At 59.1% G+C, this 42,171-nt stretch carries 23 protein-coding genes and 1 pseudogene (1 of these 24 cut by a window edge); 3 read left to right on the top strand and 21 right to left on the bottom strand.

Annotation, left to right across the window (positions count from 1 at the left end; genetic code table 11):
- From ACIOJF_RS16225 to ACIOJF_RS16200, 6 genes are all read right to left on the bottom strand, one after another.
- Positions 1–99: sugar phosphate nucleotidyltransferase (locus ACIOJF_RS16225; RefSeq protein WP_388025851.1), on the bottom strand; the 99-nt coding region annotated here is incomplete at its 3' end.
- A gap of 108 nt (positions 100–207) precedes the next feature.
- Complete coding sequence (locus ACIOJF_RS16220; RefSeq protein ID WP_388025699.1) at positions 208–1,203, bottom strand: polysaccharide pyruvyl transferase family protein; 996 nt, start codon at positions 1,201–1,203, stop codon at positions 208–210.
- Positions 1,204–1,206: 3 nt separating this feature from the next.
- Positions 1,207–1,983: a hypothetical protein gene (locus ACIOJF_RS16215; protein ID WP_400290986.1), complete on the bottom strand. Its 777-nt coding sequence runs from the start codon at positions 1,981–1,983 to the stop codon at positions 1,207–1,209.
- Positions 1,980–2,969, bottom strand: a complete 990-nt coding sequence (locus ACIOJF_RS16210) for a GSCFA domain-containing protein (RefSeq protein WP_402741891.1) — start codon at positions 2,967–2,969, stop codon at positions 1,980–1,982. Before ACIOJF_RS16210 ends, ACIOJF_RS16215 begins: the two co-directional genes overlap by 4 nt.
- Positions 2,970–3,083: 114 nt before the next feature.
- Complete coding sequence (locus tag ACIOJF_RS16205) at positions 3,084–4,886, bottom strand: hypothetical protein (protein WP_402741890.1); 1,803 nt, start codon at positions 4,884–4,886, stop codon at positions 3,084–3,086.
- 25 nt (positions 4,887–4,911) lie between these two features.
- On the bottom strand, positions 4,912–5,922 hold the full coding sequence (locus ACIOJF_RS16200) for a polysaccharide pyruvyl transferase family protein (RefSeq protein WP_402741889.1): 1,011 nt from the start codon (positions 5,920–5,922) through the stop codon (positions 4,912–4,914).
- A gap of 676 nt (positions 5,923–6,598) precedes the next feature.
- Here ACIOJF_RS16200 and ACIOJF_RS16195 point away from each other — a divergent pair.
- Positions 6,599–8,051 (top strand): annotated as a pseudogene (locus ACIOJF_RS16195) (integrase core domain-containing protein).
- 1,581 nt (positions 8,052–9,632) lie between these two features.
- Here ACIOJF_RS16195 and serA read toward each other — a convergent pair.
- Positions 9,633–11,228 carry a phosphoglycerate dehydrogenase gene (serA, locus tag ACIOJF_RS16190; RefSeq protein WP_400290978.1) on the bottom strand — a complete coding sequence of 532 codons (1,596 nt, stop codon included), beginning with the start codon at positions 11,226–11,228 and terminating at the stop codon, positions 9,633–9,635.
- A gap of 433 nt (positions 11,229–11,661) precedes the next feature.
- Here serA and ACIOJF_RS16185 point away from each other — a divergent pair, with 433 nt between their 5' ends.
- Complete coding sequence (locus ACIOJF_RS16185) at positions 11,662–12,747, top strand: glycosyltransferase family 4 protein (RefSeq protein WP_402741888.1); 1,086 nt, start codon at positions 11,662–11,664, stop codon at positions 12,745–12,747.
- A 25-nt stretch (positions 12,748–12,772) separates the two neighbouring features.
- Here the strand turns inward: ACIOJF_RS16185 and ACIOJF_RS16180 are convergent, their stop codons facing one another.
- The 5 genes from ACIOJF_RS16180 to ACIOJF_RS16160 form a co-directional block, all read right to left on the bottom strand.
- Positions 12,773–14,218, bottom strand: coding sequence for a glycerophosphodiester phosphodiesterase (locus tag ACIOJF_RS16180; protein WP_402741887.1), 1,446 nt, complete (start codon positions 14,216–14,218; stop codon positions 12,773–12,775).
- 70 nt (positions 14,219–14,288) lie between these two features.
- Positions 14,289–17,816: a PKD domain-containing protein gene (locus tag ACIOJF_RS16175; protein ID WP_402741886.1), complete on the bottom strand. Its 3,528-nt coding sequence runs from the start codon at positions 17,814–17,816 to the stop codon at positions 14,289–14,291.
- A complete protein-coding gene (locus ACIOJF_RS16170) occupies positions 17,813–18,565 on the bottom strand; it encodes a hypothetical protein (RefSeq protein ID WP_402741885.1) in 753 nt (250 codons plus the stop codon). The genes ACIOJF_RS16175 and ACIOJF_RS16170 overlap by 4 nt, the downstream gene beginning before the upstream one ends.
- A 19-nt stretch (positions 18,566–18,584) precedes the next feature.
- Positions 18,585–19,025 (bottom strand): adenylyltransferase/cytidyltransferase family protein, encoded by a 441-nt coding sequence (locus ACIOJF_RS16165; RefSeq protein WP_332504758.1) that lies wholly within the window; start codon positions 19,023–19,025, stop codon positions 18,585–18,587.
- A 109-nt stretch (positions 19,026–19,134) separates the two neighbouring features.
- Entirely contained in the window at positions 19,135–20,322 is a 1,188-nt protein-coding gene (locus ACIOJF_RS16160; RefSeq protein WP_402741884.1) for a DUF1972 domain-containing protein, read from the bottom strand.
- A 397-nt stretch (positions 20,323–20,719) separates the two neighbouring features.
- Here ACIOJF_RS16160 and ACIOJF_RS16155 point away from each other — a divergent pair, with 397 nt between their 5' ends.
- A complete protein-coding gene (locus ACIOJF_RS16155) occupies positions 20,720–23,266 on the top strand; it encodes a right-handed parallel beta-helix repeat-containing protein (protein WP_402741883.1) in 2,547 nt (848 codons plus the stop codon).
- Positions 23,267–23,344: 78 nt separating this feature from the next.
- On the opposite strand, the gene ACIOJF_RS16150 is transcribed toward ACIOJF_RS16155, so the two are convergent.
- The 9 genes from ACIOJF_RS16150 to ACIOJF_RS16110 all read right to left on the bottom strand — a co-directional run.
- On the bottom strand, positions 23,345–24,637 hold the full coding sequence (locus ACIOJF_RS16150; RefSeq protein ID WP_402741882.1) for an O-antigen ligase family protein: 1,293 nt from the start codon (positions 24,635–24,637) through the stop codon (positions 23,345–23,347).
- 2 nt (positions 24,638–24,639) lie between these two features.
- Positions 24,640–25,932 carry a Wzz/FepE/Etk N-terminal domain-containing protein gene (locus tag ACIOJF_RS16145; RefSeq protein ID WP_402741881.1) on the bottom strand — a complete coding sequence of 431 codons (1,293 nt, stop codon included), beginning with the start codon at positions 25,930–25,932 and terminating at the stop codon, positions 24,640–24,642.
- Positions 25,933–26,008: 76 nt separating this feature from the next.
- Positions 26,009–26,752 (bottom strand): CDP-alcohol phosphatidyltransferase family protein, encoded by a 744-nt coding sequence (locus ACIOJF_RS16140; RefSeq protein WP_105658095.1) that lies wholly within the window; start codon positions 26,750–26,752, stop codon positions 26,009–26,011.
- Between the two features lie 244 nt (positions 26,753–26,996).
- Entirely contained in the window at positions 26,997–32,453 is a 5,457-nt protein-coding gene (locus ACIOJF_RS16135) for a PKD domain-containing protein (RefSeq protein WP_402741880.1), read from the bottom strand.
- Between the two features lie 33 nt (positions 32,454–32,486).
- Complete coding sequence (locus ACIOJF_RS16130; RefSeq protein ID WP_402741879.1) at positions 32,487–33,752, bottom strand: hypothetical protein; 1,266 nt, start codon at positions 33,750–33,752, stop codon at positions 32,487–32,489.
- Positions 33,749–34,282, bottom strand: coding sequence for a hypothetical protein (locus ACIOJF_RS16125; RefSeq protein ID WP_402741878.1), 534 nt, complete (start codon positions 34,280–34,282; stop codon positions 33,749–33,751). The genes ACIOJF_RS16130 and ACIOJF_RS16125 overlap by 4 nt, the downstream gene beginning before the upstream one ends.
- 627 nt (positions 34,283–34,909) lie before the next feature.
- The gene (locus ACIOJF_RS16120) at positions 34,910–36,439 is read right to left on the bottom strand and encodes a sugar transferase (RefSeq protein ID WP_105661121.1); all 1,530 of its coding nucleotides are present in this window, start codon (positions 36,437–36,439) and stop codon (positions 34,910–34,912) included.
- Between the two features lie 568 nt (positions 36,440–37,007).
- On the bottom strand, positions 37,008–39,695 hold the full coding sequence (locus ACIOJF_RS16115; protein WP_402741877.1) for a LuxR C-terminal-related transcriptional regulator: 2,688 nt from the start codon (positions 39,693–39,695) through the stop codon (positions 37,008–37,010).
- A protein-coding gene (locus ACIOJF_RS16110; RefSeq protein ID WP_402741876.1) for a LuxR C-terminal-related transcriptional regulator crosses the window boundary here: on the bottom strand, positions 39,692–42,171 show its 3' portion. The gene runs 49 nt beyond the window's last position; only the last 2,480 of its 2,529 coding nucleotides appear in the window; its start codon lies beyond the right edge, outside the window; the stop codon is at positions 39,692–39,694. Before ACIOJF_RS16110 ends, ACIOJF_RS16115 begins: the two co-directional genes overlap by 4 nt.

Here is a 42,171-nt window from a genome sequence, read left to right as displayed (position 1 = left end):
GGTCAGATCGTGCAAAAACTTCGGAGCGGAAGCCCTGGAGAGGGGCCACAATCGGGTGCCGACGCCGCCGGCGGGGATCACGCCGTGGAATCGGGACATCAGATCTGAATTCAAGTACGCACTCCAAAATTTCTGTGCCGGGACAAAAGCCTTCCGCGCAATATAACGGATTGCGAATAATACACTGCCATTAGCTCTGACTCTTCTCTACTTGGAAGGGAAGTCTTTGTTAATGGCACGAACAACAGCATGGACTCCTTCGTATGCTTCAAGACGTAAAGTCTTCAGAGCATCTTCAGAGATGGGCATATCGGCCAAGCGGACCTTTTGCAAAAGGTTCTCATCGGTCGCACTGGACAGTAGAGGGGTACGTCCCAATCGACGATAGAGATTACGTGACTTTGAAGTCGAAGAGAGTACTACGGAAGAAACCCCGTAAGTAGTGGCAACAACTGTTCCATGGAATTTATTTGAGATGAGTGTATGCAGTCCACCGATTGCGGAGCTGATCTCATCGATATTCTCGCTATCGAAGATAATCTGATTCTCTAGAGGGAAATCCTTTGCGACTTGCAGATCGGCCGCTCGGGTGCGCCCCGTGCCCATCACGATGTTCATGATGTCAAAGCCCTCTTTTTGGAGTTCCCTACACGCGTTTAGCAAGACTGTCGGATCGGAGCCCGCGCGGTGAGTACGAAGAGAAATGCCAATTGTTGGTTTCTCGAACTTCTTAGCAGGAGGATAAACACCACTAAATGCCAGATCAGCATGATGGCGGACCTCAACATTAGGAGTAAGTTTCTTCCGAATCCACTCCGCACTCTCGACATCTCGCGCCGAAATGTACTTCACGTTCTTGTGCTGGAAGAAAGTACGCAGACGGCTCATGACGTCTTCAGCTTCGTGCTTAATCCAAGTTGGAACTCCTACACCGGAAATGTATATAGGCCGGTTTAGCCATGCTTTGTTCCAGTAAAGTGGAGAGATCTTGTTCGGGATGACCAAGTCACCGCCACCGATAACGATTGCATCGACTTCTTTAGCTATTTCGACTGCAGAGCGTGAGAAATACGGGTACTCCAACTTGTCGTGCAGAAGCCTTGTCTCATGCACTGAACCGATCGAATTTTCCCAAATGCGGTGGAAGAGCTCATCTCCATAATTGCCCCATCCGAAGAATCCTACTAAGCCAATTTTAGCCACGGTCTATTTTCCTTGCTGCTCGTATAGTTCACTAATAATGCGTGAAAGCATCATTTTTCCAAAAGTCTTATTCATATGATAAAAGTCGCGACGTTTGAAGAATCCCCGCTCATCAGGTGCGTCTGGCTGGCCTAAGCATAATGAGGTTTTGGTCCACATAAATCCGCGCTTACTTTCTTCGGGCTGTTCAATTACCCGGATCCCATTGGATATAAATCGATTTTTTTGAGATTCATAATTCTCTAACAAATATCGTTCAGCCTGGTTATCGTTGAACGCGTGAAACGCTTCTAGTCGCTCACCAGATTCAGTTCCGGCCCATTCGGCAGGCAATGGTGCAGGCACCAACGTCACGGGCTTGTCGGTTACACGTCTAAGGATTGAAATTAAGCGAGAGGCTTGCGATTGCGCAATACGATGATTCGTATACGAAATGGACACCTCTGGAGTTAGTAATTGCCCGCCCAGATCAAACGGTAAATCGTCAGGTTGGTATTCTTTCCAACTCTCGATCATCGACACAACAGAGAATCCGAATCCAAGAACAACAAAATGGTCCCAATCCTCCGCAAAAACGGTAGATTCGGAAGTACTGGTGGCCTCAATTTTGACCATGTCCAGCGTAGCCACATCTTTCGTTCCGACTATCTTTAAGGGCTGGTTTCCATAGGTTCTCGAAATATAGAACTTACGTTCCTCAGTTGAAGACTCAGGCTTAACCCCGTGCGAAGTAACTGCAAGAGGGGCAAGATGTGAATTACCGATAAAACAAATTTTCATTTCGCAAATATCTCCAAAAGCGAATCGTCACAAAATACCTGTTCGTCTGCGATACGTTCTTGTTTTGCCGTCAACGAAGAATTTTTGACTGGTATATGTTCAGAGAAGAAGTAATTCATAACCTTTTCCACCGCTTCAGGCTTGACATTGCGTCCAGTCTCATCAAAAGGGGAATTTTCGACGTAGCTTGACGAGATAACCTCGTAGGACGGGAAATAATCGACGTCCTGGCACCGTCTAATTATCTCACCAGCGGCAGCTCTAAGTACCGCCTTAGAGTACGTCGTCGCCGTGAGCACATGGTCACTGGTTGCAGTGGCGGCTAGAGGAACTGGAGAGACAGTAAGGATAAACTTGATTCGAGGATTAACTCGACGAGCCAAAATACGGAACTCCAGAAAATCTCGCACAACCTCTGTGTAATCAAAATTCTTAAATTCGTACTTTTCAGAATCATAGGAACCAGCGACTGTTCCGGGAGCAGTTGGATAGACAGTGCCATCCACCTTTGACACCCATCCTTCAGTCAGCCCCATCGTGAAGACAAAAACGTTAGCTTGCTTCAACAATTCAAGAACACGTCTGAGGTGGACTTTACGATGTCTTAGTACCAATTCGGGGCTATCGTGCCCTCCGGGGAAAATCGTAGGACGAAGTGCATCATAAAACTTCCCATCACGCTCCCAGACGACTTCCGCGGGTACTCGGTCACCCATGGCCTCTCGCGCAATTTGTGACAGTTGACGAGCGTAATAGATATTTCCATAACGGGCTGAATAAATTCCGTAGCCATGTTCCATAGCCCCAGATTTAGTTAGATTCTCCGGGGCCGGCTCAACGTCAACGACATTATATCCATTTGACCGCATGTACTTGGCGATGTGCTGAGCGAAGCAGCTTCCTGCGGTTGCAATGCGGTCAGTTGCTTTGATTTCGAAGCGTTTTTTGTACAAATCGGGAATCGTCGCCACTGAAGAAGTGCGCATACCGGTCTTCCAGTACGTCCGTCTCGGGTTGCCTCTATAAGGCGACTCAGGAACCGGAAAATTCTGCGTACTTGTCATATCAGAAGCTCTCTGCCGTATATAGTTCAGACTCGATCAGTCTAGCAAATGATAGCTCAGAAGCTTCCCTATGGAGCTCCTTGCAAATTGAAGGGGTAACGACAGATCCGCCAGTTTGGAGTTCGCTTCTTCCAAAATTGGCTGACAAACATCTCCCAAGCCATGTGTCTGAGCAATCTCAAATCCAGTTCGAGTTAGCTCGGATAATGTTTCTCGGTCCTTGTGCAGCATATGTCCTCGTTTCCTTGCTAATTCAGCGAGGACGAAGGAGTAACCGTTGACTACTTCATCAGCACTACCTTCAATCTCAAATTTGTAGATTTCATCTGGATGAATCCGCCCACCAAGTGTCGATAGCCTGGCATCTACTTCCGGAGAAGAAATGTTCTTGCGGTCATCGTCATAACGATGCGAAGCCATTTGTGGACTGATTAGTGAAATAATGTCATGAATTACGCCGAGCGACTTGCCGGATCGTACTGTCCCTTTCCAACTTTCCGAACGAGCTAGGCCTACGAGTTTCCTATTCATAAAAGGTCTGACCCCGATCATAGACGTCGTGACAAACCGTCCGCTATGTAGGGCATTACGGTGGCCCAGATAATGCCATTCAGATGCTATAGGGTCATCGAAGTCGATGCCCATCTCCAACATTGCTACTTCCGTTTCGGCATAAAACGCATCAGCAACGTTCTTGTTCTTGATTGTCCGATGAATTTGAGACATCGAACGCCATCCGTATTGCCCCTTTGCCAATTCAGCACCATGACCTCCAATATTGAACGTCGGATGCTCGGTTACGATACGGTCAGGAAGGACCATAAAATCGTAAAGTCCCGAGCTAGATAAGTACCAAAGACCTAGCGGATTCTCGACGCGTTCGATCTTTCGAGTAGCTGCGTCAGGAATTTGCCTGTTGAGAGGTAATTTGTGGATTTCTGCTAGTTCCGCGACAACTTCGAAGTCTTTCTGATGCTGCGGGGCCGAATTCTGACACGTGATTTTTGCCTGACTCTTTAGTTCCTGAGATAAGGTCACCGATGCAATATTTACACGCGAATCTAGCCCGCCGCTCACGGCCATATTTACACGCGCCGGACCCAACGATGCCAAACTGGACAACAAACTTACGTATTCAACGGTATATTCACGAAGACTCTGTTCATAAGATGGACCAGCGTCGGCCCCAAAAATCTCGGGTAGGTTGCCACTTTGTAAATGAGCAACCAATCTTTTACCAAGCTCCACTCGCATGGTGGAGCCCACCGGTACCATTTTAATCTGGTCAATCATGGTATTGCTACTAAGCATTTGTCCCGCCATGGCATTTGCCCAGGTACGAGCAGTCACGGAGGTCACATCAACAGTAATCGGCATTGACAGGATTCGTCTGCTTTCTCGCAAGACGTAAATCGAATCCGAAAATAGTGCGACGTCACTAGCAACTGTCCTAAACAAAGGGCAGAGACTAAAGAGGTCGTTCGAGATCTCAACTTTGTTTGATTCTTGGTTCCAGGCGCAACTTACGTAGCACCCTTCGACCGATTTGAAGCTCAACGATCTTTTGTCAACAACTGATGAACTACTTGAATTACCACTGAAAATAACCTTCCTCTCTGTTTCATTAAATATGGCATACCCACGGAAAAACACCTTATTCTTGAAATCAGTTTCACTCTCAGCTCCACGGCTTACAATAAGAATTTTGTAACCGTTACTGAGATCTTGTTCAGCCACTTCCGAACTATATTTTCTATTAATAGATTCGTTGGACATTAATGACGAACGAATCTTGTCAATCTTGGATTTGACGCCAACAGCTATAAGATAATTAGACATGAGCACTTCCTTCATAGAAGCCGATTTATGGGAAATTTAACTGACGGATTGCATTCATCAGCCCAGTTACATGCGAAATTTCGGCATTCGCTAAATCTCGAACATGCTTTCTTGTAAGGCTTTGCACAGAACTTGACAGGCTGGTCCTGTCAACTAGTGGTTCTAACAGATCGATTAATTCGGGAGGAATTGCTCCTGAAGGAGAATATCGCATCAACCCAAGTGACTTCGACGTATCTCGCAGCGAAACGTATGGAATCCCATATTTGGAAGCGACCACAAGCGCATGGAACTTCGCGCTCATCACCAGATCCATTTTGCGTAGGTGATCAAGCATTTGAGCGGTGTCGTCAAACGACTCAGCGTATTCCCCTAAACCATGTCGTTTAAGATTATCAATCTCTCGTTCACGCTGATCGCCAGTTGCTAGCACCAATATTGATGCAACAATTCTCCCCTCGGAATGCGCAGCAAGAAGACTACCCCAGATCTCTAAATCAGATTCCGTAATTTGTTTTTTATTAAGGACGAATGCGACCCTTGGCACGGCATTAACTCTTCCGTCGATTCCGTTGGAGGGAGTAGTGTCCGCAAAAACTAAATCGGGAACTATTCGGACTGGAACTTTAGGCCTGATATTTTGACTTATCCACTCGGCACTTCGTTCATCTCGCGCGCTCAATGACAGAATGTTATTTGAACTAAAGAACTTTTGAAGGCGTGGTATAACATCTGGGCGATTTGTTTTTGACTCTTCAGCGACCCCAATACCAGACACCACAATCGGTTTGGCAGTCCATGCACCATTCCAATAAAGGGGTGAAATTGCTTCGATTCTGATCAAATCACCTCCACCAATTATGACGGCATCGACTGATGATGCTTTAGCAACAGCCGACTTCGTAAAATAGGGCTTCTCGATTAAGTCATTCATACGTACTAGCTCGTACTGAGACAATGTTTCGCGCCAAATATTGAAGAACAATTCATCGCCAAAATTTCCCCATCCGAAGAATCCGACTAAACCAATACGCAAAGCACAACTCCCAAGTATCCGACACTAGATGACCTCCAGGGCTCTCCGTGACCTTCGATTAGTGATGAAAAATATTCTAATTTCATTCAGTTTCAATACAATAACAGCAGAACCAAAAATTCAGTTACTCACCGTGTGAACCACTTCACGACCCTATTCTATCAACTGACTGAAGGGGCTTTATTCTGCAACGACCCAAAACGCGCCCATTAAACATAGAACGGATTCCAGTGATTTGGATTGGAAAAGTGATGAAGACCTTTGAAGTGAATCTTGTTATCAGGCAAGTCCTCAACGAATACGCTTCCGCAGATTCCAGAACTCTGTAGAGCCGACGTTCTAGGGTCTGTTTTATCCTCCTGCGGCTTCCCTTTTCCTCTTCTTTACCGCCACGTATGTCTCAATGTAGGACAGGACCCGTCGACATACGCAATCAGGATCAGCGCAGCGGCATGCGGCGCCCTGTTCAGTTACAGGTTTCCACTGCTGTTCAGCAGAGGTAATTGGAAGCATCTGTGCGTTGTGCAGTCTCGTAACTTCGTCGATACAGTATCTCGCTGGTTCATGGACAATCGATCTCATGACTTTGTGGACAAACGGTCTCATAAGATCGTGGACACCCTGTCGCATACCTTGGTGGAGGTTCGAGTCGTGACTTTCAAGCACGCTCAATCGCTTGCGTACTGCGCTCTCTCCACGACCCGGAGCCATGATCACCAGCTATGATCCGACACAGCCTGAAACCTTGATCGTCAGCGAATTCTGCAAGTCACCGAATATTTCGCGAAGCATCAACTACCGCCTACTTGAACGGGCCTCCCAAGAATCAGCTGGCGAACTCCAACCGCGTTCGCGAGCCCCGAAGCAACCTTCCAGACCCTACGTTCCCTAAGTGATCAACGATCTGGTCCGGATCCGCAAAGAGCATAAAGAAGATGGTTGGGACTATCAACCGATAACCATCCATTTCGCAGCGACCATCCTTGAAGTTCCCGGCGGCCGAATCCCTGCCGTTGCGGCGATTGCACGGTTGCTGGACAGTGTCGGGCAAGTTGAACGCAGTCCACGCAAACGCCACAGATCCTCCTGCGTTCCCTGCGTACGTTCAACTGCCATAGCCGCTGTGGCAACTAGATGCGTTCGAATACAGAACCGGTTACGACCAGGTAGTAACGATCAACCACCTCATCGACGACGCGACGCAATTCGACGTGGCAACCAGTGCGTACTCGCGCCAATAGAACAGTGGCGACGCGCAGCAAGTACTCTCCAGTGCCAATTATGGAGTCCGAGCCGCCCAAGGAAGTCCTCAGTGATATTTCCAAGACACTAAATCAGCTGCGTGGCGGCACCGTTGGCACCGTTGGCACCGTGGAAGCTTATTTGGCTCTACAGATAGGCCTACCGATCACCGGGCTACCCTGCCGACCAACTACCCAGGGTAAGAACGAGCGTTCGCACCGGACCCTGCAGCAATTCCTTATAGCCAACAGACCACGGAATCTCACGGACGTGCAGAAACTGCTTCAACGTTACCGTGAGCACTACAACATGAGCAGCCCGCACCAGTCGTTCAATCAAACCATCCAGCACAAATGGTTTGGGAGTTGAGGGAGCACACGCCGGCCACCGAACCAGTAACGATGGTGTTTTGAAAGCGAAGCGGCCGAGTACTTGATGAAGCATCGAATCGGCTGCTCCTCGGTGGACCGCGCTGACCTAGTCGTTTCGAAAACTGGTGACAGCCTGACGAAGATCAGGGACGAGCAGCAATCGGAGATGGAACTGGAAATCCATCCACTACTGATTCGGGTCAGTAAGGATAATAGCCAAGCCCACTATCGTGGCAAGCGGCTTTCACTACTGCAGACCTATGCCAGACCCAGGTACTGATAACCATCACAGACGACGAAATTATTTCGTTGAATCCCCATACCGCGAAGGTGGTCCTAAGTTTCCCGTTATCTCCAGTTGCTTTGCGTGTTCATGGGCGTTTTGTGGCTTCGTTTTCGATCAGAGGAATTCACTTTGCGATTCCGACCAAGCAATAGAGGCGGAAATCCGCCGACTATCGACCGCAGTACGAAGCGAGGAAAGCCGACAAGCCTGAGGCATTTGATTACCTTTAGTTCGTAGCTACTGACGGCGTCCAAATCCACGCCGCCAGTAGCTGTGTACAAAGTCGCCAAATCGATTGTCCACGAAGCAGTAAGACCCTGGGTCTACGAAGTAACGAGATGACACATCGGGTACGCGCACAGGTGCTACCAAATACATCTGCTAATCAACTGCTTTTCGTCGAATGACACCCTATGGCCTATAAAGCCGTTGGGCTGGGGTTTACACCAGCCAGCGACACATAGACGGCCTCCGAACGCAGATTTCCAGAATGCGAGCATGCAGCCACCCAACTGACTACGACGACCGAACCAAATCCCTTAGGTTCACGAATTCATTTCTTTCGATTAGCTTCATGAGCGAAGTCATGGCAGACGTGTTTTTCTTGATTCGAGAACCGAGTCAAATAGTTCGGGGGCCGACATACTGTTTCTCGGTGTTTGATCTTATATTCGAGGATTTTGCCCCGATACACCAACGAGCAATTTTCAAAAGTCGTTCAAGGGTCAGTATTCAATTAGTGTTGACAGGAGGGTCGTGGGCCCATTGACAGACTTCGTCTGTTCGACACTGTGCATGTCGGGAGTCGTTATCAATCATGTAGTGCAGCACGGGTGCCCGACTGAGGTTGTTTTCCTGAATATTTGCTAACTGTGGTGCTCAAGAGCATCGCCTGAATCCCAAGAAATCGCCTCCCTCAAGCCAGTGCACTACTTCAGCGGCCTGCTGCTACTGGCCAATCTTGCATGATCGACATTCTCTGACCGGTTCGAATGTCTGGACCGGCCCGATCCTGGCGCAGAGCTGAAAGTTACTATCATCGCCTCATTTGCGTGCAGCAAGCAACTCCATGGATTCCGGCCGGTTCTGTTAGACGTCCAGGCTGGGAGGCGGAAAAAATAGCTCTCGGCCTCATTCGTGCACTCGGTACTCGATTAGAAGAGAATTCGAAACGACACTGGAACCTGTGCCGATGTGAACATGGGCGGATCATTGGAACCCGTCAGGCCGGCGATTCGACGTGGCAGCACCGGATACAGTTCATCTCAGCAACGTGATAGAGGCCCGGGTTGATCAGAGCATGCTCATTCTCTCCCTTATCGTGAATCTGTCCGAGCACAAGATCATCAGTTCACGCTGGCCCCTCGCCGACCATTAGCTTTCACGAGTCAACGCCTGTCCAGAGACTAAGGCGAGCCGTACTTTAGTATGAAGTTGCTGGTGCATAACGATCTAAGGTTCGCTATCAGCATCCGACGTGGAAATACTTATTGAAGGACCAGGATGCGGTGAAGTCCATCTCGCACTAGAGCAATTGCTACGAAAACTCGGCTATTCTGAAATTCTATAGCCAGTTAGAGTCAGACACATTCCGTGGCGAACGATTTATAAATGCTAGCCAGCACCAGGAACAGAACAAAGCGTTTATACCAGTAGAAGAGCACTAAGCGGCGTCAAGAATGGCTGAAGGGTACGGCACCGATCGATATCGATGCCATACCCTTGCTGCCTCATGCGGGACGATTGTTCAGCTAGTGCGATCTTATTGGACTAGTTCGGTGCACAACTGAACTGATAGGAGCTACACGCATTTAGTCAGCCAAGTTGATCTCTCGCGCCACGCTCGCACCGATGGCAGCGCCAACGACATCCAGAACGCCTTGAGGCAGTGCCGAATCAATGTTGATGACTGCCAAGGCCTCTGCCTTCTTTTCATCGCGCGATACCTGCATACCGGCAATGTTGACCCCCTGCTCCCCCAGCACATTACCCAAAGAGCCAACGACGCCTGGACGATCCGCGTAGCGAACGACGATCATGTGATCCGAAATAGGAATTTCGATTTCGTGGCCGTTGATGCCTACGAGCTTCTCGATCTGCTTAGGACCGGTCAAGGTACCCGCTACAGCAAGCTGGGTGCCCTCGTTGGTGGACCCCTTGATGGTCAGCTGGTTGCGGTACTCAGGCGAATCGGGGGTGGTGATCAGTCGGGTGGCAACTCCACGCTGTTCAGCCAAGACCGGTGCATTCACGTAGGAGACCTGATCCGAAACTACGTCCATGAAGACGCCCTTGAGTGCCGAGAGCTCCAGAGCCTTGACATCCAGTGACGCGATCTCGCCGGCAACTTCAACGTCAATGCTGGTCAGGGAGCCGGAAGTCAATGCGTTGAAGATACGGCCCAGCTTCTCAATCAGCGGGATACCAGGGCGCACGTTCTCATCGATGACGCCGCCAGCAACGTTCACAGCATCCGGGACCAATTCGCCGGCCAGTGCCAGGCGAACCGACTTGGCTACCGAGACGCCAGCCTTTTCCTGTGCTTCATCGGTTGAAGCGCCAAGGTGCGGGGTGACGGTGACGTTCTCGAATTCGAAGAATGGAAGATCGGTGCTTGGCTCCTTGACGAACACGTCAATGCCAGCGCCTGCAATCTCTTCATTCTTCAATGCTTCGTAAAGCGCATCTTGATCCACCAGACCGCCACGGGCCACGTTGACCACGTATGCGGACTTCTTCATCTTGGTAAAGGCATCCTTGCCCAGCATGCCCAGGGTTTCCGGAGTCTTTGGCATGTGGATGGTGATGAAGTCGGCCTCAGCCAACAGCTCGTCCAAGGTCAGCAGGGTGACACCCAGCTGTGCTGCACGGGCAGGAGTGACGTATGGGTCGTAGGCAACGATCTCCATGCCGAAGCCCTGCAGGCGGGCAGCAACCAGTGCACCGATGCGGCCCAGGCCGATAATGCCGGCCTTCTTCTCGAAGAGTTCAACGCCGGTGTAGGCGCTGCGCTTCCATTCGCCGTTCTTCAGCGATGCGTTGGCAGCAGGAATGCGGCGTGCCAGGGACACGATGTGGCCCACGGTCAATTCAGCCGCGGAGATGATGTTGGAGGTTGGAGCGTTGACCACCATGACGCCAGCCTGGGTGGCTGCCTTGATGTCTACGTTATCCAGGCCCACGCCGGCACGGGCGATAACCTTCAGGTTCTTTGCTGCGGCGATAGCTTCGGCATCCACCTGGGTTGCGGAGCGAACGAGGATTGCATCTACCTCGGCAATGGCTTCGAGCAGCTGGGAGCGGTCAGCTCCGTCGGTCTGACGAATTTCAAAGTCGGGGCCGAGAGCAGCAACGGTTGCTGGGGAGAGTTGTTCGGCCAGAAGTACGATTGGCTTGTTGTCAGACACGGGTGTGGCACCTTTGCGATTTCTTGGGCTGATGCTTGCATGGAGGCAGCTGTTTTCCACTGCCTACATTTCCAGAGTAGCGCTATGCATCCCCCGTTTTCCCTCGAATTCATGCATGTTACGCAGGGAAAAACCGACTTTGTGAAAACTTTCACTTATTGGATAGGATGTATCGAATGCCGGTGCGAAACATTACGTTTCCGCTCAGGAGGCCGTCTCTCTCATCCCTGTGTTTCCGGATCCACACCAACTTCGCCGCATTGCTGGCGGATTTTTCGCGGTCCCCCTACTTTTACTTGGATACAAGATCTGAGACTGACTGCTCCTATCGGATATCAGTTTCGAATGGGAAGATCATTTCATGGGGGCAAAGGCATCGAACCGAACGATCGTGGTAGCGCATCCAGGTTCCGAAATGTATGGATCCGACAGAATGCTACTGGAGGACGTCAAAGGCTTGTTGCGGGGAAGTTGGAAGGTCACCGTCGGACTTCCTGCCGAGGGTCTACTGGCGTCGGCCTTGCGTGAGCAGGGCGCCAAGGTAGTGGTCTGCAATACGCCGGTGCTGCGCAAGTCAATCTTCACCCCGCGCGGGGCCGTGGGGTTTGCCAAAGACACTTTCCAAGGCGTGCGCCAAATGCATGCATTGCTCAAGAGCACCAAACCATCCGCTGTCTTGGTGAACACCACCATCATTCCCTTATGGGTCGCCTATGCCCGTCTGTCGGGGCACAAGGTTGCCCTGCACGTGCACGAGTCCGAATCCCATTCCCCCAAACCGATGCGCTTGGGCTTGTCCCTGCCCGGGACCTTCGCTCACAGGATCATCGCCAACAGCCGCTTCACCAATGCCGCGTACCTCCAGCACGTGCCTTGGGCGCAGAAGAACAGCCAAGTCATCTACAACGGCATCGCAGGTCCCACGAATCCAGCGCCGGCCCGGCAGAAACTTAACGGCCCCTTGCAATTGCTCTACGTTGGACGGCTCTCTGAGCGAAAAGGGTTGCTGGTGCTGCTCGATGCCGTCACGATCCTGCAACAGCAAGGCGTGGACGTGTCGTTGAGCCTGGTCGGGGCCGTATTCGAAGGCTACGAAGCCTTCGAGCAGGCGCTCAAAGATCGCGTCAAGGCTCTGCCACGACCCGAACTTGTGGAGTTCCTGGGATTCCAATCCGATGTTTGGCCCCATTATGAATCAGCGGACATCGCCGTTGTCCCCGCGCAGCTCGAAGAATCCTTCGGGAACACCGCGGTGGAAGCCATACTCGCCGAACGTCCGGTCATTGCCTCGCGCATCGGCGGCTTGCAGGAAGCCGTGGAACCGTATTCCAGTGCGGTGCTCGTTGAACCAGGAAATCCCCAAGAGCTGGCGGCGGCCATCGAGACGATCCGCAGCGGGTGGGAGCAGTTCAGAGTTTCGGCGCAGCAGTCGGCGGTGAAGGCGCGAGAATTCCACGACCCCGAGCTCTTCGGACAGCGCATGGATTCCGCCTTGAAATCGCTTCTCGCCTCCGGATAGTCTTCAGTCCCATGCTGTGCCCAGGTTACTCCGATGCTTCCAGCTCCAGCGACACCTTTCGGAAGTCCACCCCATACCCGGCCGGAATCAGGTTCAGCAGGTTCAGGTAGCCTGGCGCAACAGATTCGCCCAGCTCCGCGGCCAATGCCTCGCCACCGCATTCGGCCAGGATCCGTCCATCCGCCATCACCAGCTCGATCTGCGCCCATTCACCTCCAGAAGGCGCATTCCACATTGCCCTTCCCAGCTTGTGCGGAGTTTTCCCGCCTGCTCGCCAGAGCGATACTTCGCCGTGGCTTTCGAGCTGGAGGTGGAATCCGTCTGCCTGCGATTCCTCGAATGCCCGGTAGGGCTCATCCGTTGGCAATCCGAAGGCCAGTCCGGCAATCTGGTTCCCGCTTCCCCGCTGCGGCCAGCGGATCTGGGCCTTCAAACGCCAATTGCCGGCCCCAGCCAAGGCCATTGATCCCAGGGCATAGGATGCCTTGCGGGAGTCGCCAAGCGTGAGAATGCCTTCTGCGGCAGAGATCTGCGGCTGCGCTTTCCAGGTGATCGCATCGGGCAGATCACCGACGGCCCGCAGGCCGCTGGTAAAGCCGTCTGCAACCGTAGGCACGGCTTGCGGTGAAGAAGTTACGTAGGGCAAGTTCGAGCACATCATCCCCCGCACGCCCTGCCGTGCCAGCCAGTCTCTCTGGCTTCTGCGGTGCACTTCCCAGCAGATCACAGGAAGCCCCGTGGCCACTGCTCGTTCAATGGTGCCCGGGTCAGCCGAATCGTGGATGCCTAGTGCATCGAAGCCACCAGCAAGCTGTTCAATGCCGCCAAAATTCTCCGGGGCGAAGTAGCCCCAGGTCTTCATCCCGGCGGCCGATGCCAATTCGGCTCCGGTGCCGGTTGCCGGCTGCTTCCACACCGTCGATTCGATAGGAACCGGGGAAGCAGCAATCATCTCGATCAGCTCGGCGGCGTGCTGTCCGCTCTTGTCCTCGATAAAGAGGACCGCCTGGTCCGCCAGTGCTTCCAGAACGGTTTCCAGGCGTGCCAAGGGCTCCAACGCAGCATTCGGTCCAAGCCATTGGCGAGCATTGTTGCGCAGTGCTTGGAGCTCGTCCCACGCGGTTTCGCTGATCAGCCGCGGGACTCCGCATAGGCGCTCCAGGCTGGCGTCATGGTGGCAAATGAATTGGCCGTCCTTGCTCCGGTGCACCGAGATCTCGATGGCTTGGGCGCCATGGGCCAGGGCTTGCCGGTAGGCGTACAGCGTATGCTCGGTCCAGTTATCCCCCGACCCGCGGTGGGCAATGTAGAAGAGATCTTGCCCGAGCAGGTCTGCCGCGCTGACCGCCTTGGGCGAGGCGCGCTTTGCCACTAATTCCCCTGAGCACCCGGCCAGCAGCAATGCGCCGGCAGCCAAGCCCAGGAACGTGCGGCGGCTGACCGCGAGCGGCCCTGCAGTTCCGGTTTCCATGATGCCCCCTCGGCAGCCCAGGCCCGCCAAGACCTGGGCTCTGGCGGGTCTGGCATTGTGCGGATCCTAGCTAACCGATCACGGACAGGTTGTCGAAGGACGCGGTCACCGGTGCATTGGATGTCGAGCCGGAGAGATACAGGCGCAGGCCTATGCCTCCTGGAACTTGCAGCGCACTGGTCGAGTCGCTGGCGTTGAGCTGCCAGTCGGCTGGCTCGCTGTCTGCGGCAGCCCAGATCTTTGCCGCCAGCTGCGTCGGGTTGGTTCCTGTCACCGACAGCTTCAAGTGGACCGCCTCGCCAGCCTGGTAGCCGAAGGAGGACTGGTACTGTGTGGCCAGAACACTCTCCGCACCGCCCACGGCACGAATCAGCTGGATCTGGATGCCGCCCGAGGAAGTGAACTGGCTTTTGAGGTAGTACTGGTTCGCATTGCCCAGATACCTCGACGAGAAGGACACATAGGTTCCATTGCCGGTCGGCTGCTTATCCAGCTGCACCTGGACAGCGGCTTCCGTGGTGGTGCTGTCGACCACCGGCAGGTAGATCGCTGGCCCTGAACCGGGATTCAGGCCCAGAAGCTGGCCGACTCCCCCAGCGACGTTGGCGGTCGCCGCGGATCCGGTCCGCGTCCACGTGCCACCGGTATCGGCAGCGCCCCAATTGCCGGTGACATTGCGGCTAAAGGCGTCAACTGCCACCGGCCTTGGCGGTAGCGAGACCTTCACCGTTTCGGTGTGGCTATCCACCAAGCCGTCCGGATCACTGGCTTCCAGGGTTATCGTGTACTCATCTGGTTCGCTGTAGCTGAACGATTCAATGGATGCGCCCTCCACCCAGTCGCTGCCGTTGCCGAAGGACCAGCGGTAGCTGAGCTCATCATTATCGGGATCAGAACTCTGCGAGGCATCAACGGTAACCTTCAGCCCGTCCACTTCAGTAATTTCGAAGGCCGCTTCCGGAGGCTGGTTGGGTTCTGGCGGCGGCAGGATGGTGACCTGCTTCGTGGCCGTATCCGTCCCGTTGGCATCATCGGTGACGGTCAGCTTCACCTGATAGGTCCCGGGTTCTGCGTAGCTATGCCCGGTGGTGATGCCTTCGGCGCTGTTTCCATCTCCGAAGTCCCATCCATAGCTGGCGATGGTGCCGTCGGGATCCGCGGACTCCGATGCATCCACGGTGAGCTGCTGGCCCTGGATCTCATGAGTGAATTCAGCCGTCGGACTGGCATTGGCAGGTCGTCCGATTCCAGCCTGGTAGTGGTTCGCCACCGCGGCCGGGCTCAGCTGCTTGCCGTAGACCGCGACTTCGTCGACCCGTCCGGCGAAACCGCCAGTTGGCGCCGAGCTCCATCCGCTGACACGGTCATTGCCCACTCGCCAGAAGCCGTCGAGTTCCAATGCGGATTTGGTGCTTGCACGCGAGGCTACTTGCTGCCCGTCCACGTACAGGCGCATGCCATCTTCTCCCAGGCTTGAGACCACATGATGCCACCTGTTGTCGTTGTAGATCCCGGACGAGGTGATCACCCGGCGAGCGCCGCGTTCGGTCACGCCGAAGGACAACCGTCCCAGGGAATTCACATAGGTCAACCGGTCATGGTCGGTCGAGTCCGCATTCTGTCCATTGCCATAGCCGATGAGCCGGCCACGCTGCAGGGGCGAGGCCTTGAACCACAATTCGGTCGTGAACTCCTGCGGACGCTGCCAGCGAACCATGTCCTGCGCCCCGCTGCCGCCCAGGGACAGGCTTCGGCCATTTCCCCCGGCAATAGCTGATGAGGAATCGACTCCTGCATTTCCTGCGAGCTGCAGGTCTTCGCTTCCGGCGGCGTCAAGGGCAGTGGAGTTGTCAGCTGCTCCGAATGGCCAGTAGGCCTTGGGCTTGTCAGCTTTGATGACCTTTTCGTATGCGGTGGAGGCAACGGTGTCCTGCGCCACCGTGATGCTCTCGGTGGTGCTGCGTGCCTCCTTCCCCGTCGGGTCCACGGCGAAGATCCGGTAGCTGTGCGTGCTTCCCGGCTCCACGTCTTTGTCCACGAAGGACATGCCTTGGCGCATCCAGAAGGTCGAGTCGCCTTGGACCGTGTGGATGGGCGCGTTATTCGCTCCGTCCCGGATCACCTTGTAGACCAGGGTCCCGTTGTCCATGTCCGAGGCTGCCTGCCAGCGGATGCGCACTTCGCCTGCAGTGGTGGAGCTCAGGGTCGGAACGAAGTCCTCGCCGCTTGGCAGCGGGCCCCTGTCATTGGGCGCCAGGCTGCGGATAGCGAAGCGGACCAGCCCCTGCTGGTTCTTGTAGTTCACCCGCTGGAATTCACCACCATAGACAATGTATTCGTCATTGCCTGTGACACTCCATGGTCCTTGGCTCTGCCCGGTATAGGTGCCGGTGCTCAACGCCGGGAACCAGGTCTGCAGCCGCGGATGCGGCAGTCCTTCGAAGTTGGTATATCCGTGGATTTCACGGTCAATTGTCCCCGCCGTTTCCTTGCTGAAGGCCATGGCGCGGTTGTACTGCCAGTTGGGTTCCTGGGCGAATCCGCCGATGTTTCCGCAATAGTGCGGATGGCCGGCAAGGTAGAGCAGGTCTCCGGTGGCGTGCACGGAGTAGGTATCCCCGTGGCAGTCCTCTACCCAGCGTGTTTCGAGGTCTGCCCATTTGATGGCCACCACGCCTTCCAGGGTGGTCGCTCGACCGAACGTGTAGCCGCTGGCGTAGAAAGTGTCCTGATCTGTGGCAATGGACGTGATGGAACCAGTCTCCCCGCCATTGCGGACATGCGAGGCTGCCGGATATGGGTACTTCCCGCTGGTCTCGGTGCTCACGACGGCCAGGCCGTTGGCAAAGTCGCTGGTCGAGTTCACCTGCGTGAATTTGCCGCCCAAGGCCAGCTTTGTCCCATCGGGCGACAGCGACATGGACTCGACGTGCCCTCCTGCGACCACGGGCCTGAACGACAGGAGGGCGGCGTCGCTGGCACGCAACGCAGCCGCTTGCTCGCGCCAGGCTTCGCCAATGCGGAAGAACGAACCGCCCAGGTACACCGTGGTATTCGTGGCGACAATGCTGCGCACGGAATTTGAAGGCTGCGGGTCGAATTCCTCGATGCGTTCTCCGGTCACCGGGTCCAGTGCCGCAATGCGCGAAGCGCTTTGCCCGTCCAAGGTGGTGAAGTCGCCGCCAGCGTAGAGCCGGCTGCCGTCCGGCGAGGCAGCAAGAGTGAGAACCTGGGCATTGAATTCCGGAGTGAAGCTGTTGAGCAGTTCTCCGGTTCGAATGTCGTAGGCGAGGATGTTCTTGCGTGTTGCGGTTTGCGTCCCGGCCGCAGCACCTGCAGGACGCGCGGTAGCGAAGCTTCCTCCTGCATATACCGTGTTGCCAATGACCACTTGGCTCCAGACCACGCCATCGATCTGGACGGTCGGGAGGGCATCGGCGGTGACGGTCGCAGGGGTGAGCGGGTCTGACGGATCCGCGGGCACACTATCTGCAAGTGCCTGCGGCGGCGTGGCTAATGCGGCGGCCGCGATCAGCGCGGTTGCAGCAATCATGGTCATGGCCCATCGGGCGATGGCCGGGGCGGATCTGCGGATCATGGCGATACCTCACCTGCGAGCTGTTGGATTTTCTTAGTTGCGCCGGTTTCGAATTCTAGGGTCACGTCAGACTCGGATTCTGTTTGGGCGCTGAAGAGATAGGTGGCAGTAGCCTGTTTGCCTGCCGCCAGTTGTGGAGGAAGTACGGTGCTGCGTGTGTCGGTGAGCACGGCCGCCGGTTCCCTGCCGTCGCCGTAGAACAAGCGCACTTGGGCCTTGCCCAAGTCCAGCGCGGTGACTCCGTCGTTGGATAACTCGATTTCAACCAGTGTCGCGGCCCCGGCGATTTGCCCGATGCCTTCTGCTTCAGACTGGGTTTGCTCGATGCGCTTGATCCGCATCTGCGCATGCGGGCCCGCCTGGACCTCTTCGGCAAGGTCCACCGCCTTGGCTGTGGCAGGCGGCTTGCCAGCCGCTTGGGCGTCCGGCGCCACTTTCTGCGCGTCCTTGTCCTTTTTCCATGTGGACTTCTCTGCTTTCTCGGCAGGAGCAGCTGAATCCTCGGATTTTTCAGCGGCTTTGCCCGCCTTGGTGGCGGGCGCCGCCAAGGCTGATTCGTGCAGCTGCTGATCGATAGTCGCCAATGTAGTTTCGGCTGGTTCCCCAGGCATGGCCGCTTGCGGCGAAGCCTGGGGTTCTACCGTGCAGGACACCAGGGCGATTCCCAGCAAGAGCAGCATCGGAACGATGCGCATCTTGGCTGGGACATGGCCGAAGGCCGGAGGTTCTATTGCTTGTGCGCGTTGCATGATCTGTCTGGTTCTGCGCTCAGGCCCGCTGGACCTGCATAGATGGCGAGCTTAATTGCCCTAAGGCCACTCTGAGCTTGGTGCTGGAAGTATGCACGGTGTAGGGGAAGTACTCGACTCTCACCCCGACGGTTGCAAAGAGCTCTTCTAGTCCTTTTCCTTCGCGGGTGCCCTTCCAGTCATCTCCCTTGAAGAACACATCGAATCTGACATCCTCCCACGTCAGTAATCGGTTCGGATGAAAATCGAGAACCGCCTCATCCACGAAGCCTATCGAGGAGACGATATCCAGTCGTTCGCTTTCCGGTATCACCGGCCGTTTCCCCTTGGTTTGGAGCAGCCTTTCATCACTGACCACACCGGCAATCAGATAGTCGCATCTGGACTTGGCTTGCCTGAGAATATTCAGGTGCCCGACGTGGAACAGGTCGAAAGCACCTGCGGCGTACCCAGTGATCATTATTTTCCCCAATTTCTCATGAACCAGTTGCTGATTCGATTCCCCATAGCATCCGGGCCATCCCCATGGCCTGGACGCTTTACTGTTTCCCAGAATTCTCGTGCCAGCCTCAGGCGCGGCGGCGGCCAATTTCCGCAGACGGTTCTGCGTCAAATTCCACCGAAGGCTCTCCGGCACCGGCCAAATCCAAGCACAGCTTTTCGTAGGCCCGGGCAACATCGTCCCAGTCATAGTCGCTAGCGCGCTTTCGTGCGAGCTGGGCGCGTTGGCGAACGGCATCGTCCTTTGATTCGGTGCGGTCGAAGAGCCTGGACGCGGATTGCGGGTCATTGAAGTATTCGCCGGCTGCCTGGGCCACTTCGCGGTTGAAGTTCACGTCATAGGCGTTGATCGCCGTACCGGCACCCAACGCCCTGAGCAATGATGGGTTGGTACCGCCGACCGAATGGCCATGCCAATAGGAAAGTGCATGGGCATAGAGCTCATCTAGCAGCTGCTGGTCCCATACCCCGCCTAGGAAGCGGACTTGTTCCGTGGCCGCGGCATGAACCTGCTGAGTGTATTGCTCGGCATAGGGCGCCGAACCGACGACCACCAGCGGGAGCCTGGCCTGCGACTGGCTGTAGCCACGGACAATCATCTCCACGTGGTTCTCCGGCTCGAAGCGGGCCACTACCAGATGGAACTTTCCGGATTCCAAGCCGAGCTCAGCCAATTTCACTGCAGCAGCCTCGGGAATTTGCGGTGCCCCATAAGTGATGAGCCTCGTTGCCCGCGAGAATTTCGCCGCGTAGTAGTTGGCGATACCCAGGGCATCGGCAATCAATTCCCTGCTCCACCAGACGCAGAGGCGCTCGCATAGCCGGTAGTACTTCTGGCCAATAGGTCCCCACTTGGCCCGTTTCCATTCCAGCCCATCCACGTGCGTGGCGACGGGAATCCTTCCCAAACGCAGCAGCGGGAGCAGCGGGGCATTGGCCGCGTTGAAGACAATCGCCGCATCGGGCCGGTTGAAGAGGGCATGGATCACCGACAGTGCAGTATGGCTCAGCGTCTCGAGGCTCCTTCGCCTCATGGCAGGCAAATGCACCAGCTTCATGCCCTGGTATTCGCTCATGCGCTCGTCTTTGGCAGTGCCACGGCAATATACGGTCACCTCGTGCCCTTGATCGGCCAGGCGGCGCCCTACCTCTTCAATAGCGGTCTCGAAACCGCCATAGCGTGCAGGTACTCCCCTGGTGCCGATCAAGGCGATGCGCAGCTTGGCGCGCGAGTCATGGTGCTCGGTGCGTTGCATTCTGTTCCCCCAAATTTAAACAGCAGAATCAACGTTCGCTTGCTTGCCGCACCAGCGTCGATCCCCAAAATCAACGGCGAGTTCCGGAACATGCCGCAAGCATGCGTTTCTCATCTACCGAGCATATGTGTCGTGCCGTTGCGGCACACGAGTGCACCCGTACTTGCGTTACCCGCGAATTACTTGCTCGGGGGTACTTGGAATACTCACTGGCCACTGGGGAAGTTTCCTCGTCAACCTCGAAGTCCAGGGATCGAGAGAGAAACATCACGATTGAATAACGGTTCATTCCATGCCACCATTTACAGCAGGGCCCGCGTGACCCTTAAACCATCGTCTATATTGAATGAGCAGGGCCTGTTTTGCTGGGGAGCACGGGTTAAGCTCCGAGGATCCTTTGCAGAACCTTTCCCCCAAGAACCTCTTGCCCCTAGGTCCGGATACATCTGGCCAATCTTCCCAGCGGCCGCGCCTGATCGCGGCATTGGCCTTAGCCGCCGCGTGCGGCATCGTCGCCACCTCCTTGAACCCGGTGCCCGTGGCCGCTTCGACCACATTGGTCGCCGATGCCATGAACCGCACAGTTGGCTCCGGCTGGGGCTCTACTTCAAGTGGAATCCCCTACCTAGCCAACAGTCCAAGCCGTTTCGCCGTAGATGGTTCCCAGGGTGAAATTACCTTGGTCCCCGGCAAGCTCAGCCATGCCACCGCCGCCATCAACGCTGCCGACATGCAGGCCGGCGTCGATATTTCCTTCGACTCGCTGCCCAGCACGGGTTCGTCCTATGCGCACCTAGGTGCCCGAAGTACCGCAGATGGCCAATACACTGCTTCGCTTCGGCTGCAAAGCACTGGCAATCTGTCCCTGGAAATTTCACGGACCGTCAGCGGTAAAAAGATCGTGCTCGATTCTCGGCAGATCAGCGCAGCGGCCCGCCCGGGGACTGCGTACCATGTTGACTTCGCCATCACCGGAAGCGGCACCGCGTCGCTCAAGGCCCGAGCCTTCGCAGCTGGCAGCGGAACCCCCGAATGGCAGCTGGAATCGGAAGATGCATCCACAGCGCTGGCCTCGGCCAAAGGCAGCTTGCGCATAGGCGGTTACCTTTCGGCCAGCGCCACCGGCAACTCCGGTCTGCACGTTGACAATCTGGTAGCGCGTTCAGCTACCGAACCGGCGATGCAGGCCCCGGAACCGGCACCTGCCCCATCGCCCTCCCCAACTCCCGAACCTGCACCTGATGCCGAAGGAACCGTTCCCCACTCCGAAGAGGTCAGCGGTGGCGAGCAGGCACCGCAGGCGGGAACCCTGGGCGCCATCCCTTCAACAGCACTTTATGTTTCGTCATCCGGAAATGATGCCTCCGGCGGTACCGCCTCAGCGCCACTGCGCACCCTGTCCAAGGCCATTTCCAAAGCCTCCAGCGGACAGACCATCGTGGTGCGTGGTGGCAGCTACCATGAGTCGGTAGTGATCCCCGCAGGCAAGAGCCTCAAGCTGCGCGAATACCCGGGAGAGACCGTCTGGCTCGATGGTTCCAAGGCAATCACGGGCTTCTCCGCCGCGAGCAATGGATGGGTGAAATCCGGCTGGGACTACGATTTCGATACTAGCCCGACCTACACCCGGGGAGCCACAGACAATACGGCTGAAGCATGGGGCTTCATCAATTCCAGCTATCCCATGGCAGCCCACCCCGACCAGGTATGGATCAACGGGACCAAGCAGATCCAGGTATCCTCGGTTGCCAAGCTCAAACCGGGTGCCTTCCATGTGGACCGCGCCAACAACAAGCTGCACCTCGGCACCGACCCAACCGGAAAGTCCGTGCGCGCTTCTACGCTGGTCAAGGCCCTGAGCATCCGCAGCCGCAATTCCAGCGTTTCAGGTATCAATGTGCGCAAGTTCGCTCCTTCGGTGCCCGACATGGGTGCGGTCACCGCGGAGAAGCCGGGCATCACTGTGCAGAACCTGACCATCGAGGATACGGCAACCACGGGTTTGAACGTCAGCGCTGTGAAGAACACCGTGAGCAACGTGAAAATCCAGCGCAGCGGCATGCTGGGCATGAACGCCGTGTACGCTGACGGACTGGTCGTCAACAAACTGGCCTCCACAGGCAATAACCACGAGCGGTTCAACACTTCGCCTGTCTCCGGCGGGCTGAAGATCGGACGCACCCGGGGCGTGACGGTGAAGGATTCCAAGCTCAACAGCAACTACGGTCCGGGACTATGGCTGGATGAATCCGTCTACGATTCCAAGATCCTGAATAATGACCTGATCTCCAATACCGGGCACGGACTGTCGCTGGAGATCTCCGCAAAAGCAGTGGTGGCCAACAACCGCATCACCAAGAATTCCGGATTCGCCTTCAAACTGAACAACACCAGCGATGTAAAGATCTGGAACAACACCATCAGCGGCAAGAACCGGGTGCTGAACATCGTGCAGGATGCGCGCCGCGCAGCGAACAAGTCCGACCCCGGGCACGATCCGCGCCAGCCATTCCCTGACACCACCATGACCTGGATCAATAAGAACATTGTCGCGAAGAACAACGTGTTCTCCAATACCGGCGGTGGCAACGCAATTCTTGCCGTCGAGGACTACTCGGGCAGCTACACGGCGGAACAGATGAAGATCTCCCTGGCGTCCAATGCCTATCACCGCGTCAACTCCACGAATCCGAAGTGGTCCTCCGTCTGGTCCAAAGGCGCTGGAAACCCCGCGGTGTTCACCACCTTGCCGGCCTTCGCCAAGTCCACCGGACAAGAGCTGAATTCCTTTGAACTCACCTCCAGCACGGTGCTGAGCAGTACCAATAATCCGACTACCAGCGTTACGGGCAAGAACAGCCAGGCTACCGCATTGCCTAGCGATATTGCCTCCCTGATAGGACAGGCCCCCGCTTCCAAGCGCATCGGCAGCTACCCGCGCTAGGCTCCGGGCCACCCCGGCAGTACAAGCAACGGATCCCGGATCGGCAGTGTGCCCAGCCGGGATCCGGTGCATTCGGGTTCAGTTGCCCATCGCCACCGGCGGATCCGGCGGCTCCGGCGGCTGCTTGCGCTGCAGGGGTGCAGCGTGTTCCCAGTCCAAGGCCGCTCGGCTGCTGGCCGGTTCCAGCATCAGGGCGAACACCAGGAAAATCAGGAATAGCGCACCGGCATCTACCAGCCCGTTTTCCATCACGCTGCGGATGATCACGAATGCCAGCAGCGGGAACAGCAAGCTGCGCAGCCTGCTTGAACGCAATGCGGCGAAAACCGTCAGCAGAACCCAGAAAGCCACAAGCAGCGTTCCGATGATTCCAGTTTGCGCCAGCAAGGAAATCCACGAAGAATCGAAAACCTGCTCGTCCCAGTACTGCCCTTCGACAGCAATGGTCTTCTGGCTCAATCCCGCACCGATCCATCTCTGCCATGAATCATTGGGCAGGTTCAGCACTACCGACCAGCTGATAGTCCGGGAGTTCAACGTCATCACCGAGGCACTGTCCTCGCGAGCCATCAGATTCTGCAAAACCGGAGTCAGGAACGCAAGGTAGAACACCAGCGGAAGGGCCGCCAGCGCCGCCACGATGGTCTGCAACGGGATTCGGCGGAGCATCAGCAGCATGCCAGCTGCCGTGCAAGCAGCCGCGATGAGAGCGGTACGCGACTCGGAGAGCAGAAGGATGGCGCTGAGCAACACCAGCATCCCCACGTGCCACCACCGCACGTGCGCGCGCAGCGATTGGTGGAAAAGAACCAGTGCCGGGATGCCGGAAAGCAAGGCAATCTCATTGGGGCTCAGCGGAGGGATGCCGCCTGTCAGGCGCCCGCCTCCGCCCAGCGCCAGCCCGGTCCCCGCGCTGATGATGCCCACCGCGGCCAAACCGACGCACATGGCCAGCAGCACCTGGTGGGCCGGGAAAACCCGCATGATGAACAGCACTGTCGCTGCCAGCATCGCCACGCGGATCGCGATGATGGCCGAGGCCATGACATTGCCTTCTGCCATCGCCCCGATCACGCTCAGGGCCAGAACCGGAGCGAGCAGCGCGATACTGCGCACGCCTACCGGCTGACGGGCCCCACTCCACATCCACAGCAGGATCGCCCAGCACAGCACGGCGCCTTGCAGCAGCGCCTTGAGCACGACCACGAGGTCCAATCCGCCGGTGAACAGCGTTCCCTGGCGCCAAGCAACCACGCTGAAGACCATCAGGATCCACAGCAGGTTCAACTGCCACAGACGCGGAACCCGGTAGCGCCGTGGCACCGGAATCTGCTCCGCCGGCGTCCAGGACGCACTGACGGCCGGAGGCATGATCAGGTACCCCGCCGGTGCCGGAAGCGCGAAGGCTTGCGCACCAGCACCAGCCCGGTCGCTCCGACTCGCACAGCGTTCAGCTCCTGCAGGGCATCGGCAACCTGTCGGTAGGTGGTTCGCCGTTCACGTCCGGTGAGGATCACGCAATCGCTGTGCAGGGCCACTGCGGTGGCGTCCACCGGCTGGCCCTCCATGCTGGCTACGAAGATCACTACATCGAAATCCTCTTCGAGGGAAGCGATCAAGCTGTCCAATCCGGCGAACACATCGAAACGGCGCAGCGTTTCAGGTTGCGGTCCGGCAGGGAGGTAGCCCATCGGCACCGATTCGATATGAGTGAGCGCATCATGCAGCTCGCTGGTGCCAGCGAGCACTTGGGCCAGGCCCGTTCCACTTGCCTCGTCGCGGCGCAGCGGCTCCAGTTGACGGTCGGCCTGCACGATCACCGAGCGCTTGCCCATGGCCGCCAGGGTCTGGGCGAGCTGCTGCCCATCGAGAACCGCATCGGCACGGGTACTGAGCACCAGGATGCGTTGCGGCAGGCGCCCGTCATTGGCCATCAGCAGGTTCGATACCAGCTGGCGGTAACCGACCTGGATGCCGGTCGGGTTGGCACGGGCTCCGTCCTTGGACCGGGCCGCCACGGTGCCCAGCACGCGCGTGCGCAATTGCCGTTCGGCGTCGCGGCCGCGCAGGATCCTCGGATCCAACTTGTGCAGCGCCAGGGCCAACAGCAATCCCAAGCTGGCTCCCGAAACCAGGCCCAGGGCCAGATTCACGGATTTGCGAGGCGCGGTGGCGTACTGCGGTGCCGCGGCCGGCACGGACAGCTCCGCTTTGACTTCGAGCTTCTTGGGGTCGGTGTTCTCCAGCTTCTGGATGGACTCCGCCAGCAACCCGGCAGCCGTATTGGCGATGTCCGCGGCCTGCTGGGCCTCCGGGGCCTTCGCCGTCACGGCCAGCAGCACGGTATCGACCGGATTGGTGGCGTTCACATTGGATTTGACGTCCTGGAAACTGCGATCCAGATCGAGCTCGCGGATCACCTGGTTGATCAGCTGCGGATCATTGACCAGCTGCGGGTAGGACCCCACTCGCTGCAGCGCGAACTGGCCACGGGCATAGGCCGTGTCCTGGCTGGAATTGACGCTGACGAACAAGGTCGACTTCGCGGTGTAGACCGGGGTCATCCCCAGGGTGATGGCGATGGAGGCGAGTATCCCGGCAAGGGTGCTGGCCGCGATCCACCACATGCGGGTTCGCAGCACGAAGAGGAAATCACTCAGATCCATGCCTGCCGCCTCCCGATGCGCATGCTGTCCCCAGCCCAATTCCGGTGCAGCTGGCCAGGTGCGATGTTCTTGGTAATCAAGCGCTTTGGCCAAGACCCTTCACCTCCCGGTACCACTTGCCCAGGGCCAGCGCCAGGAAGCCTGCGTTGGCCAGCAGCAGCAGGACATACACCGGAATGAACACCGATGGCAGCCACAGCGTCAGGAAGGCCAGGCAGATCAGGCCGAAGTCGGTAGGCACGACGGCCAATGAATACAGGGCCGAGCTCTTGCCCTGGCCCTGCAGGTAGTGCCCCGTTCTCCCGGAGTTCAGCCGGCGCAGCTGATCGGTAAGGATCATGGAGAAGAACAGGCTGCAGGCCACGACCTGGTAGGCAATGGGCACCAGGTACCAGGCGCCTTCTACCGGGTAGAACCGGTACCACGAGATCAGCACCATCGCGTGCAGGGCGGCGGTCTTGATCGCGTCGACAATATGGTCCAGCCATTCGCCGGCAGCGGATCCGGAGCCTTGGAGGCGGGCCAGCTGCCCATCAGCAGAATCCAGCGCGTAGCCGAGCACCAGCAAAGCCGTGATCAGCAGCGAAGAGCCGAAGGACGGTTCCAGCAGCGCGATCACCGCCAGTCCGCCAGCCGTGCATAGAGCGCTGATGCCGGTGACGCCGTTGGGCGTTAGCCGAAGCAGATAGGCCAGTGCCGCCAGCCGGCGGCCCAGTGGCCTGTTGACGAAGCGCGAGTAGGCTGGCGCTCCCTTATTGGTTTTCTGCCGCTGGCGCAGTTCTGCGACTGCCCAACGGTATCCTTGTTGTTCTTGCAGCATGTGAGTCCTCCCCAGTGAACTCTTATGTGCTTGCGGCCGCGATCGGCCGCAAGCGCCCCCGATATTCAGCCCTGTCCCCAAGCACCGCATTTGTGCAGCGCATCCCCAGGGGACAACCCAAGCTGAGTACAATCTAGTTCATTTCCCTTGTTCTATCCATCGAATTCCCATTCCTAGGCGAAGCCGCTGAGCCAGCGCTCGCGATTCGCACCGCATTGGCGCAACGAACCGCGAACGGCCGGGCTCATTCGGCGATTTCCCGCACCTCCAGATCATCGAACCCGCCGTTGACCGGCGCGTTACCCGCCGAGCCGGAGAGGTAGACCGACAACCCCAAACGGCCTTCGGCCTGCAGTGCGGCGGTGGAGTCGGTGGCGTTGAGCTGCCAGTTCACCGGCTCATCCTGGCCTTGGTTGTAGGCCTTGGCCCGCAAGCTGGTGGAGCTGCTGCCCTGAGCCTGCAAACGCAGCCACACGGCCTTGCCCGGCGAACCGTCTACCTGGCCGATGACGGTCTCGGCGCTCAACGCACTGACGCTGCCGGAGACGACCTTCTCCAGGGTCACCGCCACCGAGCCGTTGGACAGGAACCTGACCTTGGCGCGGTACGCCCCGACGCCAGGAATATCCCGGATGGTCACCGTCTGGTAGATGCCTCCGCCGGTGGCAGCCTTGTCGCGGCTGAGCTTGATGCGCATGTCGCCTTCCCGTACCGTGGCTGGCAGCCACGACAGCGGTCCACTGCCGGCGGAGGACATGCGGATCGTTCCGGTGCCTCCGGCCACGCTGAAGTTGGACGATGAGCCTTGCCGCGCCCAGGTTCCCCCGGTATCGGCGTCACCCCAGCCATCGGAAACGGTGCGTCCAAATGCATCTGAGACCAGCAGGGCCGGTTCGGCGACGACCGCGACCTGCACTTGCTGGACCAGTTCGGCACGTGCGCCGTCCTCGTCGGTGACCACCAGCTTGATCTGATAGTTGCCTGGCTCGGCGTACTCATGGGAGGCATTCTGGCCGCTGGCGGTGTTCCCGTCTCCGAAATCCCATGCGTAAGTGGCAATCTGGCCATCAGCATCGCTGGAGGCGGCGCCATCGACCTGGACTTCAAGTCCGTTCACTTCCAGGGCGAAGGCCGCCACCGGTGCCGAATTCTGGACATCCACTTCGGTTTCAGTGCGTGATTCCAGTCCGTTCCCATCGCTGACCGTCAGGGTGACCGTGTACCGGCCGTCCTCGGCGTAGCGATGCTGCGCGGTTTCTCCCAGAGCGTTCTGCCCATCGCCGAAGTCCCACTGGTATCCGGTAATCGGCGTATCCCCGGCCGTGCTGCCCGAGGCATCGACGCCCAGTGCGAGTCCGCGTACCGCGGTGCTGAACTGCGCTTGCGGACCTTGGGCGGCGGCAACCGTGGCCACCTGGCTGATGGTGCTTTCCCGCTCCCCTGCCTGGACGGTCAGCGTCACCGAGTAGGTGCCGGCCGACTCGTAGCTGTGGTTGGCCGCCACTCCGCTGGCCTGGGTTCCATCGCCGAACTCCCACAGGTACCCGGTGATCTCCCCGCCGGCTGCCGGAGGCAGCGAATCGGAGGCGTCCACGGTGATCGCGAGCTCATCGGCTTCCCAGGTGAAGGCCGCGGTCGGATCCAGTTCGGCCGGGTCCTGCACGGTGACTTCGCTGGAAGCGGTGCCGGTGGCGCCCTCGTTGTCGGTGACGGTCAGGGTCACGGTCTTGGTGCCGCTGCTCGAGTACTGGTGCATGGCTTCGGCCCCGGTCCCGGTGGTCCCGTCGCCGAAGTCCCATTCCCAGGACACGATCTGCCCATCGGCATCCTGCGATGGAGCGGCAGTGAAGACGGCGGCCAGTCCGTCGACGGTGGATTCGAAGGCAGCGTCCGGTGCCGTGTTCGGCACCTTCACTTGCACCGAATTCGCCACCGTGCCGGTGGCCCCGTGCTCATCGGCCACCACGAGGGTGACCTCGTAGGTTCCCGGTTCCGCGTATTCGTGGGCGGCTTCGGCCCCGGAGGCCTCGGTCCCGTCGCCGAAGTCCCAGGCATAATCCAGTTCCCCGCCCTCGGGGTCTGCGGAGCCAGCACCGTTGACTTGGATGCCCAGGCCGTCAACAACCACTTCCATGGCCGCGAGCGGAGCGGAGTTTTCCACCGTCAGGATGCTCTGCGCCTGGGCGGTGGCCCCAGCGCTGTCTGTCACCGTCAGGGTCACCGTGTACTCTCCGCCTGCGCCATAGGCATGCTCCACGTCCTGGCCGGAGACCTTCTGGCTGCCATCGCCGAAGTCCCATTCGTAGGACAGCTCTCCTTGTTCCGGATCCTCGGATCCGGAACCGCTCAGGCTTACCTTCAAACCGGTCTGTTCGCTGGCTATCGCGGCCACCGGCGGCTGGTTAACCACCTTGGCCTCGACCTGCTGCGTCTTCGTGGCAGTGCCACCGCGGTCATCGGTAATGGTCAGCACCACCGTGTAGGTGCCGGCTTGGGCGTATTCATGAAGCACTCCTTCGGTCTGCACGGTGGTGCTTTGCCCGTCGCCGTAGTCCCAGGCGTAGCTGGCAATGGTGCCGTCGGCATCGGTTGATCCGCTGGCGTCGAAGGCCACCGCCAGACCTTGGCTGGTGCTGGTGAAGTCGGCCACCGGATCCTGGTTCGCCTCGCCGGCAATCCCGTAGTGCTCATTGACCTCGGCTTGGCTCAGTGCCCTGGCGTAGACGGCGGCCTCATCGATTTCGCCATCGAACCATGCGGAGCTGGCTCCGGACCATACCCGGTCCCCGCCAATGCGCCAGTAGCCGTTGAACGGCTCGGCCGCGGTTTGCGGGTTGGTGCCGGTGAGCGCGCCATCGACGTACAGCTTCATGCCCTCGCCGGACAACGTGGCAACCAGATGATGCCAGTCCCCGTCGTTGTAGGCACGGCCGGTGGTGACCAGATTTTCAGCTCCGGTGTAGACGCCGAAGACCAAGGTGCCGTCATTGCGCATGTAGACATGCCGGTCATAGCTGGAGGACAGGCCGCTGGCCGCATTGCCGAAACCGATGATCTTGCCTCCATTGCCCGTGGTTGTCCGGAACCAGGCCTCGGTGGAGAACACTGTCGGGTTCTGCACCGCCCGGTTCGAGACCACCGCGGCATCGGACTCCCCGAAGCCCAGCGATGTGCCGTGGCCGATGGCGGAATCTTCTGCGTAGCGGACCGGGCCGTTGATGGTTCCGTCGTTGCGGGCGATGGTGCTGTCCGTGGCCACGTTGCCCCCGGTTTCATCCAGGCGCCAGTACATCTGCGGTTCATCGCCGTACACCGCGATGCCGTAGGCATCGGCTGGAGGCTCGGGAATGTCCGCAGTGCGCCCGGTGGATTGGAAGAGCTGCAGCACGGTGGCTGCGTCAATTTGCTCATTGAAGATCGCCACCTCGTCCAGCTCGCCGTTGAAGGCCTTGCTCGATGGCTGGTTCGGCCAGCCGTTGAGGTTGTCCCCGCCGATGCGCCACATGCCGGAGTAGGCCTGGCCGCTGCTGGCATCGGTGCGTTCGGCGACCTTCAGCCCGTCAACATACAGGTGCATTCCGGCTTGGCCCAGTGTTGCGGTGAGCTGGTGCCACTGCCCGTCGTTGTAGCTCGCCGAGGAACTGACCGTTGCCGCCCACCCCAGCCATGTGCCAAAGTGCAGGCGTCCGGAATTGTCCATCCAGGCATGGCGGTCGTAGCTACCGGAGTCGCCGGTGGCCGAGCTGCCATAGCCGATCAGCTTGCCGCCCTGGTCGCTCTCGGTCTTGAACCACAGCTGGGTGGTGAAGGTGTCCGGCGCGGTCGCGGCATTTCGGCTCGCCAGCGACTGCCCGCTGAACCCGCTGGCATCATCGTCGCTGATCGCACCGGGCAGGCCGCGCTGCAAGACCGCGCTGGCGTCGGCATCGACGAAACCGATGTTGTCAAAGGCTACGCTGCCATCGGATTCGTTCAGTGGATAGTAGATATCCGCGCCGGTCTCTCGCAGGACCTGCGTATACGGACTCTCGGCGCTGTTGCTGACGGTCACCGGATCCGAGCGCGGACCGATGTAGTTATTGCCCCACGGGTCCGAGACGCGTACCCGGTAGGTGTGGGTGCTGCCCGGAGGCACGCTGTCATCGCGGAAGCCCAGCGACTGCTTTTTCCACCAGATGGAGGACACGTCCTGGCTGTCGATGGCGGTGAGCGAATTATCGCGCAGCAGCTCGTAGGTGAGCGTTTCGTCATCGATATCCCAGGTGGTCGGCCAGGCCACGCGCACGGAGCCGCTGCGTTGGGAGATCGCCGACGGCTTCAGCTCCGCGGTGTACTCGGGCCGTATCGAATTCGACGACAGCGACCGCTTGGGGAAGACAGCCAAGCCCTGCTGGTTGGTGTTGTTCAACCTGGTGAACTCGCCGCCGAGAACCAGGTAGTCCCCGTTATTGTCCATGGCCCAGCCACCTTGGTACTGCCCGGTGTAGGTACCGGTATTGATCGAGGGATACCAGTGCAGCAAGGTCGGGATTGGCTGGTTGCGCACCAGCGAATTATTCGACGGCGCAGTGGCATCCGTACCGGTGGCGAAGGCAGTCTCCGCCAGCGCGCGCTTCCAGATCATCGGATTCTCCTCGGGGAACCCGTTGACCGACGAGCAGTCGTGGGCGTGCGGGGTCGAGTAGACCACGTCGCCCATGATGCTGATCGATGAGGTCGATCCATAGCAATTATCGAGCCAGATCAGGTCTCCGGTGGCGTAATCGGCGGCAAATCGGCCGTCGAACCAGTGCCAGCCCATGCCGTTGTTCGCCGCGTAGATGACGCCGTTTTCCAGTTTCAGGTCCACGACCCATGCACGGGCATTGTCATCGATCCGCGCCGGGACCGGAGTGGAGCTCCATGCCGCCTGCTGGCCGGTGGTCTCATTCACGGCGCCGATGCCGACCTTGGGCTCGTTGTTGATCGTCTGGAAGCGTCCGCCAATGACCACGCGGTCGCTCTGGTCGGTGGCGATGATGCCGTGGACGATATCATCGGTGGCCGGTGCCCACGCCTGAAGTTCCGCGTTGGCGCGGTTCAGCTTGGCGACATTGCGCCGGGTCTGGTTGGCCACGGAGTTGAAGGAGCCGCCCAGGTAGACAGCGTCGCTGGTCACTGCAAGGGTTTCCACGGACCCGCCCACGCTGGCGGAGAAGGAAGTCAGCGCCCCGTTGGAAGTGGTGAATTCAGCGATCTTGCTGCGGGCTTGGCCGCTGACGGCGGTGAACTGTCCACCTGCGTAGAAACGGCTTCCATCCGGAGAGAACTCGATATCCATGACTGGAGCGTTGAAGTTCGGGTTCCAGGGCAGGATCTGCCCGTTGGTGATGTTGAAGGCCATGGCGTTATTGCGAACCACTTCCCCGGCGCCGCCAGGATTCGCACCGCTTGGCCGTACCCGGGTGAACGAACCGACCACATAAGCCACATTCCCGCGCACACGCAGGTCCCAAGCCACCCCGTTCAGCTGCGGGGTAGGAAGATGATTTGCGCTGACCGTCTCGGGCAGCTCGATTTCCTCTTCGCCAGCGGCTGTCGCCGGAATTGCGCTCAGGCCGGCAATGACCAGCACAGCCGCGGCGACCGAAGCCAGCACCCGTGTGAATCGCCGCACGGGTGTGCGCCGGCCTGCCGTTATCTGCTGCTCTTCCATGTCCATTCCGTTCATTGTTGATACCGGGGCTTTGCCAAGTCAGCGCTGCTGGGCGAATCGGCCCGCTGGTTGCCCCTGCCGGGGCAAGTGCACGGCAACCGATTTCTGCAGCCACCGCCGCATGGCCAAGCCGCCGGCCAAGGCACCAGCGGCGGCGGCCCACGGAACCAGCCGGTAGTCCGAAGTGAATACCAGGACCGAGGCAATCAGCACCACGGACAGGATGCTGTCCATGAACCTGATAGCAAATACCGGCCGTGCATTCTCGTGTACCGCAGCCAGCAGGCCATACGGCGTGGATGCCGCCACCGCGCTGGCATACGCCAGCCACCCGGTAACAGCAAGACCTGACGGGCGGATGCCCGTCAGCAGAGGTCCGCCCCAAGGCAGCAGCACCAGCCCAATGGCCGCGCAGCCTGCGGTGGCCAGCAAAAGCTTGAGCACCACCGAATCAGTGTTCTTCAGCTGGCGCCAAGGACCGGCATCTCGGTCGCGGGCCAGCGACGCAAACAGGTAGGCACAGGTGCCGGTGACCAGCAGCATCGCAGGAGCAGCATAAAGCCTAGCCGCCTCCAGCGCGCCGGCTGCGGCGAGGCCGATCAAGGCGGTGACGAGCACGCGCATCACGGTCAGCTGGGCCGGGCGCAGTCCTTGCAGGGCAGAGCGCCAGATTCCGAATCTGGCCACAGCCCGGATTTGCGCCGGACGGCGGGCCGGCGTTTTTTCGCTGTTTGGCAGGCGCAGCCAACCGAAGGCGGTTCCGGCGCATTGCCCGGCCAGGACCGCCAAGAAGAACGCTTCCAGCGTCAGGGTGGAGAAGACGCCGAATCCCAGCAGCACCATGCTGGTGGTTCCCAATACCACCAGGTCCACCGCGATCAGCTTTCCGAAGCTGAGGATCACCATGTAACTGCGCCGAACCAGCTCTTCAGCGACGTAGGCAACCACTGCCAGGCCGTAGAGCACAGCTCCGAGCAAGCCCAGCTCGGTACCCGCCCAGCAAAGCAACGCTCCGATGGCCCCCAGGGACAGGGCCAGCAACGCGAGCCAGAAGCGCAGTCCGGCCCGCACATGCGGATCATGCCGGTCCAGTACCGTCAGCGAGTCGCCGACAAAGCCGGAGATGACGGCGGCTGCAAGGATCAGCGCTCCGTAAAGCGTCGAAATGAGGCCCAGCGCCTCCATCCCGAGAAGCTTGGCGGCCAGCATCAGCACAATCAGGCTCGTCAGGGACTGGATTGCCTGTGCCGTGGAAGATGAAGCTACACCGGCAACCTTGTTCAGCAGGGTTCTGGCTAGAGTCATTTCTTCTCTGCCTTCAACGTGAACAACCCTGGAGCGTGCTGGTTGTCCAGATCCACCTGCACCTTTGCCACGGCGCCGGCATCTTGGACGATGAAGGCGTAGTGGGCGCTGGCCTGCTTTCCTGCCTCGATCGTGCCAGAGAAGTCATAGGCCTCGACCTCGCCGTATAGCGGCAGTGCTGCCTGCTGGCCCTTGCCCGGCACGAGGTTAATGATCACACTGGAGATGTCCAGTTCCTCACCGGATCCATTGCTAATCCGGACCTCGTACACCCGGTATTTCGCTCCGGTGAAATAGCCTGGTCCCTCGCTTTTCACGATGCCATTGCCGATCGCGGCAACCGTGACGTTGACGCCGTCCCGATAGCTGGCTTGTGTCGCATCCTTCATATTCGCCGACATGCGGTCTGCGGCCCTGACTGCTTCACCGGAGCGCTTCACCACCGGCAGCTTTCCATCGCCGGCTTCGAAGGCTATCCCGCTGTAGTCCGCTGGCTTCTCTACTTCGGGTGTTGGCTCGTCGCTGGGCACTTTGGTAGCTTCCAGCTGCGGCGCACTGTCTTCCGGTGCCTTCGTCGGATTGGCCTGGGGCTTCCCAGTTGGCGGTGCGTACGGTGATGGTGCTTGTTCTTGCGGCGCCGCATTGTCCAGCTCGCTCGCCTGGGGCGCAGCTGAAGTGCACGCTGCAAGCAAGAAGATCGACGAGCAGAGCATCGCCAGCGTTGACAGAATTCTTATCCGTCCGGCGGGTTTCGTGGCAAAGGAGTCGGCGGCAGCTGGGGGGCAAGTCGTGTTTTCGCGCGACTGACATGCCGCCGACTCCGCCTCATGAGCCCACCCGGAACTCGCAAGCGGGAATTCTCCCGCGCAGGAAATCGGATGGACTGGTTGATGCGCATCCGGCGGTGTCCCGCCAGAGCAATTCTTGTTGATAGCCCGAGTGCTTCCAGGCTCATGTGCTCGCAACGAACGCATTTTCTGATCCCCCACAGAATCCGTACTGCTTTGTTTTCGAACATTGGTTGCGCTTGGCACCCGATGAGAGGTAGCGCATGCTTGCGGATCCTGGCTGCAAATTGATCCGGCCCGATATCTGCTTGTCCCAGTGGCCCTGCCACGGCGTGCCCGCGGGCAAGCTGCAAGTTCTCATCCTGGCTCCTAGTAGGCACCGTCGGGCTTGATCATGACCTGGAAGGTACGCCAGATCAACCGCAAATCGCTGAGCACGGTCCAGTTCTCTGCGTAGTACAGATCCAGCCGCACGCTTTCCTTCCACTCCAGGTTTGACCGTCCGGAGACCTGCCAAAGTCCGGTCACCCCCGGCTTCAGCAGCAACCTGCGGCGGGCCTGGCCCTCATAGGTTTCCACTTCGGCGAACAGCGCCGGACGGGGTCCGACCACCGACATGTCCCCGCGCAGGACGTTGAGGAACTGCGGCAGCTCATCCAATGAATGCTTGCGCAGCCAGTTGCCGCACCGGGTGACCCTCGGGTCGTCTTTCAATTTGAACAGCGGCCCTGCCCCTTCATTCAGCTTTTGCAGGGCGGCCAATTGCGCTTCGGCATCGTGGACCATGGTGCGGAATTTGATCATCTTGAAGGGGCGGCCGTCCTGTCCGGCCCGTTCTTGGAGGAAGAAGATCTTCCCCGGGCCCTCGCGCCGGATCAGCAAGGCGATCACCAGGAAAACCGGTGACAAGGCCAGCAAGGCGAGCAGCGAGAAGACGATGTCGAAGCCGCGCTTGCAGAGGTATCGCGCTCCGGTGAACTTTGCCAGTTCCACATGCAGCAGCGGCATCCCATCCACGGGGCTGGTCCGCACGCGGCGGCTGGCAACCCCGATGATCGAGGAGGCCACGATGAGCCTGGTCCCGGTGCCCTCAAGCCGCCAGCCCAGTTGCTGCAAGGCTTCATTGCCACCGGGTAATGGTCCGGCCACGATCACCGAATCAGCATGCAACCGCTGGATTTCCTGCTCGATGGCGCCGGTGTCGTAGGCCAGAGGAAGGGTCGGATCGGTTTTGCGGATATCGCGTTCGGCTTCCGGATCCGCCGCGCCGTCCATCAGCGCGCCAACGACCCGGTAGGCGGGCCCGGATTTCTTGGAAATCTGGCGGACGGCGTACGGGACGTCGGTGGGCTGGCCGTAGATCAGCACATTGCTCAAGGCGTAGCCGCTTCGGCTGCGCCAGCTCAGCCACTGGCGACAGGTCCACCTGCTCAGCAGCAGTGCGGGCAGTCCCAGCGGCAAAGAGAGGACCAGGAAAATTTTCAGGCTGTCCTGGCCGGTGAGCACGATAAGTACCCCCATGAAGCCCGACAGTGCCAGCCCCGAATAGACCATGATCTTGTATTCCTGCATCCCCACGGCAACACTTCCCAGCCGGTGGGCCTTGAAGGATAGCAAGCTGGCCATCCAGGCGAAGGTGAGCAGCAACCCGGCCAGCACGTAGTAATGCGTGCTACCCGCAATGAACTGCGGCATCTGCGAGCTCTGGAATTGCGTGATTGCCGGCAAGGAGCTCACCAAGGAAATGACCAGCAGATCAGTGCCGTAAAGCCGACGCAGATAAGCGCGGCCCCGGGCACTGGCGGTACCGGTTTCCTGATTTGTCCTTGGAGGTGCGAACGTCCAGGTGCCGAGAGAAGATACGCGATCTTCGCGCAGCCTGCTGCTAATTTGCGACATGTCTTGTTCCCACCCTGGCTAGCGATTCGACGCAGCAAGGGTGGTCGCAGACCGGCAACACAACGTCAATCATCTGTATTCCCCCAAGAAATAAGCGAGTTCCCCAATACACATGGCAATCGCGCTGTCCCACCAGCCCGGCTGCCGTTCTCGACCTTGAGCCTATGATGCGAATGCATCCGATGCACGAGTGGAAGAACACTCAAAAGATGGCCTGCATATCCTTCAAATACTCACACGGCACTTGGTTCATACTCGCTCGCTACTTGGAAGGAAGTTTCCGGGCATGGAAAAACCCTGCACCGGCGCAGAGGGGTTGCCGATACAGGGCCTTTTCGGGAAGGGACCGGCGGTAGCGCTGGGGGTAATCCTCGCGGATTCGCTGGCCGCCGGCCCCGTTTCAGGGAAGAGCTTCGCCGCCACGGCACCGACCGCGCACCCTACGGATAGGCACTCGTTCGCAAAAGAACGCCTGCGTAAGTCTCCAGCTCCCGCAAATCACATTACCCACCTGTGCTGGGCCGGGCACGGGTGGTACCTACTCCAAGTTTGCGCAAACCGGCACGTGCTACCTGCCGGTTGTACCCGCTTCAAGCCCTGCGTGATCCAATTCCGCGCGCTCGGTAATCCCCAACTTCGAAAATACCCGGTAGAGATGCCCCTCCACCGTGCGCTGCGAGACCGTCAAGGTCCGGGCAATCTGCGCGTTATTCAATCCCTGCCGGGCCAAACCGACGATTTCCGCTTCCCGGGCGGTCAATTCGGTCAGCGCCAGGACACGGGCGATGTACTTTCCCGGGTCCATCCCCTGTTGGTCGATCAGTTGGGCGGCCCGGCGCAGCAAGGCGCCGCAGCGCCGCTGGTCCCCGGACTGGGCGTAGCGTTCGGCCGCCCGGGCCCAGGCCTCGATCACCACCAGGTATTCTTTCTTGGCCAGGGCGTCCTGGGCCAGCTGCTCCAGCGGCTCGCCAAGCTCTGAGCCTCGCAAGTCCATCAGGCGCGCCAAAAACGCCGCTCGCGATCCCTGCTGCCCCGCAGCCAAGGCACGCAGTCTTTCACCCATCTGGGATTCGGCCAGCTCCTGGTCCCCCAGCTGCCGGGTCATGCTGAAAAGGAATTCGCGTTCCACCAGCGGGAAGCACTCCAGCGACTCACCCGGATACGGATGGCCCAGTCCCGCTGCGAAGGCCCGTGCGAAGATGCGCTGCTTCGACGACTCCTCGCCCAGTTGTCCGTTCAGCGAAATCGTACCGCTGGAACTGAAGGACTCGGGCCCGGTGACCAGGGCTTCAGGCACCGGAAAGCCCAACCGGGCCAGCAGCAGCCGGTACAGATTACTGGCCAAGGCCAGCAGTTGAGTGGTGTCCGCAATCTGCAGTTCCGTCACGGCCTCGGCCATTTTGGCCATGGCGAGCTGTACTCTGCCTTGCAGCAGGTGGCTGACGCCGTCGAGCAGCGAGATTGCCCCCTGGTAGTACTGGATGGAACGGAGCCGGGCATGGCGGTAGGAGTCGATGAATGCCGCGGCGCGCTCGTATTGTCCCAAGAACAGCAGGTTCCAGCCAATGCGGAAGAACACCCGGACCTCGTACATGGACTGCGGGGCCGGGTACTCCTTGAGGTCTTGCAAAGCCGGTTCCATCAGATCCAAGGCCTGCTGGCACCGGCCGGCGGACGTGTGCAGGTCGCTGAGCACCATCATGCCGATGAAGCGCACCTGCGCGGGCAGCAGCCGGTCCTCCAGGAATTCTTGCAGCTCGGAAACGCTCGGCAGTGGACCGCGGGCGGTATTGACCCTGAGCCAGAAATCCAGGACCCTGGCCCCTGCGCTATGCAGGGCCAAGAAGCTGGCTACCTCTTCTGCGTCCGCGTGCCCCAGGGCCCGATGCTTCCAATCGTCCAGGATCCGCCCCAATTCGACGCCATCGGTTCCGATATTCGTGGTGACCTCCAGCAGGTAGGCGTAGGCCTGCCCCAGCAGCGCCAGATCGGTCAGCTGATCGATCAGGCGCAGCAACAGCGCGCGCGCGGCATGGTGCCGCCCCATGCTCAGCAGCATCCGCGCTTCGAGCAGCGCTCCTTGCCCATGATGCCGGGCGAGCTTACCCAGGACGCATAGGCGCAGGGCCAACCCGAAATTCAGTTCCCGAGCGGCCTGCTCGGCCAGATCCAGGACCAACTTCATGGGCACCTGCTTACCGGTTTCCAAGGACCACAGCACCTCGCGGGCGTTTGGCTCTTTTCCCAGCGAGACCGCCGCGGTAACCCACAGGTCATGCAGCTGTGCGATGTCATGTTCGGTGGCCAAGGCGCGGACGATCCGCTGCATCAGCTTGGATTTCAAGACCATTGCCGGGCCTTGCTGCATCAGCTCACCGATTTTCAGCAGCCGTTGGTAAGGCAATCCGCACTGCTCCAGCACTTCTGGGGGCTGCGGGCCAGCCAAAGCCAACAGCAACAGCGACTGCTGCTCCTGAACGGACAGGGTCCGGGTGATTTCCCGGCCCAGCGTCAACATTGGCGTATCGATTTCCGGAAGTGCGCGGGCCACGATCCATACCGGCTCGTGGAGCCCGTGGCTCTGCAGCAACCTGTCATCGTGGAAAAGCGTGCCTTGTTCCAGGCAGGATGCAGCATAGGCTTCAACGAAGCTGGGGTTACCGCCGGTGACCACGTCGATCAGGCTCACCGTGCCCTCGGCGAGCTTGCGTCCGATCACGCCTTCGGCCACCGCGCGCACTCCTTTGCGGTCCAGGCGCTGCAGGGCCATGGTGGTGAAGGATCCCAGCTCGGCCAGCGCGCCCAGCGGGCTATCCGCTTCCAACGACCCGCTGCCCAGAGCCAGCACCTTCACCTCGGCGTTTTCCACCAGCAGAGAGAGGATAAAGCAGGACTGCGGGTCCAGGAACTGCGCATCTTCGACGACAACGATATGCGGTTCAAGCTGCCCGCGGCTGGAAAGCAGGCTCCGATTCAGTTCGCGCAGCACGCTCACCGGCTCGTCGATGCTCTCCAGGGCCCCAAGATATGGCGACAAGGCACCATGGGCAACAGTGCTCAAGGACGGCGTGCCATACAGCGTCATGATCGGCTCGCCCGCGCCCGAGGAGGCAAGCACTGCCTCCACGAGGCTTGTCTTGCCCACGCCCTGCTCGCCCAGCAGCAAGACGCCGGCGGGACCTGGCCTTTGCAGGATCTGCAGCAGCCGGTTGTATTCAGTTGGCCTGGTCTTGGTAATCAGTTGATGCTGTTTCATCGCAGCCCTGCGGTACGGCGGCTGGTGCGGTCAAGCGCAGTGAGCTCCTGGCGATTTCGGACCTGGAGCTTGGAATATACCTGGTACAGATGCCCCTCCACGGTGCGAATCGAGACGCCATTGAATTTTGCAATTTCCGAATTCGTTTTGCCAGTTATGGCCATCTTGGCGATCTGGGCCTCACGCTTGGTCAACTCGCGCATCCAGCCCGGCTGCTGTTCGATGGCTTCAAACTGCAGCTCGTCGTGCTGCTGGATCTGCGGAGCCGAGGCCCGCTTGCGGCCGTTGACTGCCCGGGCAAGCTTGCGCTGATCCCTGGCTTCCATTGATGTGACGAACTCGTTGTTCGATGGCACGGACATGAGCAAGTGCCCGGCCTCGACCATGCTGTCCAGAGCCGCTGCCAAGCGCGGCGAGTCCTTGGCCGCCGCCGCGTCTGCGAGCGCCTCCAGATTCTGTCCGACAAGGCCCTCGCAGCGTCTGGCGGCGCTGCGCAGCTGCGGCAGCACCAGCTGGTCTCCCAGCCGCGCGGCGAACCCCAAGGTCAGCGCTTCGAGCAGGGTGTGCTGGCCGCCGCGGGCACGCTGGGCGAAGGTTGCCAGCCGCAGCCTTGCAGCCTGCGGCGAGCCGATTTCGGCCAACGCAAGGCAGGAGAAGACTTCTGCCGCCCAGGAGTAGAAGCTCAGCGGCATCTGCATCGCTCCGGGGGTCCCGTATTCAGGGCATACCAGTGCGGATGCCTCCACCCGCCTCCCGGAGCAAGCCAGCGCATAGGCAATGACCGACCCAATCAGCGCTTCGGTTCCCCGGTCTCCGGCCACTTGCATCTGGTGCAGGTTCGGTTCCAGCAGGCGCAAGGCAGCGTCGTAGTCATTGCCCAGTCCCAGCAGGATCCCCCGCATGATGTCCCCGTAGGAAATGAGCAAGGGACTGATGTACTGCCCTTCGGCCAGGCGCTGGGCGCGGGCTGATGCCGCGTTCCAGACTCCGGAGAGCAATTCGGCCTGGAGCAGCTGGAACTCTATGTCTGCTGCGTCCTCGGAATGGAAATTCGAGACCGTCGGGCCGTTGAAGCGGATATTGCGCAGTTCCCCGTCCACGTAACTGACCAGCTTCATGGCATCGGCCTGTCGCGACTGCGCCGCCCAGCTGGCAGCTTGCAACGACAGGGACCGCAGGTGCAATGACTCGCTCATCCAGCCTGACGAAGACAGCAGTGACTCGCTGCTGCCAGCGATGCTCGTTTCTTTGGTCATCTCGGTGCTGAATAAGGTCGCGAACGTGCTGAGCAGTTCCAGTTCCTGGAATGCGGTATCCAGGGATTCGCGCGGACCGGACTCCCTGACGGCCTGGGCCAGTCCCGCCCTGGCCAGGTCGATTGCTTCGAGTCCGTTGGACAGCTGGCCGAGCATGGCCTGCGCGCGCACGTGCATCTCCACGATGGCCACCCGGGTGCGCGGGTCAGTTGGCCAGCATTCGGCGTGATAGCCCTGCTGCTGGAAGTCTTCTGCCACCCTGAGCTGCGATTCGTAGTCGCCAAGGTCGTTCAGGGATTTCAGTTGCGCAAGGATCCGGGCAGCCAATGGGTCCTTGTGCAGCTTGGCCAGCAGTTCCACACCGTGAGGGTGGGCCTGGTTGCTGGATTCGGCGCGCACGAGCAGGGACAGCAGCGGATTGGATATGCCTACCTTGTAGGCGGCGCCGGGCAGGTACTTGGCCTGGCCACGGTTCAGCAAGCCGTCAAGCTCGCAGGTCAGGCCCGAACGCCGGATGCGGTTGAGTTCCACCGGCCCGCCCAGTGCCAGGGCCCCGAGCAGTTCGCGTTCACCGTCATCGAGCCCATGGACCAGCGAAGCGTGCAGGGCCTGCATCGCTGGCCCGGAATCGAGCGCGTTCATCCGCAAGGCCCAGGTACCGTTGCGCTGCAGCAGCTGGCCGTCTTCGCGCCAGCTGTGCATCAGCTTGAGCATCAGCGAGCGGTTGCCCCCGGCCAAGTAGCACAGGGTTGCCGAGGCGTAGGCGGAGACCCGCCCTTCCAATTCCTGCTGGACGAAAGCGTGCGTTTCCATGCTGCCCATGCGCTCGACGCGCTGGTGCGCCAGCCGGCCCGAACGGTACAAGGCGAACAGGTCCCCAGGAAGATCCTGCACGTGTTCGCAGATCACGAAAAGCTTGATCTTGCCCATCGTGGCCAGCTGGGCGAGCAAGGAGCTGGATTGCTCGTCGATCAATTCAGGCCGCCCGAGCACCACCATTGACGAGCGCTGGTCGGTGCACAGCACCCGGCCCAGCTGGTGGATCAGCTCATGACGGCTCGAAGCTCCGGCCACGTCGACTTGGGCAAGCAGGAATGAAAGCACACCGAAAGGCACTTTCGTGCCGAAGTTGCTTCCGTTCAACCGGATCAGCTTCGGCGGCTCAGCCATCTGGCCCAAGTCGGTTTCCAGCTGCGCCCTTCGACCGCTGCCCGGTGGTC

The organism is Glutamicibacter sp. NPDC087831 (assembly GCF_044742845.1).
Classification (GTDB): Bacteria; Actinomycetota; Actinomycetes; order Actinomycetales; family Micrococcaceae; genus Glutamicibacter.
This window is presented reverse-complemented; position numbering and strand designations above follow the sequence as displayed.

Excerpts from the sequence above, each read along its gene's own strand:
- ACIOJF_RS16120 (WP_105661121.1), bottom strand. The coding sequence starts at position 36,439 with ATGTCGCAAATTAGCAGCAGGCTGCGCGAAGATCGCGTATCTTCTCTC.
- ACIOJF_RS16180 (WP_402741887.1), bottom strand. The coding sequence starts at position 14,218 with ATGGAAACCGGAACTGCAGGGCCGCTCGCGGTCAGCCGCCGCACGTTC.
- ACIOJF_RS16205 (WP_402741890.1), bottom strand. The coding sequence starts at position 4,886 with ATGTCTAATTATCTTATAGCTGTTGGCGTCAAATCCAAGATTGACAAG.
- ACIOJF_RS16170 (WP_402741885.1), bottom strand. The coding sequence starts at position 18,565 with ATGCAACGCGCACAAGCAATAGAACCTCCGGCCTTCGGCCATGTCCCA.
- ACIOJF_RS16185 (WP_402741888.1), top strand. The coding sequence starts at position 11,662 with ATGCTACTGGAGGACGTCAAAGGCTTGTTGCGGGGAAGTTGGAAGGTC.
- ACIOJF_RS16140 (WP_105658095.1), bottom strand. The coding sequence starts at position 26,752 with ATGCTGCAAGAACAACAAGGATACCGTTGGGCAGTCGCAGAACTGCGC.
- ACIOJF_RS16130 (WP_402741879.1), bottom strand. The coding sequence starts at position 33,752 with ATGACTCTAGCCAGAACCCTGCTGAACAAGGTTGCCGGTGTAGCTTCA.
- ACIOJF_RS16115 (WP_402741877.1), bottom strand. The coding sequence starts at position 39,695 with ATGAAACAGCATCAACTGATTACCAAGACCAGGCCAACTGAATACAAC.
- ACIOJF_RS16145 (WP_402741881.1), bottom strand. The coding sequence starts at position 25,932 with ATGGATCTGAGTGATTTCCTCTTCGTGCTGCGAACCCGCATGTGGTGG.
- ACIOJF_RS16135 (WP_402741880.1), bottom strand. The coding sequence starts at position 32,453 with ATGGACATGGAAGAGCAGCAGATAACGGCAGGCCGGCGCACACCCGTG.
- ACIOJF_RS16215 (WP_400290986.1), bottom strand. The coding sequence starts at position 1,983 with ATGAAAATTTGTTTTATCGGTAATTCACATCTTGCCCCTCTTGCAGTT.
- ACIOJF_RS16165 (WP_332504758.1), bottom strand. The coding sequence starts at position 19,025 with ATGATCACTGGGTACGCCGCAGGTGCTTTCGACCTGTTCCACGTCGGG.
- ACIOJF_RS16175 (WP_402741886.1), bottom strand. The coding sequence starts at position 17,816 with ATGATCCGCAGATCCGCCCCGGCCATCGCCCGATGGGCCATGACCATG.
- ACIOJF_RS16160 (WP_402741884.1), bottom strand. The coding sequence starts at position 20,322 with ATGCAACGCACCGAGCACCATGACTCGCGCGCCAAGCTGCGCATCGCC.
- ACIOJF_RS16210 (WP_402741891.1), bottom strand. The coding sequence starts at position 2,969 with ATGCGCACTTCTTCAGTGGCGACGATTCCCGATTTGTACAAAAAACGC.
- ACIOJF_RS16150 (WP_402741882.1), bottom strand. The coding sequence starts at position 24,637 with ATGCCTCCGGCCGTCAGTGCGTCCTGGACGCCGGCGGAGCAGATTCCG.